This window comes from Variovorax sp. DXTD-1 (assembly GCF_003984625.1).
Taxonomy (GTDB): domain Bacteria; phylum Pseudomonadota; class Gammaproteobacteria; order Burkholderiales; family Burkholderiaceae_C; genus Variovorax.
In genome coordinates, this window is sequence record NZ_RWKH01000005.1 from 110,321 (window position 1) to 166,028 (window position 55,708).

Annotated in this window: 52 protein-coding genes and 1 riboswitch (2 of these 53 cut by a window edge); of the genes, 32 read left to right on the top strand and 20 right to left on the bottom strand. The window is 66.9% G+C overall.

Annotation, left to right across the window (positions count from 1 at the left end; translation table 11 throughout):
- Positions 1-630 carry the 5' portion of a LysR substrate-binding domain-containing protein gene (locus EJI00_RS06445; RefSeq protein ID WP_126746643.1) on the bottom strand. Its footprint begins 279 nt before the window's first position, so only the first 630 of its 909 coding nucleotides appear in the window; the start codon lies at positions 628-630; its stop codon lies off the left edge, out of view.
- A gap of 185 nt (positions 631-815) precedes the next feature.
- Here EJI00_RS06445 and EJI00_RS06450 point away from each other — a divergent pair, with 185 nt between their 5' ends.
- From EJI00_RS06450 to EJI00_RS06460, 3 genes are read left to right on the top strand one after another with little or no spacing between them, the layout of a single operon-like run.
- Complete coding sequence (locus tag EJI00_RS06450; RefSeq protein WP_126746644.1) at positions 816-2,015, top strand: acyl-CoA dehydrogenase; 1,200 nt, start codon at positions 816-818, stop codon at positions 2,013-2,015.
- A 6-nt stretch (positions 2,016-2,021) separates the two neighbouring features.
- On the top strand, positions 2,022-3,257 hold the full coding sequence (locus tag EJI00_RS06455) for a CaiB/BaiF CoA transferase family protein (protein WP_126746645.1): 1,236 nt from the start codon (positions 2,022-2,024) through the stop codon (positions 3,255-3,257).
- A 32-nt stretch (positions 3,258-3,289) separates the two neighbouring features.
- Positions 3,290-3,721: a VOC family protein gene (locus tag EJI00_RS06460; RefSeq protein ID WP_126746646.1), complete on the top strand. Its 432-nt coding sequence runs from the start codon at positions 3,290-3,292 to the stop codon at positions 3,719-3,721.
- A gap of 265 nt (positions 3,722-3,986) precedes the next feature.
- Here the strand turns inward: EJI00_RS06460 and EJI00_RS06465 are convergent, their stop codons facing one another.
- Positions 3,987-4,445, bottom strand: coding sequence for a CopD family protein (locus tag EJI00_RS06465; protein WP_126746647.1), 459 nt, complete (start codon positions 4,443-4,445; stop codon positions 3,987-3,989).
- A 99-nt stretch (positions 4,446-4,544) separates the two neighbouring features.
- Between EJI00_RS06465 and EJI00_RS06470 the strand changes: the two genes are divergently transcribed.
- Both EJI00_RS06470 and EJI00_RS06475 read left to right on the top strand, forming a co-directional pair.
- Positions 4,545-5,378 (top strand): oxaloacetate decarboxylase, encoded by an 834-nt coding sequence (locus tag EJI00_RS06470; RefSeq protein WP_126746648.1) that lies wholly within the window; start codon positions 4,545-4,547, stop codon positions 5,376-5,378.
- Positions 5,379-5,401: 23 nt separating this feature from the next.
- Complete coding sequence (locus EJI00_RS06475; protein ID WP_126746649.1) at positions 5,402-5,983, top strand: uracil-DNA glycosylase family protein; 582 nt, start codon at positions 5,402-5,404, stop codon at positions 5,981-5,983.
- Here the strand turns inward: EJI00_RS06475 and EJI00_RS06480 are convergent.
- Complete coding sequence (locus EJI00_RS06480) at positions 5,980-7,665, bottom strand: hypothetical protein (protein ID WP_126746650.1); 1,686 nt, start codon at positions 7,663-7,665, stop codon at positions 5,980-5,982. The genes EJI00_RS06475 and EJI00_RS06480 overlap by 4 nt on opposite strands.
- Before the next feature lie 58 nt (positions 7,666-7,723).
- Complete coding sequence (locus EJI00_RS06485) at positions 7,724-7,918, bottom strand: DUF1127 domain-containing protein (protein WP_126746651.1); 195 nt, start codon at positions 7,916-7,918, stop codon at positions 7,724-7,726.
- A gap of 90 nt (positions 7,919-8,008) precedes the next feature.
- On the opposite strand from EJI00_RS06485, the gene EJI00_RS06490 reads away from it, so the two are divergent.
- Positions 8,009-8,899: a LysR family transcriptional regulator gene (locus EJI00_RS06490; protein WP_126746652.1), complete on the top strand. Its 891-nt coding sequence runs from the start codon at positions 8,009-8,011 to the stop codon at positions 8,897-8,899.
- A 2-nt stretch (positions 8,900-8,901) separates the two neighbouring features.
- Here the strand turns inward: EJI00_RS06490 and EJI00_RS06495 are convergent, their stop codons facing one another.
- The 7 genes from EJI00_RS06495 to EJI00_RS06525 form a co-directional block, all read right to left on the bottom strand.
- Positions 8,902-9,939, bottom strand: a complete 1,038-nt coding sequence (locus tag EJI00_RS06495; RefSeq protein WP_126746653.1) for an aliphatic amidase — start codon at positions 9,937-9,939, stop codon at positions 8,902-8,904.
- Between the two features lie 162 nt (positions 9,940-10,101).
- On the bottom strand, positions 10,102-10,605 hold the full coding sequence (locus tag EJI00_RS06500; RefSeq protein ID WP_126746654.1) for a hypothetical protein: 504 nt from the start codon (positions 10,603-10,605) through the stop codon (positions 10,102-10,104).
- 62 nt (positions 10,606-10,667) lie between these two features.
- Positions 10,668-11,606, bottom strand: a complete 939-nt coding sequence (locus EJI00_RS06505) for a glutaminase (RefSeq protein WP_126746655.1) — start codon at positions 11,604-11,606, stop codon at positions 10,668-10,670.
- Entirely contained in the window at positions 11,603-12,502 is a 900-nt protein-coding gene (locus tag EJI00_RS06510) for a DMT family transporter (protein WP_126746656.1), read from the bottom strand. Before EJI00_RS06510 ends, EJI00_RS06505 begins: the two co-directional genes overlap by 4 nt.
- An 8-nt stretch (positions 12,503-12,510) precedes the next feature.
- Positions 12,511-13,020 carry a flavin reductase family protein gene (locus EJI00_RS06515; RefSeq protein ID WP_126746657.1) on the bottom strand — a complete coding sequence of 170 codons (510 nt, stop codon included), beginning with the start codon at positions 13,018-13,020 and terminating at the stop codon, positions 12,511-12,513.
- Positions 13,021-13,125: 105 nt separating this feature from the next.
- Positions 13,126-14,355 (bottom strand): nucleoside recognition domain-containing protein, encoded by a 1,230-nt coding sequence (locus EJI00_RS06520; RefSeq protein ID WP_126746658.1) that lies wholly within the window; start codon positions 14,353-14,355, stop codon positions 13,126-13,128.
- Between the two features lie 30 nt (positions 14,356-14,385).
- Entirely contained in the window at positions 14,386-15,192 is an 807-nt protein-coding gene (locus EJI00_RS06525) for a metallophosphoesterase (RefSeq protein WP_126746659.1), read from the bottom strand.
- Between the two features lie 125 nt (positions 15,193-15,317).
- Between EJI00_RS06525 and EJI00_RS25040 the strand changes: the two genes are divergently transcribed.
- Positions 15,318-15,491, top strand: coding sequence for a hypothetical protein (locus EJI00_RS25040; protein ID WP_185868077.1), 174 nt, complete (start codon positions 15,318-15,320; stop codon positions 15,489-15,491).
- Between the two features lie 15 nt (positions 15,492-15,506).
- Here the strand turns inward: EJI00_RS25040 and EJI00_RS06530 are convergent, their stop codons facing one another.
- Positions 15,507-16,487, bottom strand: coding sequence for a LysR family transcriptional regulator (locus EJI00_RS06530; RefSeq protein ID WP_126746660.1), 981 nt, complete (start codon positions 16,485-16,487; stop codon positions 15,507-15,509).
- Between the two features lie 107 nt (positions 16,488-16,594).
- Here EJI00_RS06530 and EJI00_RS06535 point away from each other — a divergent pair, with 107 nt between their 5' ends.
- Positions 16,595-17,146 carry a hypothetical protein gene (locus tag EJI00_RS06535; RefSeq protein ID WP_126746661.1) on the top strand — a complete coding sequence of 184 codons (552 nt, stop codon included), beginning with the start codon at positions 16,595-16,597 and terminating at the stop codon, positions 17,144-17,146.
- A gap of 92 nt (positions 17,147-17,238) precedes the next feature.
- Here the strand turns inward: EJI00_RS06535 and EJI00_RS06540 are convergent, their stop codons facing one another.
- From EJI00_RS06540 to EJI00_RS06545, 3 genes are all read right to left on the bottom strand, one after another.
- Positions 17,239-19,107, bottom strand: a complete 1,869-nt coding sequence (locus EJI00_RS06540; RefSeq protein WP_126746662.1) for a phosphoenolpyruvate carboxykinase (GTP) — start codon at positions 19,105-19,107, stop codon at positions 17,239-17,241.
- Positions 19,108-19,252: 145 nt separating this feature from the next.
- Positions 19,253-19,405 (bottom strand): hypothetical protein, encoded by a 153-nt coding sequence (locus EJI00_RS25045; protein WP_185868078.1) that lies wholly within the window; start codon positions 19,403-19,405, stop codon positions 19,253-19,255.
- A 90-nt stretch (positions 19,406-19,495) separates the two neighbouring features.
- Positions 19,496-20,719 (bottom strand): threonine ammonia-lyase, encoded by a 1,224-nt coding sequence (locus EJI00_RS06545; RefSeq protein WP_185868079.1) that lies wholly within the window; start codon positions 20,717-20,719, stop codon positions 19,496-19,498.
- A gap of 116 nt (positions 20,720-20,835) precedes the next feature.
- Here EJI00_RS06545 and EJI00_RS06550 point away from each other — a divergent pair, with 116 nt between their 5' ends.
- The 3 genes from EJI00_RS06550 (at position 20,836) to EJI00_RS06560 (ending at position 26,204) form a co-directional block, all read left to right on the top strand.
- Complete coding sequence (locus tag EJI00_RS06550; RefSeq protein WP_126746664.1) at positions 20,836-23,160, top strand: ATP-binding protein; 2,325 nt, start codon at positions 20,836-20,838, stop codon at positions 23,158-23,160.
- 89 nt (positions 23,161-23,249) lie between these two features.
- On the top strand, positions 23,250-24,872 hold the full coding sequence (locus tag EJI00_RS06555; protein ID WP_126746665.1) for a S41 family peptidase: 1,623 nt from the start codon (positions 23,250-23,252) through the stop codon (positions 24,870-24,872).
- A 141-nt stretch (positions 24,873-25,013) separates the two neighbouring features.
- A complete protein-coding gene (locus EJI00_RS06560; RefSeq protein ID WP_126746666.1) occupies positions 25,014-26,204 on the top strand; it encodes a nucleoside hydrolase in 1,191 nt (396 codons plus the stop codon).
- 24 nt (positions 26,205-26,228) lie between these two features.
- Here EJI00_RS06560 and EJI00_RS06565 read toward each other — a convergent pair whose 3' ends face one another.
- The gene (locus tag EJI00_RS06565; RefSeq protein ID WP_126746667.1) at positions 26,229-28,211 is read right to left on the bottom strand and encodes a RecQ family ATP-dependent DNA helicase; all 1,983 of its coding nucleotides are present in this window, start codon (positions 28,209-28,211) and stop codon (positions 26,229-26,231) included.
- 289 nt (positions 28,212-28,500) lie between these two features.
- Here EJI00_RS06565 and EJI00_RS06570 point away from each other — a divergent pair, with 289 nt between their 5' ends.
- The 15 genes from EJI00_RS06570 to EJI00_RS06640 all read left to right on the top strand — a co-directional run bounded on the left by EJI00_RS06570 (position 28,501) and on the right by EJI00_RS06640 (position 43,974).
- Complete coding sequence (locus EJI00_RS06570) at positions 28,501-29,469, top strand: ABC transporter substrate-binding protein (RefSeq protein WP_126746668.1); 969 nt, start codon at positions 28,501-28,503, stop codon at positions 29,467-29,469.
- Between the two features lie 33 nt (positions 29,470-29,502).
- Entirely contained in the window at positions 29,503-30,351 is an 849-nt protein-coding gene (locus EJI00_RS06575) for an ABC transporter permease (RefSeq protein WP_126746669.1), read from the top strand.
- Positions 30,351-31,142 carry an ABC transporter ATP-binding protein gene (locus tag EJI00_RS06580; protein WP_409514006.1) on the top strand — a complete coding sequence of 264 codons (792 nt, stop codon included), beginning with the start codon at positions 30,351-30,353 and terminating at the stop codon, positions 31,140-31,142. Before EJI00_RS06575 ends, EJI00_RS06580 begins: the two co-directional genes overlap by 1 nt.
- Before the next feature lie 349 nt (positions 31,143-31,491).
- Positions 31,492-32,229, top strand: coding sequence for a histidine utilization repressor (hutC, locus tag EJI00_RS06585; RefSeq protein WP_126746670.1), 738 nt, complete (start codon positions 31,492-31,494; stop codon positions 32,227-32,229).
- A 58-nt stretch (positions 32,230-32,287) separates the two neighbouring features.
- On the top strand, positions 32,288-33,841 hold the full coding sequence (gene hutH, locus EJI00_RS06590; RefSeq protein ID WP_126746671.1) for a histidine ammonia-lyase: 1,554 nt from the start codon (positions 32,288-32,290) through the stop codon (positions 33,839-33,841).
- Between the two features lie 24 nt (positions 33,842-33,865).
- Positions 33,866-35,584, top strand: a complete 1,719-nt coding sequence (gene hutU / locus EJI00_RS06595) for a urocanate hydratase (RefSeq protein ID WP_126746672.1) — start codon at positions 33,866-33,868, stop codon at positions 35,582-35,584.
- A 140-nt stretch (positions 35,585-35,724) separates the two neighbouring features.
- Positions 35,725-36,456 (top strand): IclR family transcriptional regulator, encoded by a 732-nt coding sequence (locus EJI00_RS06600; RefSeq protein ID WP_126746673.1) that lies wholly within the window; start codon positions 35,725-35,727, stop codon positions 36,454-36,456.
- Positions 36,457-36,513: 57 nt separating this feature from the next.
- Positions 36,514-37,266: a transporter substrate-binding domain-containing protein gene (locus tag EJI00_RS06605; RefSeq protein ID WP_126746674.1), complete on the top strand. Its 753-nt coding sequence runs from the start codon at positions 36,514-36,516 to the stop codon at positions 37,264-37,266.
- A 12-nt stretch (positions 37,267-37,278) separates the two neighbouring features.
- Positions 37,279-37,947, top strand: coding sequence for an amino acid ABC transporter permease (locus EJI00_RS06610; protein ID WP_126746675.1), 669 nt, complete (start codon positions 37,279-37,281; stop codon positions 37,945-37,947).
- Positions 37,944-38,513 (top strand): HutD family protein, encoded by a 570-nt coding sequence (locus EJI00_RS06615; protein WP_126746676.1) that lies wholly within the window; start codon positions 37,944-37,946, stop codon positions 38,511-38,513. The genes EJI00_RS06610 and EJI00_RS06615 overlap by 4 nt, the downstream gene beginning before the upstream one ends.
- Positions 38,514-38,537: 24 nt before the next feature.
- Positions 38,538-39,788 (top strand): imidazolonepropionase, encoded by a 1,251-nt coding sequence (gene hutI / locus EJI00_RS06620; RefSeq protein ID WP_126746677.1) that lies wholly within the window; start codon positions 38,538-38,540, stop codon positions 39,786-39,788.
- Positions 39,785-41,170 (top strand): formimidoylglutamate deiminase, encoded by a 1,386-nt coding sequence (locus tag EJI00_RS06625; RefSeq protein WP_126746678.1) that lies wholly within the window; start codon positions 39,785-39,787, stop codon positions 41,168-41,170. The genes hutI and EJI00_RS06625 overlap by 4 nt, the downstream gene beginning before the upstream one ends.
- 5 nt (positions 41,171-41,175) lie before the next feature.
- Positions 41,176-41,991 (top strand): N-formylglutamate deformylase, encoded by an 816-nt coding sequence (gene hutG, locus EJI00_RS06630; RefSeq protein ID WP_126746679.1) that lies wholly within the window; start codon positions 41,176-41,178, stop codon positions 41,989-41,991.
- Positions 41,992-42,039: 48 nt separating this feature from the next.
- Complete coding sequence (locus tag EJI00_RS06635; RefSeq protein WP_126746680.1) at positions 42,040-43,089, top strand: homocysteine S-methyltransferase family protein; 1,050 nt, start codon at positions 42,040-42,042, stop codon at positions 43,087-43,089.
- A gap of 87 nt (positions 43,090-43,176) precedes the next feature.
- Positions 43,177-43,974 carry an SH3 domain-containing protein gene (locus EJI00_RS06640; protein ID WP_126746681.1) on the top strand — a complete coding sequence of 266 codons (798 nt, stop codon included), beginning with the start codon at positions 43,177-43,179 and terminating at the stop codon, positions 43,972-43,974.
- Here EJI00_RS06640 and EJI00_RS06645 read toward each other — a convergent pair whose 3' ends face one another.
- Positions 43,975-44,892: a LysR family transcriptional regulator gene (locus EJI00_RS06645; protein WP_126746682.1), complete on the bottom strand. Its 918-nt coding sequence runs from the start codon at positions 44,890-44,892 to the stop codon at positions 43,975-43,977.
- A gap of 105 nt (positions 44,893-44,997) precedes the next feature.
- Between EJI00_RS06645 and EJI00_RS06650 the strand changes: the two genes are divergently transcribed.
- The 5 genes from EJI00_RS06650 (at position 44,998) to EJI00_RS06670 (ending at position 51,625) form a co-directional block, all read left to right on the top strand.
- Positions 44,998-45,453 carry a PACE efflux transporter gene (locus EJI00_RS06650; RefSeq protein WP_126746683.1) on the top strand — a complete coding sequence of 152 codons (456 nt, stop codon included), beginning with the start codon at positions 44,998-45,000 and terminating at the stop codon, positions 45,451-45,453.
- A gap of 48 nt (positions 45,454-45,501) precedes the next feature.
- Positions 45,502-45,607, top strand: a riboswitch (S-adenosyl-L-homocysteine riboswitch).
- A 25-nt stretch (positions 45,608-45,632) separates the two neighbouring features.
- On the top strand, positions 45,633-48,398 hold the full coding sequence (gene metH / locus EJI00_RS06655) for a methionine synthase (RefSeq protein ID WP_260590476.1): 2,766 nt from the start codon (positions 45,633-45,635) through the stop codon (positions 48,396-48,398).
- Positions 48,399-48,450: 52 nt separating this feature from the next.
- Positions 48,451-50,268 carry an ArnT family glycosyltransferase gene (locus EJI00_RS06660; RefSeq protein WP_126746746.1) on the top strand — a complete coding sequence of 606 codons (1,818 nt, stop codon included), beginning with the start codon at positions 48,451-48,453 and terminating at the stop codon, positions 50,266-50,268.
- Positions 50,265-51,239 carry a glycosyltransferase family 2 protein gene (locus EJI00_RS06665; protein WP_126746684.1) on the top strand — a complete coding sequence of 325 codons (975 nt, stop codon included), beginning with the start codon at positions 50,265-50,267 and terminating at the stop codon, positions 51,237-51,239. The genes EJI00_RS06660 and EJI00_RS06665 overlap by 4 nt, the downstream gene beginning before the upstream one ends.
- Complete coding sequence (locus tag EJI00_RS06670; protein WP_126746685.1) at positions 51,236-51,625, top strand: GtrA family protein; 390 nt, start codon at positions 51,236-51,238, stop codon at positions 51,623-51,625. Before EJI00_RS06665 ends, EJI00_RS06670 begins: the two co-directional genes overlap by 4 nt.
- Positions 51,626-51,752: 127 nt before the next feature.
- Here the strand turns inward: EJI00_RS06670 and EJI00_RS06675 are convergent, their stop codons facing one another.
- The 3 genes from EJI00_RS06675 to EJI00_RS06685 are packed head-to-tail and all read right to left on the bottom strand — an operon-like array spanning position 51,753 to position 54,461.
- Complete coding sequence (locus tag EJI00_RS06675; RefSeq protein WP_126746686.1) at positions 51,753-52,952, bottom strand: amidohydrolase family protein; 1,200 nt, start codon at positions 52,950-52,952, stop codon at positions 51,753-51,755.
- Entirely contained in the window at positions 52,907-53,668 is a 762-nt protein-coding gene (locus EJI00_RS06680; protein ID WP_126746687.1) for a TetR family transcriptional regulator, read from the bottom strand. Before EJI00_RS06680 ends, EJI00_RS06675 begins: the two co-directional genes overlap by 46 nt.
- 19 nt (positions 53,669-53,687) lie before the next feature.
- Positions 53,688-54,461, bottom strand: coding sequence for a ferredoxin--NADP reductase (locus EJI00_RS06685; RefSeq protein ID WP_126746688.1), 774 nt, complete (start codon positions 54,459-54,461; stop codon positions 53,688-53,690).
- Between the two features lie 315 nt (positions 54,462-54,776).
- Between EJI00_RS06685 and EJI00_RS06690 the strand changes: the two genes are divergently transcribed.
- Positions 54,777-55,708, top strand: the 5' portion of a protein-coding gene (locus EJI00_RS06690) for a 6-hydroxynicotinate reductase (protein WP_126746689.1). The gene runs 694 nt beyond the window's last position; only the first 932 of its 1,626 coding nucleotides appear in the window; it begins with the start codon at positions 54,777-54,779; its stop codon lies beyond the right edge, outside the window.

Genomic DNA, 55,708 nt, shown 5'->3' on the forward strand with positions numbered 1-55,708 from the left:
GTCGAACCACTGGCGCCAGCCGTCCGGCCGCGTGCTCTGCTGCAGCAGCGGCATCTTCGCGATGGCCGCGGGCGCCACCGGCTTGCCACGCGGCAGAAGCGAAGGGCTGCACACCGGCACCACGTCTTCGTGCATGAGCAGCAACGCGTGCGTGCCTGCCCAGTTTTGTACCTGCGCGGGCGTGCCGGCGTACAGCGCGGCGTCGAACTCCGCATCGGCAAAGAGAAAGGGACGGGTGCGTGTCTCGATGTGCACCACCACGTCGGGCTGCAGCGCCGCAAAGCCTTTCAGGCGCGGCATCAGCCAACGGGTGGCAAAGGTGGGCACGGCCGCCAGCGACAGCGAGCCGCCTTCTCCCTGGTGGGCCATGGCGTCGAGCGTGTCGCGCTCCATGGCTTCGAGCCGCTTGGTGATCTGCCGCGCATACGCCGCACCGCTCGCGGTAAGAGCCACGCCATGGCGGGTGCGGCGGAACAGCGCCACGCCCAGGAAGGCCTCCAGCGTGCCGATCTGGCGCGACACCGCGCTTTGCGTAAGCGCGAGTTCCTGCGCGGCGCGGGTGTAGCTCTCGTGGCGCGCGGCGGCGTCGAAGCACACGAGAGTCTGCAGGGGGGGGATCTTGCGACGCATGTATGCCGCTAGTGTATGACTGGTGCGCGGTCGCTACCAATGGAAACACCTCTGCGCAGAGCCACAAGTTGTGCGTGGCACGCATATCTGGGTGAGGATTCATCGTTTGCGCCCGGCCCCTTGCATGGCTAGGATCGGCCCATTCCCCCTCGGTTTCTTTTTTCCCCTATTCCGGAGACAGCCACATGGCCGCCAAAGCGCAATTCCACTGGGACGACCCCCTTCTTCTCGACCAGCAACTGACCGACGAAGAACGCATGATCCGCGACGCGGCCAATGCCTACTGCCAGGAGCGCCTGGCGCCCCGCGTCATCGAAGGCTTTCGCACCGGCGAAACCGACCCCGCCATCTTTCGCGAAATGGGCGCGCTCGGCCTGCTCGGCCCCACGATTCCCGAGCAGTACGGCGGCCCCGGCCTGAACTACGTGGCCTACGGCCTGATCGCCCGCGAAGTCGAACGCGTCGATTCGGGCTACCGCTCGATGGCCAGCGTGCAGAGCTCGCTGGTGATGGTGCCCATCTTCGAATTCGGCACCGAAGCTCAAAAGCAGAAGTTCCTGCCCAAACTCGCCACCGGCGAGTGGATCGGCTGCTTCGGCCTGACCGAACCCGACCACGGCTCCGACCCCGGCAGCATGGTCACCCGCGCCAAGAAGGTGCCGGGCGGCTATTCGCTCAGCGGCGCCAAGATGTGGATCAGCAACTCGCCCATCGCCGACGTGTTCGTGGTGTGGGCCAAGGAAGTCAGCGAAAGCGGCATCGTGGGCCCGATCCGCGGCTTTGTGCTCGAAAAGGGCATGAAGGGCCTCTCGGCCCCCGCCATCCACGGCAAGGTCGGCCTGCGCGCCAGCATCACCGGCGAGATCGTGATGGACGGCGTGTTCTGCCCTGAAGAAAACGCCTTTCCCGAAGTGCAAGGCCTGAAGGGCCCGTTCACCTGCCTGAACAGCGCGCGCTACGGCATCTCTTGGGGCGCACTGGGTGCCGCCGAAGACTGCTGGCACCGCGCCCGCCAGTACACGCTGGACCGCAAGCAGTTCGGCCGCCCGCTCGCGGCCAACCAGCTCATCCAGAAGAAGCTGGCCGACATGCAGACCGAGATCACGCTGGGCCTGCAAGGCAGCCTGCGCCTGGGCCGCATGAAGGACGAAGGCACCGCCTCGGTCGAGATCACCTCGATCATGAAGCGCAACAACTGCGGCAAGGCCCTCGACATTGCCCGCCTGGCACGCGACATGATGGGCGGTAACGGCATCAGCGACGAGTTTGGCGTGGCGCGCCACCTGGTGAACCTCGAAGTGGTGAACACCTACGAAGGCACGCACGACATCCACGCGCTCATCCTGGGCCGCGCCATCACGGGCATTGCGGCTTTCGCGAACTAAGCACGCATGGCCAAGCCCGCAGCCCTGGACGGCATCAAGGTTCTCGATCTGTCCCGCGTGCTCGCGGGCCCGTGGTGCACGCAGATCCTCGCGGACCTGGGCGCCGACGTCATCAAGATCGAGCGCCCCGGCGTGGGCGACGACACGCGCACCTGGGGCCCGCCCTTCATCAAGGACGCGAACGGCAACGACACCGACCAGGCCAGCTACTTCACGGCCTGCAACCGCAACAAGCGCTCGGTCACGGTCGACATGGCCACGCCCGACGGGCAGGCGCTGCTCAAGCAGATGGCGGCGCAGGCCGACATCGTGGTCGAGAACTTCAAGACCGGCGGCCTCGAGCAATACGGCCTCGACCACAAGAGCCTGCGCGCGGCCAACCCGCGGCTCATCTACTGCAGCGTGACCGGCTTCGGCCACGACGGCCCTTATGCCGAGCGGGCGGGCTACGACCTGATGATCCAGGCCATGACCGGCATGATGAGCATCACCGGCCGCCCCGACGGCGAGCCCGGCGGCGGCCCGCTGCGCGTGGGCGTCGCGCTCACCGACCTGTTCACCGGCGTGTACGCGAGCACCGCCATCCTGGCCGCACTGCAGGTGCGCGACCGCACCGGCGAAGGGCAGCACATCGACATGGCGCTGCTCGACGTGGGCATGGCCATCCTCGCGAACCAGGCGAGCGCCTTTCTCAACACCGGCACGGCGCCGCAGCGACAGGGCAACACACACCCGAGCCTCGCGCCGTACCAGGACTTCCCCACGCTCGACGGCTCGATGCTGCTCGCCATCGGCAACAACGGCCAGTTCACGCGCTTCTGCGAAGCGGCCGGCCACCCGGAGTGGGCGGCCGATGCGCGTTTTGCCACCAATACCCTGCGCGTGAAGCACCGCGGCGTGCTCATTCCGATGATGGAAGAGCTCACGCGCACCCGCACCACCGCCGACTGGGTCACGCTGCTCGAAGACAAGGCCGTGCCCTGCGGCCCGATCAACGACATTGCGCAGGCTTTCGACGATGCACAGGTCAAGGCGCGCGGCTTGGCCGTCACGCTGCCGCGCGATGCGGGCGACGGCATCAAAAGCATCACGGGTGTGGCGAGCCCGCTGCGCCTGACAGCCACGCCGCCCGTGCTGCGCCATGCCCCGCCGGCGCTGGGCCAGCACACGCGCGAGGTGCTGGCCGAGTTCGGCATCGACGCCGCGCGCTTCGACACCCTGCGCGCGGCGGGCGTGGTCTAAGAAAGCAGGCAATCAAGCGAGGAGGGCAAGCCATGCCGGACCCGATCCACAGCCCACCGTTCTCGGTGCTGCGCATCGATCATGTCGTGCTGCGCGTGAAGGACGCGGAGCGTGCCATTGCCTTCTACCGCGACGTGCTCGGCTGCGCGGTCGAGAGGCGCCGCGAACACCTGGGGCTCGTGCACCTGCGCGCCGGCACCAACCTCATCGACCTCGTCACGCTCGACGGCCCGCTCGGCAAGCAGGGCGGCGCCCTGCCCGGCAAGGAAGGCCGCAACGTCGACCACATCTGCCTGCGCATCGAGCCCTTCGACGAAGCGGCGATCCGCGCGTTGATGGCACGGCACGGCGTGCCGGTAAACGGCGACGTGCAGAACAACTTCGGCGCCGAAGGCGACGGGCCTTCGATCTACATCACCGACCCTGACGGCAACGGCATCGAGCTCAAGGGTGCGGCGGGCTGATTCTGTTTGCCGCGGTTTCAGGGTCGGCGCTGCTGTTCGTTCAGGGCGGCGCACCCGCCGACGGGAGCGTGATTCAGAGCGGAGGTTGATCAGCCACGCACCAGCAGCGTGTCTAGGTGCACAGGGCATCGGGTGCTCCCCGCAGCGAAATAAAGGAGGAGGGGCGCAGCCCCGGGGGACATTCGCGGAGGGGAGTACCCGGTGGCCTGTGCACACGTCCCGAACAGACCGCACACCATGCCGCGCACTTCACTCCAACAGGCTCTTAGCCGGCACGCCCGACGATCGCCACGCCGAACACCACCACGCCGAGCACGAGGTTCAGGCTCACCAGCTTGCGCACCATGTCGAGCCGCCCGGCTGCGACGGGCCACGCGCTTTCGTCCACTGCGCGCCGCAAGGCCTTGAACACCGAGGCGCGGATGTAGACATAGATGCCCGCCATGACGATGGCAATGCCCATCATCGCCTCGACCCGCCAGTGCACGCCGCGGAAACCGCCCATCAGCAGGATCATGGCCACGCCGGTCACGAACAGCAGCGTGACCGCCGCATCCACGCCGACGAAGAAGCGCCGGAGCGCCGCGGCCATCATGCGCAGGCGCAGCGGCGGCTCCAGCGTGGCGACGGCGGCGGGGCGCACCGCAAAGTGCAGGGTGGCCATGCCGCCGACCCAGAAGGCGGCGGCCAGGAGATGGATGAAAAGAAGGATGACGTGTTGCATGGGGACCGATCAGAACACCGAAAGGCGCGAGTGCGCAATGTCGGCGCTGTTGCGTTAAAACTCCGTCTTTCGCACGCAAGAAAGAAAGACGAGGCTTCGATGACCCGCACCATCGCGCAAAAGCGCGCCGACTTCCGCGCCCTTCATGAGAAGGGCTGCTTCGTCATTCCCAACCCCTGGGACACGGGCAGCGCGCGCTACCTCGAAGGCCTGGGCTTCAAGGCGCTGACCACCACCAGTTCGGGCTTTGCATGGTCGCGCGGCAAGTCCGACGGCGCGATGCAACGCGGGTTGATCCTCGACCATCTGCGCGAGCTGGTCGTGGCCACCGACCTGCCGGTGAATGCCGATTTCGAGAACGGCTTTGCCGCCGATGCGCAAGGCGTTGCCGAGAGCGTGCGGCTTGCGGTCGAGACCGGCGTGGCCGGCCTTTCGATCGAAGATTCAACCGGCGATGCCGCAAATCCGCTTTTCCCCATCGATGTGGCCGTGCAGCGGCTGCGCGCCGCGCGCCAGGCCATCGATGCGGCAGGCGGCGACACCTTGCTGGTGGGCCGCGCCGAGAATTTCTTCGCGGGCCGGCCCGAGCTGGACGACACCATCGCGCGGCTCAAGGCCTATGCCGAGGCCGGCGCCGATTGCCTCTACGCACCCGGCATCAAGACGCGCGAGCAGATTGCCGCGGTGGTTGCGGCGGTAGCGCCGAAACCGGTCAACCTGCTGGTCGGATCGACCAGCGAGCTCACCATGCAGGACATCGCAGAACTGGGCGTGCGGCGCGTGAGCGTGGGCGGCGCGCTCGCGCGTGCGGCGTGGGGCGGGTTCATGCGCGCCGCCCGCACGCTGGCGGAAGAGGGGCGCTTCGATGGCTTTGCGGGCGCCGCCACGGGCAGCGAGCTTGACGGTTTCTTTCGTCCGTTCGGAAAGAGATAAGCGAAGAGGACCCCAGGGCCGTCATGGATACGCTGCTTGCGGAAATCCGCAGCTGCAATGCCTGCGTGGCTCACCTGCCGCTGGGGCCGCGGCCGGTGGTGCAGGCCAGTGCCAGTGCGCGGCTGCTGATCGTCGGCCAGGCCCCCAGCATGACGGTGCACACCACCGGCGTGCCGTGGAACGACAAGAGCGGCGAGCAGTTGCGCCGCTGGCTCGGCATCGACCGCGAGGTGTTCTACGACCCGGCACGGGTGGCGATCATGCCGATGGGCTATTGCTACCCGGGCCGCGGCAGCAGCGGCGATTTGCCTCCGCGCAGGGAATGCGCTTCGCTATGGCATGAACGCCTGCTTGCGCAGATGAAGCACATTGAGTTGACGCTGCTCATCGGCCAGTATGCGCAGCGCCATTTCCTCGGCAGTACCAGCAAAGGCGGCGTGACGGAAACTGTCGAGGCCTTTGCGGAGTACGCACCGCGCTTCATCCCGCTGCCGCATCCATCGCCGCGCAACACGGGCTGGTTCAAGCACCATCCGTGGTTCGAGCGCGACGTGCTGCCGGTGCTGCGCGAGCGTGTGCGCCATGTGCTGGAAAAAGCTGGCTAGCCGGGCTTTCGAACAGCCTTCTTCGGCGCCGCGGGCCGGCGCGGCGGCCTTGTCTCCAGCACCAGCTCGGCCGGCAGCGTGTCGTTCCATGACTCGGTGAAATAGGCGCGGTCGCTCGGCACGAGTTGCGGCAACGCTTCGCGCAGCAGGCCCAGCGACTGCCCGGCCGCTTGCAGGTCGCCCGCATGCGCCGCGTACCAGGCGTGCTCGAAAAGCAGGCTGCAATGCTGCAGGCCCGGGTAGCGTCGGCGTCCCGCCAGGTGGTCGGCCAGCCGCGCTTGTGCCACCTCGACCCAGCGCGCCGGCCAGTGCGCCGCATCGAAGGCATCGGCAAGCGGCCCGGCGAGCTTGGAAATATCGGCCGGCTCCAATGGCTTTTGCGCGCGGAACTGCGCGAGCGTCGGTTGCGGCTCTGGACGGCAATGGCCGCGCGCGATGCGCATCAGGTAGATCGCGTTCCAGGCGGAGCGGCCCTGGCCGTCGGTATGGCCGCAGAGCCATTCACTGAAGGCAATCCACTGCACGGCGCGGCGCGTGGTGTCGGCATTGCCGTCGTGCGCAAGCGCCGGCAGGTCGGAGAGGCCGACGCGGTCGAACAGCCATGCGGCCATGCCCATGTTGGCGGCCACGTGCTGCGCCGCGTCGAAGGAATGCGACTCGAAGGCTGCGGCCAGCGCCTCGCCGAAGCGGCGCAATGCCTCTTCGGCCAGTGCCGCGGCGGCGGGCTTGTCGTCGGCGGCAAGCCCGAGCGCGCGCGAGCGGCACACCAGCGCCCAGAGGTTGCACCACTCGAAGCGCACGTCGGGGTGGTGGCGCAGCACCACGCCGCGCGCCGCGTCGCCGGCCATGCCGCCCAGCAGCGATTCGGCGAGCGGCAGGTCGCGCGCGGTGTAGGCGCACCACGCCGAGACGATGCATTCCATCGCGCCTAGATAGTCGTTGCCCGCCACATGGTGCGCGAGGCGCTGCTTCTTGAGCGCCTGCAAGCGGCGGCGCGCCTGTTCGTTGTCGCCGAGCCGGCGCCACAGCATGGCCTCGTTGAGCGTGACCAGCGCGCGCTGAAAGTCGGTGGCAGCCAGCGTGCCAGCCAGGCGAATCGATTCGAGCGCGCTGGCCGATTGCCCCGCTGCGCTGCTGCCGCCCGCGACCGGCGCCATGAGCCGGCCTTGCCGCGCCGCCTGCTGCGAGGCGACCAGCTGCTTCCAGAATGCGGCGTCTTGCAAATGCACCGCATCGGGCGGCATTGGTGAACCGGCTGCCGTCGAACCTTTCTTGCGCGAACGCAGCCCAAGGAAAGACGCCACCTCGGCCGCCGTGGCGGCGCGGCCACCCACCAGCAGGCGAACACGCTTCGCCTCCGCCGCGGGCAACCAGAAGGGCCCCTGGCTGCGCCGCTCGTCGTTCAGGAAGCGCGGCTCACGCTGCGTGTCTTCGCCCCAGCCGACCTCGATGTTCCAAGCCTTGAAGTCGCGAAAGGCGCGGCTCACGACCATGCGCAGCGTGCTCGCGCCCGTGACTTCACCGCGAACGTCGGCCAGCCGCACGAGGCCGCCTTCGGCATCGTGCGCGTGCTTCATGCGCGCGAGCAGCCAGAGCGACTGGAAGGCCGCGCGCCGGCCATCGACCGACTGCGGCGAAGTGAGTTCGATGGAAACAGAGACGGGGGCGGTGGATTTGGGCACGCCCTGGATTGAACCTCAAATTGCACGGCAATGCCTGAAGGCCGAGGCCGTTTTTCTTTCAGTACCTGTCCCGCTCCGTCAGCGCTTGGACCTGGCTGCGCCCGATGCCCAGGTCTCGCAGCTCGTGGTCGCTCATGCCGGCCAGATGCTGCGAGTCGGCGCGGCTGCGGCGGTGCTCCGCAGCACGGCGGCGCCAGCTGCGCAGGGCATGCATCAGGCGTTGATGAAAGGGCGAGTGCGTTGGCGCTGTCACGATGGGCTCCTTGTTGGGGAGCACCGATCTTGCGACGAGGCATGCTATTGTGGAAGTTGAGATTTCTGACACTTCCAATCAGAATTCCTGATGCGACAACTCAACCTCGACCAGCTTCGCACGCTCATCGCCATTGCGGACCTTGGCACTTTCTCTGCGGCGGCCAGTGCGCTGCACCTTGCGCAGCCCACGGTAAGCCTGCACATCAGCGAACTCGAATCGCGGCTGGGCACGTCTCTGGTGGTGCGCGGCAACCGCCGCGTCACGCCCACCGCGGCTGGCGCGGCATTGGTCGAGCGCGGTCGCAAGCTGCTGCGCGATACCGACGATGCCATCGAAGCCGTCAAGCGCCAGGCCGAGGGCCGCACCGGCCGCGTGCGCTTGGGTACTTCGACGGGCGTGGTGGTCGACCTGCTGCCGCAGGTGCTCGAGGCATTGGGTGTGGGGCATTCGGGTATCGACGTGGAGGTGAGCATCCTCGGCTCGAACGACGCAATGTCTCGGCTGGCAGCGGGCACGCTCGATATTGGCCTGGTGGCGGTACCGCAGCCGCCGCTGCGCGACCTGGTCGTGACGCCGTGGCGGGACCAGCCCATGATGGCCTTCGTGCCGCAGCGCTGGAAGGCGCCCAGGCGCGTGACGCCCGCATGGCTGGCGGCGCAGCCGCTGATCTTCAACGAGGCCACCACGCACATGTACCGGCTCACCATGGAGTGGTTTGCGGCGGCGGGCTTCGCGCCGCGCGCGCGCATCGAGTTGAACTACGACGCGGCCATCCGCAGCCTGGTGGCGGCCGGCTATGGCGCCGCGCTGTTGCCGCTGCAGCAAACCACCGACGCGGCGCTGAACGAGCGCATGCAGATCCTGCCGGTCACGCCCAGGCTCACGCGGCGGCTGGGCATTGCACACCGCCAGCGCGCCACGCTCGACGGCGCCACGCTCAGCGTGTTGAAGGTGCTGACGGAGTTTCGCCAGCTCTGATTTCAGCTGCTGCGCGTGGCTTCGTTCGGAAGGCCTTCGATCGGGCACTCGGCGGTGCCGATGGTGCTGCGTGTGAACGACTCCACCTGCTTGCGCGCCGCTTCGGGGTCTTCGATCCACTGCTTGTAGAAGTCGAACGGGCATTCGGCCACGCCCTTGTCGCCGTCGCCCGAGTTGATGACGCCGGTGTAGCCGCGGTGCAGCAGCTTGAACAGGTGGTTCTGCGACTGGCCGTTCTTGCGCGCGTCGCGGATCAGCCCCATGGAAAGCTCGGCGTAGTTGATGCCCATTTCTTCCTCGCCGCATTCGCCGAGCGTGCGGCCGTCGAAGCCGACGATGGCCGAATGCCCGAAGTACGAGTACACGCCGTCGAAGCCCGCCGCGTTGGCCACCGCCACGTAGGTGTTGTTCATGAAGGCCATGGCTTTGGACACCAGGATCTGCTGCTCCTTGGCCGGGTACATGTAGCCCTGGCAGCGAATGACGAGTTCGGCGCCGCGCATGGTGCAGTCGCGCCAGATCTCGGGGTAGTTGCCGTCGTCGCAGACGATGAGGCTGATCTTCATGCCCTTGGGGCCGTCGCTCACGTAGGTGCGGTCGCCGGGGTACCAGCCCTCGATGGGCACCCACGGCATGATCTTGCGGTACTTCTGGACGATCTCTCCCTGGTTGTTCATGAGGATCAGCGTGTTGTAGGGCGCCTTGTCCGGATGCTGCTCATGGCGCTCGCCGGTCAGCGAGAACACGCCCCACACGTTGGCGCGGCGGCAGGCGTCGGCAAAGATGGCGGTCTCCTCACCGGGCACGGTGGCGGCGGTGTCGTACATCTCCTTCGCGTCGTACATGATCCCGTGCGTGGAGTATTCGGGAAAGATCACCAGGTCCATGCCCGGCAGGCCCTTCTTCATGCCGACCAGCATCTCGCCGATCTTGCGGGCGTTGTCCAGCACCTCGGCCTTGGTGTGCAGGCGGGGCATCTTGTAGTTGACGACCGCGACGCCCACGCAATCGCTGCTGCTCGAAATATCACCATGTCGCATGACGCTGCTCCTGAAGGATGGTTGAGAAACAAGAAAAAAAGCCCGGGCCGGTGTTCATCCGGCTCGGGCTTGTCTGCGGTGCGGCGGTGGGTGTCGTCGAAGCCGATTGTTCTCAACTCAGTGGGGGCTGCCCATACGTCATTTCGCTGATTGCGGCGGCCTTCAGCGGGGGCGTGCGTAGTCCGATTCGATCCAGGCCGTGGCGCTGGAGGTAGTGAGCCTGAAGGCCGGCGAGACGTTGACGCTGGCAAGCTCGGTGTCGTCCGCATCGTCATGCGCCGTGAGCGTGGCGGAGGGGCTGTCTTCGTCGGGCACGATGGCGAGCGACACGCGCACGCGCTGGTCGTTGCGCGCGGTGACGGTCACGCTCTTGTTGAGCGTGGCGTGCAGCTGCTGCTCATGGCGGCGGATGACTTCGGCGGCGGTCTTCACCAGTGTGGAGAACGCGGGGCCGTCGAGCGGCTTCGGGTTCTTCTTGTCGCGGCCCATGGTCCACGGGCCGACCAGCGCCGGCTCCGGGTCTCCGTGGCGCGTCATCTCGACGGCCCAGCCGTCGTCTTCCTCGTTCTTGGTCACGCGAGCGGTCCATTGGCCGTCGCGCCAGAGGCGGGCTTCCTGAAGGGGGAGGGTGTCGTCGGAGTCGGTGGAATCTGTGGCTTCGGTCATTCGGGTGCTTGTGTTCGTGTGCGGCTCATTTTCGCCCGCGCCAGCGAACGAGCACTCAGCGCTCAGAAGACCGACAGCCCGGTGCGCGCAACGAAGAGCTCCAGCGCCTTCATGCCGAGCAGCGAGTTGCCCGTGGCGTCCAGCGTCGGCGACCAGACGCACAGCGTGAGCCGGTCGGGCACCACGGCCACGATGCCGCCGCCCACGCCGCTCTTGCAGGGCAGGCCGATCGAAAACGCCACGTCGCCCGCCGCGTCGTAGGTTCCGCAGGTGAGCATCAGCGAGTTGATGCGCCGCGCCTGCCGCTCGCCGGTGACCTCGGCCTGGCCGTCGATCGGATGCGCACCGTCGCGGCACAAGAACGCGGCCGCACGCGCGAGCTGGCGGCAGTTCATCCGCAGCGCGCATTGGTGAAAGTAGGTGTCGAGCACATCGGCCACGTCGTTGTCGATCTTGCCGAAGCTCTTCATGAAGTTGGCGAGCGCGATGTTGCGGAAACCGGTCGCGGCTTCGGAGCGTGCCACCTCGTCGTCGAAGGCAATCGGCTCGCCGCACAGGCTGCCCATCAACGCAAGAATGTCGGCCTTGGCGCTGCCGCCGGCGGCGAGCGCCTGGCTCACGAGCCGGTCGGCCACGGCGATGGCACCCGCATTGATGAACGGATTGCGCGGCTTGCCGTGCTCGTTCTCCAACTGCACCAGCGAGTTGAAAGGGTTGCCCGAGGGCTCGCGTCCGATGCGCTCCCACAGCGCGTCGCCCATGCGCCGCATGGCGAGCGTGAGCGTGAAGAGCTTGGACACGCTCTGGATCGAGAACGGCGTTTCGGCGTCGCCCGCAAAAGCCTCGGCGCCCTGGCAGGTGCGCAGCGCAATGCCGAGCTGCCGCGCATTGACGCACGCCAGCGCGGGGATGTAGCTGGCCACCGTGCCGGCGGTGCCCAGCAATGGGCGCAGCGTGGCGACGATGTCGTCGAGCACCGGCTGGAAGTCTGTGTCCTTCATGCCCGTGCCTTTCGCCGGTTGACCATCACGATGCCCAGGGCGACACCCACCAGCGCCAGCATGAGATGCAGCGTGAGCGGCTCGCTGAGCAGCACCACGCCGAACACCAGTGCGAACAGCGGCGTCAGAAAGCTGAACGACGACATCTGCGTGGCGGGATAGTGCCGCAGCAGCCACATCCACGTGAGATAGCTCGCGAACGCGCCGATCACGGTCTGCAGGCCGATCGAGGTCCACGCCCAGGCCGAATACGAGAAGCCCCACTTTTCGCCCAGCACCAGCGAGATCACCGGGCACACCGCCGCGGTCACGCCGACTTGATAGAACAAGGCCTTCTCGGCGCTTGCGGTGGCGAGCCGAGTGGTGCGCAGCGCCAGCGTGGTCAGGCCCCAGAGCATGCCGCCCACGAGCCCCATCGCATCGCCCAGCAACTGGTTGGAGCTCGAATGCCCGAAGCCCTCGCTGAACGCGAACACCACGGCCGCGAACGCAATGACGAGGCCCAGCCATTGCAAGCCCCGCAGGCGTTCGGCCGGTACCCAGCGCGGCAGCAGCAGCGACACCCAGAAAGGCGCGGTGTACAGGAACACCGTGAGCCGCGAGGCCGAGGTGTGCTGCAGGCCCAGGTAGATGCAGGCGAATTCGCCCGCGAACAGCAGCCCCACGAGCAGGCCGCCCGGCAGCGTGCCGTCGCGCTCGAAAAGCGGCACCCGGCGCGACACGCACCAGAGCCACAGCAGCGCCACCGCACCTGCCATGCGGATGGAGGCCTGCCAGAGCGGCGGCACTTCGGTGACGGTGGTCTTGATGAGAATCTGCTGCAGCCCCCAGAACGCGCAGCATGCGATGAGAAGGCCGATGGCGAGGGAGTCGAGGTGGGTCTTGCGCTGGATCATTCGTCGGGTCAGAGCGGATGCTCGGTGTAGAAGCGCCCGCCATGGAACAGCAGCGGCGAGGCGCCCGCGTTGTGCGTGCAGCGCTCCACTTCGCCGACGAAGATCACATGGTCGCCTTCGTCGTAGCGGCTGCGGTTGAAGCACTCGAAGCTCGCCGCGGCACCCGCCAGCACCGGCGCACCGCCGAGCCCTTCGGTAAAGGCCACGTCCGCCCAGCGGTCGATGTTCTTGGTGGCGAAGCGCTCGGCCAATTCCTTCTGGTTGGCCGCCAGGATGTTGATGGCGTAGTGCGAGCCGGTGCTGAGCGCCGGCATCGAGCCCGCGGCGCGCGCCAGGCTCCACAGCACCAGTGGCGGCGCAAGCGACACCGAGTTGAACGAATTCGCCGTGAGGCCGACCAGCACGCCGTCGGCCGAACGCGCGGTGACGATGGTCACGCCCGTGGCAAACATGCCGAGCGCCTCGCGAAATTCTGCGGGCGAGAAGGTAGGGGGCTTGGCCCGGCGGGTGGTGGTCACGAAAGAGGCTGTGCGTTGGAAGGCGAGGGACTATTCTGGCTTAGCGTACGCGCGGCTGCTCGACGCGCCGCGTAGCCCCGGCCGCAATCGCTGGTTCCGCGGCGTTCATCCGAAGAACCAGTAGCAGACCGCGATGGCCGCCACCACGCCCGCCAGCTCGGCCAAAAGCGCGCAGGCCACGGCATGGCGCGCCCGCTGGATGCCCACGGCGCCGAAGTACACGGCCAATACGTAGAAGGTGGTCTCGGTGCTGCCCTGGATGGTGGCGGCCGCGAGCGCGGGGAAGCTGTCCACGCCCTGGGTCTTCATGGTTTCGATCAGCATCGCGCGCGCCGCGCTGCCCGAGAAGGGCTTGACCAGCGCGGTGGGCATGGCGTCGACAAAACGCGAATCCCACCCGCCCATGTCGACCAGCCAGCGCAGGCCGCCAAGCACGAAATCGAGCGCGCCCGAGGCACGCAGCACGCCCACGGCGCACAGCATGGCCACAAGATAGGGCAGCAGGTTCTTCGCGATGTCGAAGCCTTCCTTCGCGCCCTCGATAAAACATTCGTAGACCTTGATGCGGCGGATTGCGCCGGCCAGCAGGAACACGATGATCACGCCGAACAGCGCGAGGTTGCCCATCAGCGACGAGAGCGAGGCAATGGCCGCGGCCGACAGGGTGCCCAGCAGCGCCATGAAGCCGCCGAGCAGCAGCGCGCCCGGCACCAGGTAGGCCAGCACCACCGGGTCCCACAGCCGCAGGCGCTGCACCACGGCCACCGAGAGCAGGCCCACCAGCGTCGATGCGCTGGTGGCCAGGAGGATCGGCAGGAACACCATCGTCGGATCGGCTGCACCCTGCTGCGCGCGGTACATGAAGATGGTCACCGGCAGCAGCGTGAGCGACGATGCGTTGAGCACCAGGAACAGGATCTGCGCGTTGGTGGCCGTGACCGGGTCGGGGTTCAGCCGCTGCAGCTCGCGCATGGCCTTGAGGCCGATGGGCGTGGCCGCGTTGTCCAGCCCGAGCGCGTTGGCCGCGAAGTTCATGGTGATGAGCCCCAGCGCCGGATGGCCCGCGGGCACGCCCGGCATGAGCCGCCGGAACAGCGGCCCCAGCATGCGCGCGAGCCAGCCGACCAGCCCCGCCGCCTCGGCAATGCGCAGGAAGCCGAGCCACAGCGTGAGCGTGCCGAACAGCAGCACCATCACCTCGACCGCGAGCCGCGCCATGGCGAACAGGCTCTCGACGATGGCCGCAAAAACGGCCGGGTCGCCGCCCACCAGCCAGCGCCCGAGCGCCGCCAGCATCGCCATCCCGAAGAAACCCAGCCACAGGCCGTTGAGCACGCGTTCTTTTCCTTTTTATGGCGTCGATCTTCAGGCCACTTCGATCAGCAGGTTCGGGCGAAAGCCCTCCTGCTCACCCTTGCCCTTGTAGCCGAGCGGGTTGGCAACCACGCGGCAGCCGTCCTTCACATAGTCGAACGGGCAGTGCAGGTGGCCGTGCAGCCACAGTTGGGCGCGAGGAAGCAGGGCGTCGAGTGAATTGCAGAAGCCGGCGGTGCCCGGTGTGAGGCCGTAGCGCGGGTCGGCGCTGGCAAGGCTCGGCGCGAAATGCGTGATGGCCACCGTGGTGCCGTCGAAAGGCTCGGCCAGCGCCTGTTCGAGCCAGGTTTGGCACAGCAGCGCCTGCTCGCGCATCGCACCGGCCATGAACGGCTGGCCGCTGCGCACCGTGGCGGCCTTTTCCAGGTAGAAATCGGCCGCACGCATGGCCTTGCCGCGCTTCTTGAGCGCATCGGCCAGGCCGTCGGTGGGCGTCACCAGCGCATCGAAATCCGCCCAGAGCGTGGTTCCGATGAAACGGATGCCGCCGATGACGGCCGTCTCGCGCTCCAGCCACAGGATGTCGAGCTCGCTGCAAAGCGCGCGCAGGCGCTCGTGGGTTGCGTCGAAATCGGTGTTGTCGTACTCGTGGTTGCCCGGCACGTAGATCACGGGCACCGGCCAGCCGTTGCGAGGCGAAAAGCGGCCAAGACCGAAGTCTGAGTCCGTCAGGCGGGAGCCTTCCTGGTAGGAGCCGATGTCGCCCGCCAGCACCAGCATGTCGGCGCCGGGCACCGGCTCGGCCTGGAAGCGGGGGTGAGACTCCAGGTGAAGGTCGGAGAGCAGTTGCAGCTTCATCGTACGGCCAGTCTAGGGGAATGAGCCCATGCATAAAGCGCATGAAGGGGGGCTTCCAATATTAGGGATAACCCCTATTCTTGGTACATCAACCACTCCAGCGCAGCCGAGAGCAGCGCACTGTCATGTTCAGCCTCATTGCCCAAGTGGCCCGTTTCTTCCGTTCTTCCAATGCCAACGCTTCGGTGAGCCATGCCGCAGCGCTGATGGAAAGCGCCGACGCCCGTGCCGGCCTCGACGCCCATCAGGCGCAGGAACTGCGCGTTGCGGCCAGCGCCTGGCTCTCCGTCATTCGCTAAAAAACTAGCGGTGGATCATCCGGGCACCTTCTGCCCGAGGATCGAATCCGCAAAGGCCGCCGCGGCGGAGCGCAACAGCGCGGTGCGTAGCCATTCGTGCGAATGCAGGTGCTGTGCGCGCCGGTGCCAGATGGCGTCAACGTGCACCATCGGCTGGTCGAAGGGCAGGTCGCGCAGCACCAGCTGGTCGTCGATGCCGGTCACGGTCACAAAGTGCCGCGGCAGCACTGTGAGCAGATCGGAGTTTGCGACCACGCGGCCGGCCGTGAAAAACTGATTCACGGTCACCACGATGCGCCGCTCCCGTCCCAGGGCGCCCAGCGTCTGATCGATAAAGCCGTAGGGCCGACCCGAAAAGCTCACCAAGAGGTGCCGCGCGGCGCAGTAATCATCGAGCGTAAGGGGTGCATCCGCCAGCGGATGGCCGCGGCGCATCACGCATACATACTGGCCCAGGTAGAGCCGCTGGGTCTCGAACGCCACTCCCACGCCCGATTGCCCGCGTGCCGCCAGGCTGGCGATCACGGCCGGAAAGTAGCCGATCGCCATGTCGACTTCTTCCTGCTCGAGCATCCGCCGCGGATCGCGGGTTGTAAGCGGCAGAACGCGTAGCGAGATAGCGGGCGCTTCCTTCTCCACGATTTGCACCAGCCCAGGGATGAGTTCGGCGGCAGTGGCGTCGGCCATTGCCAGGAGGAAGGTGGTATCCGCGGTGGCGGCGTCGAACTCGCCCGGCGCCAGCGTGTGCTGCAGCTGCCGCAGGGCGTCGCGCACGGTGGGCCAGAGCGCCAGCGCACGCGGCGTCGGCTCCACGCCCGCGCCCGATCGGCTCACCAGTTCGTCGCCGAGCACATCGCGCAAGCGGCGCAGCGCGTTGCTCACCGCCGGCTGGGTGATCGACAGGTTGCGCGCCGCCCGCGTGAGGTTGCGCTCCGCCATCACCTCGTCGAAGACGCGGAGCAGGTTGAGGTCGAGTGTGCGAAAGTTGACGTCCATCAGCGTTGTGAATGATAAACATCAGAAAGATAAAGTGGCGGAACACTAGGGTAACCCCTAATATTCCCCCATCGGCATCAAGCCACTCATCCCACGGAGGGATCACCATGACCAGCTTTGTCCACGTTGACCAACCTACTTCCCATCCCGGCGTCCAGCGCGCCGAGATCCTGTTCGGCCAGATCAAGGCCGCCCGTGCCGGCGCCAGCGGTTCGCGTCCGCTGATCGCGCTGCTCGTCGTCGCCGTGATCGCGGCGGTTCTGGTGGTGGGCGACAAGCTCGTTTCCACCTGGGACGAAGGCGCGCTGCTCGCCGCCTGGGCCGTGCTCTGCGGCGCCGTTTTTGCCGGCATCGCGCTGTTTGCCAGCTCGCTGCGCGCCCCGGCCGCCAAGATTGCAGGCCTGTGGAACGCAGCAGCCAAGCGCCGTGCCGCTGATCGCGCCGACGCCCGGTTTCTTGCCACCGCGCACAGCGACCCGCGCGTGATGCAGGAACTGCAAGCCGCCGTCTGGCGCGAGCAGTCGGAAGGCAAGGCTTCCACCGCAACCGTTGCGAAGGTGGACGCCGTGGCCCGCAAGGCCGCACGTGCCAGCAACGATGCACGGATGCCGACGCTCTACGAAGCCATGCGCCGCATGAACAGCTCGCGCTACTACTGATCCATCGATCGCTTCGTTGGCCGAGTCATGAAAAAGCCGCCCTAGGGCGGCTTTTTTTCATTGGTGAGGCTTGCGCCGCACTGTGGGGAGCGTCAGGCCGCCAGGCGCTGCTCGATGGCTGCCTTGGTTTCCGGCAGTTCCTTCGGCAGGTGATGCGCCAGCTGCTCGAACAGCTCGGCGTGCAGCTTCAGCTCGGCCTGCCACGCGGCCTTGTCGATGTTGGTGACGGTGGCGTACTGCTCGGCGCTGAAATCCAGGCCGGTCCAGTTGAGGTCTTCGTAGCGCGGGCTCACGCCGAAGACATGGTCCACGCCCTCGGCCTTGCCCTCGATGCGATCGATGATCCACTTGAGCACGCGCATGTTCTCGCCGTAGCCGGGCCATACGAACTTGCCGTCCGGGCCCTTGCGGAACCAGTTGGTCGTGTAGATGCGCGGCTGCTTGGCGCCCGAAGCCTCGACCTTCTTGCCCAGGTCGAGCCAGTGCTGGAAGTAGTCGCTCATGTTGTAGCCCATGAAGGCCAGCATGGCGAAGGGGTCGCGGCGCACCACGCCCACCTGGCCGACGATGGCGGCGGTGGTTTCCGAGCCCATGGTGGCGGCCATGTAGACGCCTTCGGTCCAGTTGCGGCCTTCGGTCACCAGCGGCACCGTGGTCGAGCGGCGGCCACCGAAGATGAAAGCGTCGATCGGCACGCCGGCCGGATCGTCCCAGGCCGGGTCGAGCGCGGGGTTGTTGGTGGCGGCCACGGTAAAGCGCGAATTCGGGTGCGCGGCCTTGGCGCCGGTTTCCTTGGCGATCTGCGGCGTCCAGTCCTTGCCCTGCCAGTCGATCAGGTGCTCGGGCAGCTTCTTGCCGGGCACGTCGTCCTCGAGGCCTTCCCACCACACGTCGCCGTCATCGGTGAGCGCCACGTTGGTGAAGATCACGTCGCGGTCCAGGCTCTTCAGGCAGTTGGGGTTGGTCTTGAGGTTGGTGCCGGGGGCCACGCCGAAGTAGCCCGCCTCGGGGTTGATGGCGTACATGCGGCCATCCTTGCCGGGCTTGATCCAGGCGATGTCGTCGCCAATGGTCGTCACTTGCCAGCCGTCGAAGCCGGCCGGAGGCACCAGCATCGAGAAGTTGGTCTTGCCGCAGGCCGAGGGGAAAGCGGCGGCCACGTGGTACTTCTTGCCCTGTGGCGAGGTCACGCCCAGGATGAGCATGTGCTCGGCCAGCCAGCCTTCGTCGCGGCCCATGGTGGAGGCGATGCGAAGCGCAAAGCACTTCTTGCCCAAGAGCGCGTTGCCGCCGTAGCCCGAGCCGTAGCTCCAGATCTCGCGCGTTTCGGGGTAGTGAACGATGTACTTCGTCTTGTTGCAGGGCCAGGTCACGTCCTCCTGGCCGGGCTCGAGGGGCGCGCCCACCGTGTGCACGCAGGGCACGAACTCGCCGTCGGCGCCGAGCACTTCGTACACGGCCTTGCCCATGCGGGTCATGATCTTCATGTTGACCGCCACGTAGGGGCTGTCGGAAAGCTCGATGCCGATGTGCGCAATCGGCGAGCCGAGCGGGCCCATGCTGAAAGGCACCACGTACATCGTGCGGCCCTTCATGCAGCCGTCGAACAGCGGCTGCAGCGTGGCGCGCATCTCGGCCGGGGCCATCCAGTTGTTGGTGGGGCCGGCGTCTTCCTTCTTTTCGGAGCAGATGAAGGTGCGGTCTTCAACGCGCGCCACGTCGCTCGGGTCGGAAGCCGCGAGGAAGGAGTTGGGACGCTTGGCCGGGTTGAGCTTCTTGAAGGTACCCGCGTCGACCAGTTTCTGGCAAAGGCGGTCGTACTCTTCCTTGCTGCCGTCGCACCAGTAGATGGCCTCGGGTTTGCAAAGCGCGGCCATATCGGCCACCCAGGCAATCAGTTTTGCGTTCTTGACGTATGAGGGTGCCTGAATGGCAAGGCCCTGCATCGTGGGTGCGTTCATCGGAAATCTCCTAAGTTGAAAAATCGTCTTTCCGAACGGGACGCCGCACCATCGAGGCGCGGAGGTCCGTTTGAGAAAACGTTTCGCGTTGGGAGACTGCGTCAACGCGGGCCGCAAAGCCCGCGGACGAAGACGCTAATGCCTGTCAGGCCAAATAGACAGCGATGGATGCAAGCAAAAGCATCAGCACGCCGCCGGCCAATGGCAGGACGATCGGCATCAGGTGCACGACCGATTCGACGGCGTCTTTTTCAACGGCGGCCGCGTGGTGCGGCTCGACGGGCGTAGGGTTGGACATTGAAAGTACCTCGAATACACAAATACAAAAACTGCGGGCATTTTACCGATGGGCCCCGGCCCGGCGGTCTAGGGGCTTGCCAGGGCCCCTTCAGTGCTGCTCTTCGGCCTCGAAGCCCGCGTCGTGCAGCGCGCCCAGCACGCTGGCCAGATGCGCACGTCCGCGGGTCTGCAGCACCAGCTCGATATCGACATTCTGCGCCGCCAGCATGGTAAAGGCCCGTTGATGATGAACCTCATCGACGTTAGCGCCCGCTTCCGCTACGGTGGCCGTGATCTGGGCCAATGAACCCGGCACATCGCGTGCGCTCACCCGCACGCGCGCCAGCCGCCCGGCCCGCACCATGCCGCGCTCGATGATGGCGGCAAGCAGCAGCGGATCGATGTTTCCGCCCGAAAGCACCAGCCCCACGCGCTTGCCCCTGAAGCGCTCCGGATGCCGGATGAGCGCCGCAAGGCCCGCCGCCCCGGCCCCTTCGACCAGCGTTTTTTCGATTTCGAGCAGCATCAGCACGCCTTGCTCGATGTCTCCTTCGTCGACCAGCAGCAGGTCGTCCACATGCTTGGCGATGATTTCGCGCGTGAGCACGCCGGGCGTGCCGACCGCAATGCCTTCGGCGATGGTGCTCTTGCCCTGCAGGTGCTGCGTGCCCTTGACGGCATTCACCATGCCCGGAAAACGCGTGGTCTGCACGCCGACGATCTCGATGCCGGGCCGGCGGTCGCGCGCCGCAACGGCCATGCCGGCAATCAGCCCGCCGCCGCCGACCGACACCACCAGCGCGTCGAGATCGGGCACCACGTCGAGCATTTCGAGCGCCACGGTGCCCTGGCCCGCGATGATGGCCTCGTCGTCATAGGGATGAACAAAGGTCAGCCCTTCGCGTTCGGCCAGTTCGAGTGCATGCGCGCGCGCCGCGTCCAGCGTGTCGCCGTGCAGCACCACTTCGGCGCCAAAGCCGCGCGTGCGCTCTATCTTGACGCCGGGCGTGAAGCGCGGCATCACGATGAGCGCGCGAAGGCCCAGCCGCTGCGCGTGATAGGCCACACCCTGTGCATGGTTGCCGGCGGACATGGCGATGACGCCGCGCGCGGTTTCCTTGCCGTCGCCCGCGGGTCCGTTCTCCGAAAGATCGACCAGCTTGTTGCACGCCCCGCGTTCCTTGAACGAGGATGTGAACTGCAGGTTCTCGAACTTGAGGTAGACCTGCGCGCCCACGATCTCCGAGAGCGTGCGCGACTCGACGCAGGGCGTATTGAGCACCTGACCCTGCAGACGCGCCGCGGCGCGCCGGATTTCTTCGATTCCGACCATGGCGGGCATTGTGGCTGGAATCGCACCATCAGGGTTTTTACCGTTCCGGCGTCTTCCCCAAGCTAAAAGTCTGCGTTATGGTCGCTCCAAGAAGTTCCTCGTCTGGAGGTTGTCCGATGGTCAAGCGTGCGGGTGTCGATGTCGTGGCTGCTGCGGTACGCGGGCAGGCATTGCCGTCGCCCGGGCTCAAGGGCGCGCCGGTGCTCGAGCTCATGTGCTCGCACTTCGTGCTCACGCTCGCCGCCAAGCAGGGGCCGCGCTTCAACGTGCGCCGCGACATCAACGGCCTGCTGTCGCTCACCGGCCGGCATCTGGTGTGGCCCGTTGCGGTGCTGCAGCGGCTGCGCGAATTCCTCGGCCGGCGCTGCGCCGGCAACGAAGCCTGGAAAGGCGTGGAAGATTTCGACGGCCGCACGCTGCTCGAGCGGCATGGCGTGTGGCGCGGCCCCTATGAAGAAGGCACGCTGTTCTTCTACCTCGACGAGTACGCCAAGGACCATCCCAAGGACCTGCTCTCGGTGCTGGCCGTCACGCGCGACTGGCTCACGCACGCGCTGCGCAAGCAATCGACGCTGGTCGAAAAGAACATCGATGCGCTCGCGGGCCTGCTGCAGCTCAACAAGGCCGAGCGCGCGCTGCTGCTCTACGGCACGCTCGCGCGCTACCAGCGCGACCTGCGTTCGCTGCTGGTGGAGTTCAAGGTCAACAACGCGCCCGAAGCCTATGCGGCCATTGCCGACATTGCGGGCGTCAATGCGAGCGAGGTGGGCGAGGCATTGCGCGCAGGCTCGCGGCTCGAGCGCATCGGCCTGGTCGAAAACCTGATTTCCGAACACAACATCACCGACCTGGCCGACCTCATGAAGGTCAGCGAAAAGCTGCCGCCGGTGCTGATGCGCGAGTACCGCGACCACAATGAGCTCATGGCCGTGTTCACGCGGCCTTCCGCCAAGAGCGCGCTCACCACGCACGACTTTTCCTTTGTCGAGGAAGACGCGCAAATGCTCGTCACGCTGCTGCGGGCCGCAGTGGCGCGCAAGGAGCCCGGCGTCAACGTGCTGCTCTACGGGCCGCCCGGCACCGGCAAGACCGAGCTCGCCAAGGTGGTGGCGCAAGCGGCGGGGCTCGAACTGTTCGAGGTCGAATACGCCGACCGCGACGGCAACTCGCTGAGTGGCCGCGACCGCTACCGTTCACTGCAGATTGCGCAAGTGTTCCTCAAGGGCAGCGCGCAGGCCGCGCTGCTGTTCGACGAAGTCGAAGACGTGTTTCCACCCATCAGCACCGAAGCCGCGCAGTTCATGGCTCGCGCCGAGCAGGTTCCGGCGCCCACCAGCGGCAGCGTGAGCGGCAAGGCATGGGTCAACCAGATACTCGAAGCCAACCCGGTGCCCACGCTGTGGGTGACCAACCGCATCGAGCAGATCGACCCGGCATTCCGGCGCCGCTTCGCGTATCACCTCGAACTCAAGTCGCCGCCGCCCGGCGCGCGTGAGCAGCTGATCAAGAAAACGCTCGAAGGCATCGTGGTGTCGGAGGCCTTTACCGCCAAGCTGGCCGAGCGCAAGGGCCTCACGCCCGCGCAGATCCGTACCGCGGTGCGCTTTGCAGGGCTGGCTCAGACCGACGGCACGTCGATGGAGGCGCTGATCGAGCGGCAGCTCAAGAATGCCGACCTCGCGCTCGGCACGCTCGACACCGGGCTGGGAGAGCGGCGCAGCGTGACCACCTACGACCTCGACATGCTCAATGTCGAGACCCGTTTCGAAATTCCGCGCATCGTGGCCGCCATCAAGGCGCGCGGGCACGGCACGCTGTGCTTCTACGGCGCACCCGGCACAGGCAAGACCGCACTGGCCGAGCACATTGCCAAGGCCGTCGGCCGGCCGCTCATCATCAAACAGGCCAGCGACCTCATGAGCAAGTATGTCGGCGAAACCGAGCAGAACATGGCCGCCATGTTCAAGGAAGCGGAGGCCGAAAAAGCCGTGCTGCTGCTCGACGAGGCCGACAGCTTTCTGCAGGACCGGCGCGGCGCACAGCGCACCTATGAAGTGACCGAAGTCAACGAGATGCTGCAGGGCATGGAGCGCTTCAACGGCGTCTTCATCTGCACCACCAACCTGCTCGACCGGCTCGACCAGGCGGCGCTCAGGCGCTTCACGTTCAAGATCAAGTTCATGCCGCTCACCGCCGCGCAGCGCGAGCGCATGTTCATTGCCGAGGCACTGGCCGGCGATGCGGCATTGCTCACCGGAGAAATCAAGGCGCGCCTGGCGCAAATGAGGCAGCTGTGCCCAGGCGATTTCGCGGCCGTGAAACGGCAGACGGATATTCTGGCGGTCGATTTCTCGGCCGCCGAATTCCTGGACCAGCTCGAGGCCGAGCACCGCATCAAGCCCGAGGTGCGCGAATCGCGCGGCATCGGTTTTGTGCAGTAGACCGTTGCAGAACACGCCGCAGAACACAACCATCAAAAAGCGGCAAACAAGAAATACCGTCCGCGGCAGCGGACACGAGGAGGGGCTCGATGAATTCACTCGAAGCGAACGCGCGGGAGCCGCGCGCCACCGCCCGCGCGCACGCCGCATTCGCGCTGGCCTTCGCCGCCTTCGTTCTGGCCGGTTGTGGAGGCGGCGGTGGAGGAGGAGGGGGCGGCGGCGGGCTGCCGATCTTCCTGCCGCCCACCACCACGCCGCCCACCACCACGCCGCCCACCACCACGCCCCCAGCCAGTGGCGGCAATGACGACACCATCGTTGCCTCGTCCACCGTGGCCGGCCTGTGCGCCGCGCCGCGCACGGGCACCAACCCCGAGACCGGCACCGCCTACCCCGACAAGGCCGGCACGCTCACCGATGAAAAGCGCTGGGTGCGCGGCTGGATCGACGAAACCTATCTTTGGTACGGCGAGGTGCCGACCAACCTCAAGGCCGCCGACTACGCCACGCCGGTTGCCTACTTCAGCGTGCTCAAGAGCCCGGCCCTCACAGCCTCGGGCCGCGCGAAGGACCGCTTTCACTACGTGTACGACACCGAACGCTACCGGCAGCTCTCGGAGGCCGGCGTGGCACCGGGCTACGGCATGGAGTTCGCGTTCGTGCGCAATTCGCGGCCGCGCGACCTGCGCATTGCGTTCACCGAGCCCGGCTCGCCCGCGGCCGGTGCAGGCATTGCGCGCGGTGCGAAGGTGCTCGAGGTCGACGGCGTCGACGTCATCGAAGGCACCAGCACCACCGTCATCAACCGCGGCATCTCGCCCACCACCGTCGGCGAATCGCATACCTTCAAGCTGCAGGAAGGCACCGCGACCCGCACCGTGACACTGACTGCCGCGAGCATCACGCGCACGCCGGTGCAGAACGTGAAAACCATCGACACCGGCAGCGGCCGCGTGGGCTACCTGCTCTTCAACGACCACATCACGACCTCGGAGGCGCAGCTCATCGACGCCGTGAACCAGCTCAAGCAGGACGGCGTGCAAGACCTGGTGCTCGACATGCGCTACAACGGCGGCGGCCAGCTCAACATCGCGAGCCGGCTCGCCACCATGGTGTCTTCGCCCACCGCCACCTCGGGCAAGACCTTCGAGCGCCTTGTCTTCAACGACAAGAACCCGTTCCGCCTGACCCCGGCACAAACGGTCATTCCTTTCCACGCCAGGAGCCGCTCGGGCGCCGAGCTCCCCAGGCTCGGCCTTTCGCAGGTGACGGTGCTCGTCGGCCCCGACACCTGCTCGGCGAGCGAGTCGGTCATCAACAGCCTGCGCGGGGTGGAGGTCCAGGTCAACCTCGTCGGCGGCGCCACCTGCGGCAAGCCCTACGGCTTTTCTCCGCAGGACAACTGCGGCACGAGCTACTTCGCCATCCAATTCCAGGGCGTCAACGCCAAGAACTTCGGCGACTACGGCGATGGCTTCGCGCCCAGTTGCACCGTGGCCGACGATTTCGACCACGCACTCGGCGACCCGACGGAGGCTCGGCTGGCCGCCGCGCTGGCGATGCGCAATGGCGGCGCATGCCCCGCATCGGCTTCGACCAAGACCCTGCCGGGGCTCGAGAAGTCCGAAGCCGCCGCCGAGCAACCCTACCTGCTTCAGCGCACGCCGCTGCGCGAAATCCGCCTGCTCGGTGCCGCGCCGGCCCCGAGCTGAGCGGCCTCTCGCCCTCGCGGTTACTGCTTGAAACCATCCCCTTTACCGCTCTTTCGGCTCGCCTATTAGAGTTCAAGCAAACGTTTGCGCAATCGTTTGGCATTTAGTTCTACATGGCAATACCAACTCAAAGGAGCCGGGATGAAGATTCGGATTCAGCGACGTAAATGGATGGCCGCGGCCCTGCTTGCCACGGTGCTGTCGGCCTGCGGCGGCGGCGGTGACAACAACGGCGGCATCGGGCTCGCCCCGGGGTACGGCGCGGCCCCGCCTCCCGCGCAGAAGATCATCATCGACAGCGACTACAACACCATGAGCGACGACGGCCAGCTCGGCGTCATGGCCGCCCAGCTCCAGGCCTCGGGCAAGGTGCAGGTCATGGGCATCAGCGTGGTCTCGGGCAACCAGTGGCTCAAGCAGGGCGTGGCCGATGCGCTGATGTCGGTCGAGCGCCTGGGCGTGGGCGACCGCATCGGCGTTTATGCCGGCGCGAACTACGCGTTCAACCACGACTACGCGACCATCGAAGCCGAAATGGCTGCTGGCGCCGGGGGCGACGGCTACCTGGGCGCATGGAGCGGCCCCGAGCCCAAGACCGATGCCGACCTGAAGCCCTCGCCCGACGGATTTGCGACCCGCACCGTGCTGCAGCGCAAGAGCGCGGTCGACTTCATCGTCGATACCGTGAAGGCCAATCCCAACGAGATCACCATCCTTGCCATTGGCCCGCTCACCAACATTGCACTCGCGGTCAAGCAGAACCCCGAAATCGTGCCGCTCATCAAGAAGATCATCTACATGGGCGGCGCCATCGACGTGGCGGGCAACACCACCAAGTTTGCCGAGTTCAACTGGTGGTTCGACCCCGAGGCCGCGCAGTTCGTGGTGCGCCTGCCGATTCCACAGGTGGTGGTGCCGCTCGATGTGACCGACACCGTATTTCTCACCAAGCCCATCTACGACCGCATTGCCCACACCGCCAGGCCCACGCCCGTGACCGAGGTGTTCAGGCAGCTCAACGGCTACGGTTTCAGCGGCACCAACGGCTTCGAGAACAACCCCAGCTACACGCAGAACATCTGGGACACGCTCACGCTCGCCTACCTCATCGACCCGAGCTACGCCACGCAAACGGTGGAGCGCTATGTCGACGTGGTCGCCCAGCCCGGCGCCGCCGAAAACGGCCGCTCCATCGGCTACAGCGCGCAGCCCGCAGGGCCCACGCTGCAGAAGATGACCGTGGTGAAGAAGTTCGACAACGCGCGCTTTTTCGAGCTCTACGTCGACCTGCTCACGCGGCCCGTGCCGATCACGCTGCCGCCGGCCAGCTGACCGATACGCGCGCGGCGGACGAGCCTAGAAAGCCGAGGCGACGCGCAGCACCTCGCTGCCGTAGGCCTCGAGCTTCTTGGTGCCGATGCCGCTGATGCCCTGCAGGTCTTCGAGCGTGGCGGGTGCGCGTTCGGCAATGGCCGCGAGCGTGGCGTCATGAAAGATCACGTAGGCCGGCAGGTTGTGCTCGCGCGCCACTTCCGCGCGCCAGGCCTTGAGCGCCTCGAAGCGCTTCTTGCCGGTGTCGTCGAGCTTGGCGGCCGCCGGTGACGGCGCGCCCTTGGCCACCTTCTCGCGGCGCGGCTTGCGCTCCGCGGGCGACGAGATCGATTCGCGCAGCGTCACGTTCGCTTCGCCCTTGAGCACCGGGCGCGATCCTTCGGTGAGCTTCAGCGTGTTGAACGCTTCTGCATCGACGGCCAGCGCGCCCGTGGCAATCAGCTGCCGCAGCACGCCGCGCAACTGCACTTCGCTGAACTCCGCGCCCAGCCCGAAGGTGCTGATGCGCTCATGCCCGAACTGCTTGACCTTCTCGGTCTCCTTGCCGCGCAGGATGTCCATGATGTGGCCCGCACCAAAGCTGATGCCGCTCAGTTTCTGCACGCGGTAGATGGTGGAGAGCAGCTTGCGCGCCGCATCGGTGCCGTCCCACACCTGTGGCGGGTTCAGGCAGTTGTCGCAGTTGCCACATGTGGCCCCCACGCTCGGCACTTCGTGTCCTCGCTGCCCCCCGAGGGGGCCGCGGCCGCCTTGGGGCGGCCCGGCGTCGGCCGAGGCGCGCACATAGGTCTCGCCGAAGTAGCCCAGGAGCCGCACGCGACGGCAGTCGCTTGCCTCGGCCAGCGACAGCAGCGCATCGAGCTTGCCGCGCATCACCTGCTTGAACTCTTCGCCGGCCGGGCTTTCATCGATCATGCGGCGCTGGTTCACCACGTCTTGCAGGCCATAGGCCATCCACGCATCGGCCGGCGCGCCGTCGCGGCCCGCGCGGCCGGTTTCCTGGTAGTAGCCCTCGATGTTCTTGGGCATGTCGAGGTGGCCGACAAAGCGCACGTCGGGCTTGTCGATGCCCATCCCGAAGGCGATGGTCGCCACCATCACGATGCCTTCCTCGCGCAAGAACCGGTCCTGGTGCTTCTGGCGCACCGCGGCGTCCAGCCCCGCGTGATAGGGCAGCGCGTTGATGCCCGCGCCCTGCAGCGTCACGGCCACGTCTTCCACGCGCTTGCGCGACTGGCAATAGACCACGCCCGCATCGCCTTCGTGCTCGCGCTCGATGAAGCGCAGCAGCTGCGTGGTCGCGTCCTTCTTCTCGACGATGGTGTAGCGGATGTTCGGCCGGTCGAAGCTGGAGACGAACTGCCGCGCCTCCTCCAGCTGCAGCCGCTCGACGATGTCGGCGCGCGTGAGTGCGTCGGCCGTGGCCGTGAGCGCAATGCGCGGCACGCCCGGGTAGCGTTCGTGCAGCACCGTGAGCGCCCGGTATTCGGGCCGGAAGTCGTGGCCCCACTGGCTCACGCAATGCGCCTCGTCGATCGCGAACAGCGAGAGCTTGCCGCGCTCCTTCAGCGAGTCGAGCTGCGAGAGAAAGCGCGGCGTGTTCACGCGCTCGGGCGCCGCATACAGCAGCGTGATCTCGCCGCGCAGCATGCGGCGCTCCACATCCTGCGTCTGTTCCCAGTCGAGCGTGGAATTGAGAAACGCCGCGTTCACGCCGGCCTCGTGCAGCGCGCCGACCTGGTCGTGCATCAGCGCGATCAGCGGCGACACCACCACCGAAACGCCGCGCCCCGCGCGCTGCCGCGCAATGGCCGGGATCTGGTAGCAGAGCGATTTGCCGCCGCCCGTGGGCATCAGCACCAGCGCATCGCCGCCGCCCACCACGTGCTCGACGATGTCCTGCTGCGGCCCGCGGAACTGCGAGTAGCCGAAGACTTCGTGAAGGATGTCGGCGGGTGCGCTGCTGCTGCCGGGAGCGTCGAGGGGGAGGGGAGCGAGCGAGGACACGAGGCAGGGGGCGAAGGGCGGGAACCGGGAAAAAGGGAGCGACCCCGGATTGTCCCCCAGCGGCATCGACCTGACCGTGGCACGAGGTTTGCAATCGCAAAACCCGTCCCGCCGCCCTCCTGTATAGACAGCAATCTGGTGCATTTTCCTGAAGAAATGTACCGAAACGGCTCTCCCGGGTTATCCTGTATATACAAGTTGGGGCGCTTGGCAACAATGCGAGGCGCGCGTATCCCGCTATCAGGGGCGTATCGCCGAGCCTTTTCAGAGAACAGAACCAGGAGTACCCATGGTCAAGACGGTAATTGTGAAAGTCGCTTCCCTGCTGGCAGCAGGCGCATGTGCAGCGGGCATGGCCGGAACGGCCGCCGCGCAGGAAACCAAGATCGTGCTCGGCATGTCGGGCTGGACCGGCTTTGCACCGCTCACGCTGGCCGACAAGGCCGGCATCTTCAAGAAGAACGGGCTGGACGTCGAGCTCAAGATGATCCCGCAGAAAGACCGCCACCTGGCGCTGGCCTCGGGCTCCATCCAGTGCGCGGCCACCACGGTCGAAACCCACGTGGCGTGGAACGCCAACGGCGTGCCCATCGTGCAGATCTTCCAGATGGACAAGTCCTACGGCGCCGACGGCCTGGCCGTGCGCAACGACGTCAAGGGCTTTGCCGACCTCAAGGGCAAGGCCATCGGCGTGAGCGCCCCGGGCACCGCGCCGTACTTCGGCCTGGCCTGGATGCTCAACAAGAACGGCATGACCATGAAGGACGTGAAGCTCGTCTCGCTCGAGCCGCAGCCCGCGGCGCAGGCCTTCGTGGCCGGCCAGAACGATGCCGCCATGACCTACGAGCCCTACCTCTCGACCGTACGCGCCAACCCCGCCGCCGGCAAGATCCTGGCCACCACGCTCGACTACCCGATGGTGATGGACACCGTCGGCTGCGCGCCCACGTGGCTCAAGGCCAACGCCAAGGCCGCGCAGGCGCTCACCAACTCATACTTCGAAGCGATCGAGATGATCAAGGCCGATCCGGCCAAGTCGAACGAGATCATGGGCGCGGCCGTCAAGCAGACCGGCGAGCAGTTCGCCAAGTCGTCGGCCTACCTGCGCTGGTCGGACAAGGCGGCCAACCAGAAGTTCTTTGCGAGCGAGATCACGCCCTTCATGAAGGACGCACAGGCCATCCTGCTGGAGGCAGGCGTCATCCGCAAGGCGCCCGACGACCTGGCCGCCACCTTCGACACCAGCTTCATCAAGTAAGAGCGAGCGAGCAGCATGGAAGCGACGCCTGTCATGAATTCATCCGAGCCGGTGGCGGTTCCCGCCCGGCTGGCGGCGGCGCCGGCGGCACCCCGCCGCAGGCGCTCGCTGGCGCCGCTCGAACCCGTGGGCGCGCGCGCACGCTGGCTGCTGGGGCTCGGCTTCTTCGTGCTGTTCGTGGCGGTGTGGGCCTTCTTCACGCTCGGCGGCTTCGTGTCGCCGACCTTCCTGGCGAGCCCCGTCACCATGGTGAAAGAGGGCGTGCTGCTCTTCACCGAATACAACTTCATCCACGACATCGGCATGACGGTGTGGCGCGTGTTCGGCGGCTTTGTGCTGGCGACCATCGTCGCGGTGCCGCTGGGCATTGCCATGGGCACGTGGAAAGGCGTGGAGGCCTTCTTCGAGCCTTTTGTCTCGTTCTGCCGCTACCTGCCGGCCTCGGCCTTCATTCCGCTCTTGATCCTTTGGGCGGGCATCGGCGAGGCGCAGAAGCTGCTGGTCATCTTCATCGGCTCGGTGTTCCAGATCACGCTGATGGTTGCGGTCACCGTCGGCGGTGCACGGCGCGACCTGGTTGAGGCCGCCTACACGCTGGGCGCCAAGAGCCGCGGCATCGTCGCGCGGGTGCTCATTCCCGGTGCCGCACCCGGCATTGCCGAAACCCTGCGCCTGGTGCTGGGCTGGGCCTGGACCTACGTGATCGTGGCCGAACTCATCGGCTCTTCGTCAGGCATCGGCCACATGATCACCGACAGCCAGGCCTTGCTGAACACGGGGCAGATCATCTTCGGGATCATCGTGATCGGCGTCATCGGGCTGGTGTCCGACTTCGCATTCAAGGCGCTCAACCGCCGCATGTTCGCCTGGGCAGCACTGTGATGATGACGAACAACAACCAACTCTCCATCCAGGGCGTGTCGCGCGTCTTCACGGGCACCAAGGGCCAGAGCACGCAGGCGCTGCTGCCGATCGACTTCGAGGTGAAGGAGAACGACTTCGTCACCATCCTCGGCCCCTCGGGCTGCGGCAAGTCGACCCTGCTGCGCATCGTGGCGGGGCTCGACTTTCCGACCACTGGCCAGGTGCTGCTCGATGGCGAGCGCATCGAAGGCCCCGGCGCCGACCGCGGCGTGGTGTTCCAGAGCTACACGCTCTTTCCGTGGCTCACGGTGGCGCAGAACATCCGCTTCGGCCTGCGCGAGCGCGGCATGAGCGAGGCCGACCAGAAGGAACGCAGCGAGTTCTTCATCGCCAAGGTGGGGCTGCGCGGCTTCGAGAACCACTTTCCCAAGCAGCTCTCGGGCGGCATGCAGCAGCGCACCGCCATTGCGCGCGCGCTCGCCAACGATCCTAAGATGCTGCTGCTGGACGAGCCCTTCGGTGCGCTCGACAACCAGACGCGCGTGCTGATGCAGGAGCTGTTGCTGGGCATCTGGGAGTCGGCGCAGAAGACGGTGCTGTTCGTCACGCACGACATCGACGAAGCCATCTTCATGGCCAACCGCGTGGCGGTGTTCAGCGCGCGGCCGGGCCGAATCAAGACGGAGATCGCGGTCGACTTTCCGCATCCGCGCCACTACACGATCAAGACCTCGCCCGAGTTCATGGAAATCAAGGCGCGGTTGACCGAAGAGATTCGCGCGGAGTCGATGGCGGCTGCGGAGCACTAGGAATGAAGCGGTGCGCTCTTGTTCGTCGTGCTGAGGATCGTTCGGGGCGCGCACCCGCCGACGGGGTACCTTTCTCCGCGAATGTCCCCCGGCCTACGGCCTCCTCCTTTATTTCGCTGCGCAAGGCACCCCATCGACGGGCGCGTTATGAGCAGTGGTCGTTGATCGGCCGCACACCAGCAGCGTGCCCCAGTGCACAGGGCATCGGGTGCTCCGCGCAGCGAAATAAAGGAGGAGGGCGAAGCCCGGGGGACATTCGCGGAGGGGAGTACCCGGTGGCCTGTGCACACGCCCTGAACAACAGCGCCAAAAACAGCGCCCTGAACAACAGCGTGGTTGGAGTGCCGACATGAAGCGCGACCTCCCCTCCCTCGCGCTCTATGCGCAAGTCAAGGATCACATCTCCCGCAAGATCCAGGACGGCACCTGGCCCGCCGGTCACCGCCTGCCCTCCGAAAGCGAATTGGTCGCACAGTTCGGCATCTCGCGCATGACCGTGAACCGCGCATTGCGCGAGTTGATGGAACAGGGCCGCATCGTGCGCATGGCCGGTGTCGGCAGCTTCGTGGCCGAGAACAAGCCCCAGTCCACGTTGCTGCAGATCGCCAACATCGCAAGCGAAATCCGCCAGCGAGGCCATGACTACCGCTGCGAGATGCTGGCCGTCGAACGCATTGCCGCCTCTCCCGACGTGGCGGCCTGGCTCGACATGCGCGCGGGCACCTCGGTGTTCCACAGCGTCTGCCTGCACATGGAGAACGACACGCCGGTGCAGCTCGAAGAACGGTACGTCAATCCGCTGGTCGTGCCCGACTACCTCGAGCAAGACTTTGCCGCCGTTGCGCCCAGCGAATACCTGGTTCGCAATGTGCCTTTCGACCAGATCGAGCACGTCGTCGATGCCGTGCTGCCCACCGCCGAACAGGCAAGCCGGCTCGCGATGGAACCCACCGACCCCTGCCTGCTGCTCACGCGCCGCACCTGGACGCGCAACACGCCCGTCACCTGGGTGCGCTGCCTGCATCCCGCGTCGCGCTACAGCCTGGGCAGCCGCTTCAAAGCCGACGGCAACCCAAGCTTCGGCTGATTTTTCGTCGCGAAAACCGCAGGTCTTCTCTCGCAACCACTTGTATAGACAGGTTCATATGCCAACAAACAATCACACCCCCGCCACCCTGACCCTCACGCCCGGCAAGGTGGACCTCGCCATGCTGCGACGCATCCAGGCCGGCGGCGTGCGGCTGGCGCTTGATCCGTCGGTGCAGGACGGCATGGCGCGCGCCCAAGCGGCGGTGCGGCACATCGTCGAGAACGACCAGGTGGTCTACGGCATCAACACCGGTTTCGGCAAGCTCGCGAGCACGCGCATCGGCAACGACCACCTGGCCGACCTGCAGCGCAACCTCGTGCTCTCGCACAGCGTGGGTACCGGCGAGCCGCTGGCCGCGCCTGTCGTGCGCATGGTGCTGGCCACCAAGGCGGTGAGCCTGGCGCGTGGCCATTCGGGCGTGCGGCCCGCGCTGGTCGATGCGTTGCTGGCGCTGTTCAATGCAGGCGTCATGCCGCGCATTCCGTGCAAAGGCTCGGTTGGCGCATCGGGCGACCTTGCGCCGCTCGCGCACATGGCCTGCGTGCTGATCGGCGAGGGCGAGGCGACGACGGACGACGGTTCCGTGGTCAGCGGTGCCGAGGCCATGCGCCTCGTCGGACTCGAGCCCTTCGTGCTCGGCCCCAAGGAAGGCCTGGCGCTGCTCAACGGCACGCAGGTGTCGACCGCGCTCGCGCTGGCCGGACTGTTCGGCGCTGAAGACGTGTTCGCCTCGGCGTTGATGTCGGGTGCGCTCTCGCTCGAGGCCATCCAGGGTTCGATCAAGCCCTTCGATGCGCGCATTCACGCCGCGCGCGGCCAGCCGGGGCAGATTGCGGTGGCGGGCGCGGTGCGCGCGCTGCTCGAGGGCAGCGAGATCGTGCCGTCGCACGCCGACTGCGGCCGCGTGCAAGACCCATACTCGGTGCGATGCATTCCGCAGGTCATGGGCGCCTGCCTCGACAACCTCGCGCATGCCGCGCGCGTGCTGGTGATCGAGGCCAATGCCGCATCGGACAACCCGCTGGTCTTTACCGATACCGGCGAAGTGATCTCGGGCGGCAACTTCCACGCCGAGCCGGTCGCCTTTGCGGCCGACATCATTGCGCTCGCCATCAGTGAGGTCGGTGCCATTTCCGAGCGGCGCATCGCTCTCTTGCTCGACACCGGTCTTTCGGGCCTGCCGCCGTTCCTGGTGCGCGACGGCGGGCTCAACTCCGGCTTCATGATTGCGCAGGTCACGGCGGCCGCGCTGGCTTCCGAGAACAAGTCGCTCGCGCATCCCGCCAGCGTCGACAGCCTGCCCACTTCGGCCAACCAGGAAGACCATGTGTCCATGGCCACCTTCGCGGCGCGGCGCCTCGGCGACATGGTCAACAACACTGCGGTGGTCGTCGGCATCGAAGCGATGGCCGCAGCGCAAGGCATCGAACTCAAACGGGGGCTCAAGAGCTCGCTCCTGGTCGAAGCCGAATTCGCCAACATCCGCCAGAAGGTCGCGTTTCTTGAAACCGACCGCTACCTCGCACCCGACATCGAAGCCATGCGCCAGTGGGCACTGAAGGCTGAGTTGCCCGCCGCGCTTTTGAACATCCTGCCCAGCCACGCCTGAACACCGATCAAGGAGAACCTCGCCATGAACGCACCCGAAAAGCTCCCGCTGCAAAACACCGACCCGCGCCATGACCCCACGCGGGTGATCCGCGCACCGCGGGGCAGTGAGCTGAACTGCAAGAGCTGGCTCACCGAAGCCCCGTTTCGCATGCTGCAGAACAACCTCGACGCCGAGGTGGCCGAACGTCCGCAAGATCTCGTGGTGTACGGCGGCATCGGCCGCGCAGTGCGCAACTGGGCCTGCTACGACCAGATCCTCGCCTCGCTGAAGGAACTGAACGACGACGAGACGCTGCTCATTCAATCGGGCAAGCCGGTGGGCGTGTTCAAGACGCACGAGAACGCACCGCGCGTGCTGCTCGCCAATTCGAACCTGGTGCCCAAATGGGCGAACTGGGAGCACTTCAACGAACTCGACCGCCAGGGCCTCTTCATGTACGGCCAGATGACGGCGGGAAGCTGGATCTACATCGGCAGCCAGGGCATCGTGCAAGGCACCTTCGAGACCTTTGTCGAAGCCGGCCGCCAGCACTACAACAACAGCCTTGCGGGCAAGTGGATTCTCACGGCCGGCCTTGGCGGCATGGGCGGCGCACAGCCGCTCGCGGCCACGCTGGCGGGCGCTGTGTCGCTCAACATCGAGTGCCAGCAGACCAGCATCGACTTTCGCCTGCGCACGCGTTACGTCGACAAGCAGGCGCGCGACATCGACCATGCGCTCGAGCTCATCAAGCAGCACTGCGATGCGAAGGAAGCCGTGTCGATCGCGCTGCTCGGCAACGCGGCGGACGTGTTGCCCGAGCTCGTGAAGCGCGCCAAGGCCGGCGGCATCAGGCCCGACCTCGTGACCGATCAGACCTCGGCGCACGACCTCATCAACGGCTACCTGCCCTCGGGCTGGACCGTGCCGCAATGGCAGGCCGCGATGAAGGACGCCTCGCAGCACGACGCGCTCAAGAAAGCCGCCGCGAAGTCGTGCGCCGTGCATGTGCAGGCCATGCTCGACTTCCAGGCCATGGGCATTCCCACGGTCGACTACGGCAACAACATCCGCCAGGTCGCCTTCGACGAAGGCGTGAAGAACGCGTTCGACTTTCCGGGCTTCGTGCCGGCCTACATCCGTCCGCTGTTCTGCGAAGGCAAGGGCCCGTTCCGCTGGGTGGCGCTGTCGGGCGACCCCGAAGACATCTACAAGACCGACGCCAAGATCAAGGAGCTGTTCCCCGAGAACACCCACACGCACCGCTGGCTCGACATGGCGCGCGAGCGCATCGCGTTCCAGGGCCTGCCGGCGCGCATCTGCTGGCTGGGCCTGGGCGAGCGCCACATCGCGGGCCTGGCCTTCAACGAGATGGTGAAGAACGGCGAACTCAAGGCGCCCATCGTCATCGGCCGCGACCACCTGGACACCGGCTCCGTGGCCAGCCCCAACCGCGAGACCGAAGCGATGAAGGACGGCACCGACGCGGTGAGCGACTGGCCGCTGCTCAACGCGCTGCTCAATACCGCGGGCGGTGCCACCTGGGTCAGCCTGCACCACGGCGGCGGCGTGGGCATGGGCTACTCGCAGCACTCGGGCGTGGTCATCGTGTGCGACGGCACCGATGCCGCCGCCAAGCGCATCGAGCGCGTGCTGTGGAACGACCCGGCCACCGGCGTCATGCGCCATGCCGATGCGGGCTACGACATTGCGGTGGCCACCGCGAAGAAGCAAGGCCTCAAGTTGCCGATGGTGCGCTGACTCGGAGTGAAGCAGTAAGACGAAGGTAGAAAGAAAAAACGCGCCGATTCCCACTCAGTGGGAATCAAGGCTTGGACGTGGGAACGGCGGACAAGATACTGACGCCGCACCCACTTTTCGACCTCTCGCGACCGCTCCCGATGATGCCGCCCGAAGCTTCTGCCCACAACGACCGAGCCCTGCTGGTGCTGTCGGTGCTGGCGCAGAGCAAGGCGGCCATGTCGGCCGCGGAGCTGATGCAGGCCACCGGCCTGTCGCAGAGCACGCTGTACCGGCAGATCGCCACGCTGCGGCGCTGGGGCTTCGTCATGGAGGCCGAAGGTCGCTACTCGCCCGGCCCCGTGAGCGTGCAGCTTGCAACCGGCTTCGACGGCAACTCCGACCTCGTGATGGCGGCGCGCGCCGACATGCGGGCGCTCGCGCAGCAGAGCCGCGAAAGCGTGGCGCTGATCACGGCGGTGAACGACCGCGTGGTATGCCTCGAGATGATCGACAGCGAACAGTCGCTGCGCTGTTCGTTCGACCGCGGCCGCAGCGTGCCGGCGCGCGACGGCGCCAGCGCCAAGTGCCTGCTGGCCCACATGCCGACCGACCGGCGCGATGCATTGCTCGACGCATTCGGCGAAAGCCCGGAGCGCCGCGCACAGCGCGCCGCAGAGCTCGTCGCCATTCGCGAAGCCGGCCATGCCGTGACGCATGGCGAGGTCGACGCAGGCGTGTGGGGCGCGAGCGCACCGGTGCTTGCATCGGGCCGGCGCCTGCGCGGCGCGATCACGCTCATGGCCCCGCTCACGCGCGTCGAGGGCATGGAAGCTGCATTGCTCCACATGACCGTCGTCACGGCGGCGCGCATTTCTCGCGCGCTGCAGTAGCCGGTCACGCTGCACGAATTTTTTTGTTTCTTTCTTTCAACTCACGGAAGCCTTCACATGAACACCCGCCGCACCCTCATTGCCGCCGCACTCTCCAGCCTTGCCTTCTTCGGCTTTGCCGCCACCGCGCAAGCCCAGGGCGAGCCGCTGCGCGTGGCCACCGATGCCACCTTTCCGCCGATGGAGTTCGTCGAGAACGGCAAGCGCACGGGCTTCGACGTGGAGCTGGTCGAAGCGATCGGCAAGACGCTGGGCCGCAAGATCGAGTGGATCGACATCGACTTCAAGGGCTTGGTGCCGGGCCTCATCTCCAAGCGCTTCGACATGGCCGTGTCGGCCATCTACATCACCGACGAGCGCAAGAAGGTGGTCGACTTCACGGTGCCCTACTACGCGGGCGGCCTGGTGGTGATGGTGAAGGACGGCAACACCGCCATCAAGACGCCGGCCGACATCAACGGCAAGAAGGTCAGCGTGCAGGTGGGCACCAAGTCGGTCTCCTACACCAAGGAAAAGTATCCGCAGGTGCAGCTGATGGAAGTCGAGAAGAACCAGGAGATGTTCAACCTGGTGGACATCGGCCGCGCCGATGCGGCCGTGACCGGCAAGCCCGCCGCTTACCAGTACGTGCGCACGCGCGGCGGCCTGAAGGTGCTGCCCGAGCAGATCACCACCGAGGAATACGGCATGGCCATCCGCAAGGACACGCCGGAGCTCACCAAGGCTGTGAACGGCGCCATCGAGAAGCTCAAGGCCGATGGCACCTATGCGCAGATCGTCGCCAAGTGGTTCAGCGCCAGCGCCAAGTAATCCGGTCGGCTCATGGATTTCGATTTCTCGCCGGTCTGGCAAGGCTGGCCCGACCTGCTGCGCGGTGCGCTGGTCACGGTGGAGATCACCGCCTGCGCGCTCGCCCTCGGCTGCGTGCTGGGCCTCGTGGTCGGCATCGGGCGGCTCAACCCGAAGCGGCGCTGGCTCTACGGCCTATGCACGGCCTACGTGGCGGCGATTCGCGGCACGCCGCTCCTGGTGCAGCTGTTCATTTTGTTCTTCGGCCTGCCGCACTTCGGCATCCTGCTGCCGGCCTTCCTGTGCGGCGTGCTGGGGCTGGGCGTGTATTCGGGTGCGTATGTGTCGGAGATCGTGCGCGGTGCCATCCAGTCGATCGACAAGGGCCAGACCCTCGCGGCCCAGTCGCTGGGCATGACGCCTGCCACAGCCATGCGGGAGATCGTGCTGCCGCAGGCCGTGGTGCGCATGATCCCGCCGCTGGGCAACGAGTTCATCGCGCTCATCAAGAACTCGGCGCTGGTGTCGCTGCTCACCATTCACGATGTGATGCATGAAGGGCAGAAGATCATCAGCGTGTCTTACCGTTCGCTGGAGGTGTACCTGGCCATCGCGCTCGTGTATTTCGTGCTCACGGGCACGATGACGCTGGTGCTCCGGCACTTCGAGCAGAAGCTGCGGCAAGGCGGGCTGATGCGATGAACGTGGTCCGCTTCTCCCGCACCGAGCTGCCGGCCAGGCCCTGGAAAAACGGCGGCGGCACCACGCAGGAAATCGTCAGCTGGCCCGAGGGCGCGGGGCTCGACGACTTCAGCTGGCGCGCGAGCATCGCCACCATTGCGGCGCCGGGGCCTTTCTCGGTGTTCGAAGGCGTCGACCGCAGCATCATGCTGCTCGAAGGCGACGGCGTGCGGCTGTTCACGCCGGACGGGCGAACGGACCACCGGCTCGACGCACCGCACCGGCCGTTCACTTTCAGCGGCGACGAGCCGATCGATTGCGCGCTGCTCGGCGGTGCGTCGAACGACTTCAACATCATGGCGCGCCGGGGCCGGTGGCGCGCCGAAGTGCAGGTGCTTGCCGAGCCCTCGGTGGTGGAGCCCGCGCCGCACGGCGTGCTGCTTGCGCTGCGCGGCACGTGGCGCCTGAACGGCGAAGCGCGCGCCGAGGGCGAGGGCGTGTACTGGGCCGAAGACGCGCAGGCGTGGCATGCCGTGCCGGAAGACGAAGGCGCGCGGTTGGCAGCGGTTCGCATCGTGCCGGCGTAAGCTCTGGAATACCGAAAGAGACCCATGACATCCGCAACTTCGTTCCCATTGGCCGATGGCCTCTGGACCGGCCTTCGCCTGGCGCCCGGTGCTGCTCCGGGCACCGCACCCGAAGCCGCGGCCGATGCCGCCATCGCGGTGGCAGGGGGCACGATTCGTTGGGTAGGTGCGCGCGAGGCGCTGCCCGCCGAATTTGCCGGCCTTGCACCGCACGACGGCGGCGGCGCACTTGTCACGCCGGGCCTGGTCGATTGCCACACTCACCTGGTCTACGGCGGCCAGCGCGCCAACGAGTTCGCGATGCGGCTTGCAGGCGCGAGCTACGAAGAAGTGGCCAAGGCGGGCGGCGGCATCGTCTCGTCGGTGCGCGCCACGCGCGAAGCCGATGAGGACACGCTCTTCGCGCAGGCCGCGCAACGGCTCGAGCAACTGCTGGCCGATGGCGTCTGCGCCATCGAAATCAAGTCGGGATACGGCCTCTCGCTCGCGCATGAGCGCAAGCAGCTGCGCGTGGCGCGGCGCCTTGGCGAGGCCTACGGCGTGACCGTGCGCACCACCTTTCTCGGCGCCCATGCGCTGCCGCCGGAATACGCGGGCCGCAGCGGCGACTACATCGATCTTGTCTGCAGCCAGATGCTGCCCGCGCTCGCGGCCGAGGGGCTGGTCGATGCGGTGGACGTGTTCTGCGAGCGCATCGCCTTTTCGCTGGCCGAAACCGAGCAGGTCTTCAAGGCCGCGAAAGCACTGGGCCTGCCCGTCAAGCTGCATGCCGAGCAGCTCTCGGACATGAGCGGTGCCGCGCTCGCTGCACGCTACGGTGCGCTGTCGTGCGACCACATCGAGCATCTGTCGGCCGAGGGCATCGAGGCCATGCGCCGGTCGGGCACCGTGGCCGTGCTGCTGCCCGGCGCCTACTACACGCTGCGCGACACGCACCTGCCGCCCATCGAGGCGCTGCGCGCCGCCGGCGTGCCGATGGCCGTGTCGACCGACCACAACCCCGGCACTTCCCCCGCATTGAGCCTGCTGTTGATGATGAACATGGCGTGCACGCTGTTCCGCCTGACCGTGCCTGAGGCGCTGGCCGGCGTTACGGTGCACGCGGCGCGCGCGCTGGGCCTGCAGCACACGCACGGCGCCATCGCCGCAGGCATGCCCGCCAACTTCGTGCTGTGGAACGTGCGCGAAGCGGCCGAGCTGGCCTACTGGTTCGGCCAGCGCCCGGTGCGCACCGTGGTTCGGCAGGGCCGCATTGCCGTGGGAGCCGCCGCATGACGCGCACGCTGTTTGCAGCCGACGCATTGCTGCCCGATGGCTGGGCCAGCAACGTTCTCTTGTCGTGGAACGATGCCGGCCAGCTCACGCAGGTGCAGGCCGCAGCTCAGCCGGCCGCCGGCGCGCAGGTGGCAAACGGCCCCGTGATTCCCGGCATGCCCAACCTGCACTCGCACGCCTTCCAGCGCGCCTTCGCGGGCCTCACCGAACACCGCGCCGAGCAGCACGACAGCTTTTGGAGCTGGCGCACGCTGATGTACCGCTTTGTCGCGCGCCTCGGGCCGCAGCACATGGAAGCCATTGCCACCTGGCTCTATGCCGAAATGCTCGAAGCCGGCTACACCAGCGTGTGCGAGTTTCAATACGTGCACCACGATGCCGCCGGCCGCCCTTATGCGGACGACGCAACGCTCAGCCTCGCGCTGCTGCGCGCCGCGCAAAAGGTGGGCATCGGCTTCACGCTGCTGCCGGTGCTCTACCAGACCAGCGGCTTCGGCGGCCTGCCGCCCAACGACGGGCAGCGCCGTTTCATCCGCTCGACCGATTCGATGCTGCGCCTGCTCGATGCGCTCAAGCCCGTGTGCGATGTACAGGGCGCCCAGCTGGGCCTTGCGCCGCACTCGCTGCGCGCCGTGCCCCCCGATGCCCTGCGCGAAGCCGTGGCGGGTCTCGAAGCCATCGACTCCGCCGCGCCGATCCACATCCACATTGCCGAGCAGACCAAGGAAGTCGACGATTGCATGGCCTGGAGCGGCCAACGCCCGGTGGCCTGGCTGCTCGATCACGCGCCGGTCGATGCGCGCTGGTGCCTGGTGCATGCCACGCACATGGACATGGCCGAATACGAGCGCGGCGCAAAGAGCGGTGCGGTGGCCGGCCTGTGTCCCACCACTGAAGCCAACCTCGGCGATGGCATCTTCGACTTTTCGGCTTGGCGCCACCATGGCGGCGCCTGGGGCGTGGGCTCCGACAGCCATGCCACCGTGAACGCGGCCGAAGAGCTGCTGATGCTCGAGTACAGCCAGCGCCTGGGCAAGCGGCAGCGCAACGTCGGCGCGAGCACGGCGCAGCCGCACGTGGCCACCGCGCTCACGCTCGAAGCGGTGCGCGGCGGCGCACAGGCCTCGGGCCGGCCCATCGGCGGGCTGGCGGTGGGGCAGCAAGCCGACTTCGTCGTGCTCGATGCCGCGCAGCTCGCGCTGCAGGGCTTGCCAGCGCCCGACATGCTGTCGTCGCACGTCTTTGCCAGCCACCGCACTTCCGCCGTCGATACCGTGTGGGTGGCGGGCCGCACGCGCGTGGAGGCGGGCCGCCACGCATTGCACAACGAGGCCGCCGCCGCATTCGTCGCCGCGCGCGGCCAGCTTCTTCTGGAAAATTGAGCCCCATGAGTTTCACCACCACCGAACCCGCATTCCGCTTTCGCCAGGGCACGCGTCCCTTGCTGATCTCCATGCCGCACGTCGGCACCCATGTGCCGCCCGCGCTTGCCGCCCGCTTCACCGACGAGGCCCGCCACGTGCCCGACACCGACTGGCACCTCGAACGCCTCTACGACTTTGCCGATGAACTCGGCGCCTCGGTGCTCGTTGCCACGCATTCGCGCTACGTGATCGACCTGAACCGTCCGCCGGACGGCGCCAGCCTCTACCCGGGCCAGAGCGTCACCGGCCTGTGCCCGGTCGACACCTTCGACGACACGCCGGTCTATGCATCGAGCGACAACCTGCCGGACGACGAAGAAGTCGCCGCGCGGCGCGAAGCGATCTGGCGGCCCTATCACCAGCAGCTGCAGGCCGAGCTCGACCGCCTGAAGGCCGCGCACAGCACCATCGCGCTGTGGGACGCGCATTCGATCCGCTCCGTGCTGCCGCGCTTCTTCGAAGGCAAGCTGCCCGACCTGAACCTGGGCACCAGCAAGGGCGCGAGCTGCGACCCGGCGCTGGCCGCCACGCTGCTGGGCATTGCCGAATCGGCCGCGGGCTACACCGGCGTGCTCAACGGCCGCTTCACCGGCGGCTACATCACACGCCAGTACGGCAACCCCACCGCCGGCGTGCACGCGGTGCAGCTGGAAATGACGCAGTCGAGCTACATGCAGGAGAAGCTGCCCTTCGACTACCTGCCCGAGGTGGCGGCCGGCGTGCAGCCGCATGTGCGGCGCATGATCGAGGCGGTGCTGGCATTCGTCGAAAGCCGCTAAAGCACTGACGGCCGCCAGGGGCAGCCCCGCTTCCTACAATCGGGGGCTATGAAGCCCCTTGTCTACACCCGCGGCCAGGCACTTGCCGGCATCCTCGAAAAGCGCATCGCCATCCTCGACGGCGCCATGGGCACGATGATCCAGCGCTTCAAGCTCACCGAGGCGCAGTACCGCGGCGAGCGCTTCAAGGATTTCGAGCGCGACGTGAAGGGCAACAACGAGCTGCTCTCGCTGACGCGGCCCGACGTGATCTCCGACATCCACGAGGGCTACCTCGCGGCGGGCGCCGACCTCATCGAGACCAACACCTTCGGCGCGACCACCATCGCGCAGGAGGACTACAAGATGGCGCACCTGGCGCGCGAGATGAACCTCGAATCGGCCAAGCTCGCGCGCGCGGCCTGCGACAAGTTCAGCACGCCCGACAAGCCCCGCTTCGTGGCCGGCGCCCTGGGCCCGACGCCCAAGACAGCGAGCATCAGCCCCGACGTGAACGACCCGGGCGCGCGCAACGTCGACTTCGAGCAGCTGCGCGCGGCCTACTACGAGCAGACCGAAGCGCTGGTCGAGGGCGGTGCCGACGTGATCCTGGTCGAGACGATTTTCGACACGCTCAACGCCAAGGCCGCGCTGTTCGCGGTGGACGAGTATTTCGACAACAGCGGCCAGCGCCTGCCGCTGATCATCAGCGGCACCGTGACCGACGCCTCGGGCCGCATCCTCAGCGGCCAGACCGTGACCGCGTTCTGGCACAGCGTGCGCCATGCGCAGCCGCTGGCCGTCGGGCTCAACTGCGCGCTGGGCGCGGCGCTGATGCGCCCCTACATCCAGGAACTCGCCAAGGTGGCGGGCGACACCTTCATCAGCTGCTACCCGAACGCCGGCTTGCCCAACCCGATGAGCGAAACCGGCTTCGACGAGACGCCCGACGTCACCTCGCGGCTGCTGCACGAGTTTGCGGCCGAAGGGCTGGTGAACATCGTCGGCGGCTGCTGCGGCACCACGCCGGACCACATCGCGGCCATCGGCAAGGCCGTGACGCCGCTGCCCGGACGGCTGTTGAACAACAACGTCGGCTTCTACCGCGAAGCAGCGTAGCCGCGGCTCGCCCGGGGCTTCGCGTCCTCGGCTGATTGACGGCCCCCGTGCCGCCGCCTACGCTGGCTGCGCAAAGGAAGCCTCATCATGAACAACAAACTTTCCATACGCTGGATCGGCGTCGGCGCGATGGCCTTGGTCTTGCCGCTCGCTGCCGCAGCGCAGCAGGCCTTCACGCGCGGCACCGTCAACATGCGCGCCGGCCCCTCGGGCGACTACCCGCTGGTGGCGCGGCTCGGGCCGGGCCAGCCGCTCGACGTGATCGGCTGCACCGGCGGCTACAGCTGGTGCGACGTGGTGCTGCCCGACGGCGGACGCGGCTGGGTCTGGGCGAGGAGCCTCGACTACGCCTACCAGGAGCGGCGCGTGCCGCTGGCAACCTACGCCGCGGTAATCGGCGTTCCCGTCGTGACATTCGTGATCGGGAGCTACTGGGCCGACTACTACCGCGACCGCCCCTGGTACGGCGAACGGCGCTGGTGGGGCAGCCGGCCACCGCCGCCGCCGATGCCCGGCTGGCGTCCGCCGCCGCCCGTGCGGCCGGCCTGGCAGCCCAAGCCTTGGCCGGGCCCGGGGTTCAAGCCCGCGCCGGGGCCCGGCGTCCGCCCGCAACCCGCACCGGGCTACCGCCCACCGCAGCCGGGGCCGGGCTATCGTCCGCCGGCCGACCCGGGCTTCAAGCCGCCCCGGCCCCAGCCGGCCTTCCGGCCCGGGCCACCGCCCGGCCAGCCGCAAATGCATCAGGGAGGCGGACGGCCCGGCGGTGGTGGAGGCGGCGGTGGAGGTGGGCGCGGACGCCCGGACGGCGGCGATGAACGCGGCGGCAAGGGTGGCGGAGGTCACGGCGGCGGCGGCAAGGGCGGCGGACACGGCCACCGCGACTAGCTAGCCCGCGGACGCAATCCCCGCCGCGGCCTGCCGGTCACGCGCAATCAGCGCCACGAAGCGCTGAGCCCCAAGCCCCAACGGCCGCTCGCGCGACCACACCACGTCGACCCACAGGTCGAGCCCGTTGCTCAAGTTTTCGAACGGAATCTCGACCAGCGCACCCGCGGCCACGTGGGGCTTGGCAAAGTTGCGCGGCAGCCAGCCCCAGCCGAGCCCGGCGGTGATCAGGCTGAGAGCGGCCAGCGCGTTGTCGGTGCGCCAGACGTGGCGCGCGAACACGAAGCGTGGGTCGCTCGTCGCCAGGTCGCGCCCGGCCACCACGATCTGCCGGGTGTTGGTGAGGTGTTCTTCGCGCAGGCGCTCGCCGGCCGCCGCAAGCAGCACGGGATGGTGCGGCGCCATCACGGCCACCATGGTGTCGCTGCCCACTTCCTGAAAACCTTCGCGGCCATCGAGGCTCGGGCGCTCGAACACCAGCGCCAGCTGCGCGCGCCCGCTGTGCAGCAGCGCCAGCGCGTCGGCCTGCGGAGCAGCCAGCACCTCGACCTGCAGCAGCGGATATTCCTCGGCCAGCGCAGCCAGCGGCGCACTCCACGGCGCCGCCAGCAGCTCGGGCGCGATGGCCAGCGTGAGGCGGTTCTCGAGCCCCTGCGTGAGCGCCAGCGCCTGCACCTGCAGCTGCTTCAACTGGGCCGCCAATAGCCGCGCCTGCGGCTCCAGCGAGCGGGCCGCCGCGGTCGGCTGAGGCTCGCGGCCGCTGCGGTCGAAAAGCGGCAGCGCCAGTTCGGCCTCCAGGTTGGCAATGGCCATGCTGACGGCCGAAGGCACCTTGTGCAGCGCGCGTGCTGCCGCCGAAAAGGAGCCGTGGTCGATCACGGACAGGAAGACTTCGACGGTGTCGCTGGAAAAGGCCATTCAGCCGCTCCGATCTATCAATTAAATTGAAATAACTTAACTTTTTATATCAGAACAAAGCAAATAAAGTCCAGCCCTCACCTTCATTTGCCAGAGGAAATGTTCATGCAGGGGTTTCAGCGTCGCATCGTCTACATCACCCTTTACGAAGGGATCGCCATCGTGGCCGCCAGTGCCGGCCTGGCACTGATGACGGACGCCGGGCTGGGCCACTCCGGTGTGCTGGCGGTGGCCGCCTCGGTCATCGCGGTGATCTGGAACCTGGTCTTCAACGCCCTGTTCGAGCGCTGGGAGTCGCGCCAGGCAGTGCGCGGGCGCAGCGTGCGCCGGCGCGTTGCGCATGCCATCGGCTTCGAGGGCGGGCTGATCGCGTTTCTGGTGCCGCTGTTCGCCTGGGGCCTGGGCGTGACGCTCTGGCAGGCGCTGGTGATGGACCTGGGGCTGGTGGTGTTCTTCCTGGTCTACACCTTCGTCTTCAACTGGGCCTTCGACCGGGTGTTCGGCCTGCCGGCTTCGGCCGCGCCCATCGGGCAGGCCAGGGCGGCCGGGCAGGGGGCCTGAACATCCCCAAGGGCCGCGGCTCTTGCCGCAGCCGGTAAAATTGCGCTCCCTTCCAAGGAGCGTTGCAGCGGCGGCCCACATCAAGAGGCCCGCCGTCAGGCTTGGAAGGCGCTCTGTTCGCCAGGGCGCAAGCCGCAAACGACGCTCACCTGACGTTTTTTCCTGCACAGGTGAGCTCCATGTCCACGCCCTCCGTTCCCCCGATGAAGTTGTCCGGCCTCGAGCCGGTGGCCATCGATGCCGGGTCGCTGTTCGTCAACATCGGCGAGCGCACCAACGTCACCGGCTCCAAGGCCTTCGCGCGGATGATCCTGAACGGCCAGTTCGAAGAGGCCCTGGCCGTCGCGCGCCAGCAGGTCGAGAACGGCGCGCAGGTCATCGACATCAACATGGACGAGGCCATGCTCGACAGCAAGGCCGCGATGGTCCGCTTCCTGAACCTGATTGCCAGCGAGCCCGACATCGCGCGCGTGCCGGTGATGGTCGACAGCTCCAAGTGGGAAGTGATCGAGGCCGGCCTGCGCTGCATCCAGGGCAAGGGCATCGTCAACTCCATCTCCATGAAGGAGGGCGTCGACAAGTTCAAGCACGAGGCGAAGCTCGTGCGGCGCTACGGCGCCGCCGCGGTGGTGATGGCCTTCGACGAGAAGGGCCAGGCCGACACCTACGAGCGCAAGATCGAAATCTGCGAGCGCGCCTACCGCATCCTGGTGGACGAGGTGGGCTTTCCGCCCGAGGACATCATCTTCGATCCGAACATCTTCGCGATTGCCACCGGCATCGAGGAGCACGACAACTACGCGGTCGACTTCATCAACGCCGTGCGCTGGATCAAGGAGAACCTGCCGGGCGCCAAGGTGTCGGGCGGCGTGAGCAACGTGAGCTTCAGCTTCCGCGGCAACGACCCGGTGCGCGAAGCCATCCACACCGTGTTTCTGTACCACGCCATCAAGGCGGGCATGGACATGGGCATCGTCAACGCCGGCATGGTGGGCGTGTACGACGACCTGGAGCCGACCCTGCGCGAGCGCGTGGAAGACGTGGTGCTCAACCGGCGGCCACGGATCGCCGAAGGCGAGCCCGTCATGACTGCGGGAGAGCGCCTCGTCGAAGTGGCCGAAACCGCCAAGAGCGGCGCCAAGGACGACAGCAAGAAGCTCGAATGGCGCGGCACGCCCGAGCACCCGGTTCACGTCAACCAGCGCCTGTCGCACGCCATGGTGCACGGCATCACCGACTTCATCGTCGAGGACACCGAAGAGGCCTACCAGCAGATCCTTGCCAAGGGCGGGCGCCCGCTGCACGTGATCGAAGGGCCGCTGATGGACGGCATGAACATCGTGGGCGACCTGTTCGGCCAGGGCAAGATGTTCCTGCCGCAGGTGGTCAAGTCGGCGCGCGTGATGAAGTCGGCCGTGGCCCACCTCATTCCCTACATCGAGGAAGAAAAGCGCCAGGACGAGGCCGCGGGCCGCGACGTGCGCACCAAGGGCAAGATCATCATTGCCACGGTGAAGGGCGACGTGCACGACATCGGCAAGAACATCGTGACCGTGGTGCTCCAGTGCAACAACTTCGAAGTGGTGAACATGGGCGTGATGGTCCCGTGCCACGAAATTTTGGCCAAGGCCAAGGTCGAGGGCGCGGACATCGTCGGCCTCTCCGGCCTCATCACGCCCAGCCTGGAAGAAATGCAATACGTGGCCGGCGAAATGCAGAAGGACGACCACTTCCGCATCAAGAAGATTCCGCTGCTCATTGGCGGCGCCACCACCAGCCGCGTGCACACGGCCGTCAAGATCGCGCCGCACTACGAAGGCCCGGTGGTCTACGTGCCCGATGCCTCGCGCAGCGTGAGCGTGGCGCAGAGCCTCTTGAGCGACCAGGCCACCGCGTACATCGACGAGATCAACGCCGACTACGAGAAGGTGCGCACGCAGCACGCCAACAAGAAGCAGGTGCCGATGTGGCCGCTGGCCAAGGCGCGCGCCAACAAGACGCCCATCGACTGGACCCACTACACGCCGCCCGTGCCCAAGTTCATCGGCCGGCGCGTGTTCAAGAACTTCGACCTGTCCGAGCTCGCGAAGTACATCGACTGGGGCCCCTTCTTCCAGACCTGGGACCTGGCCGGCCCGTTCCCCGCCATCCTGAAAGACGAGATCGTGGGCACCGAGGCCGTGCGCGTGTACGCCGACGGCCAGCGCATGCTCAAGCGCCTGATCGAGGGCCGCTGGCTCAGCGCAAGCGGCGTGGTCGGCTTCTGGCCCGCCAACACGGTGAACGACGACGACATCGAGCTCTACACCGACGAGACGCGCAGCGAAGTTGCCATGACCTGGTACGGCATGCGCCAGCAGACCGAGAAGCAGGTGATCGACGGCGTCACGCGGCCGAGCCGCTGCCTGGCCGATTTCGTCGCGCCCAAGGAAAGCGGCCTGAAAGACTACGTGGGCGTGTTCGCGGTGACCGCGGGCCTCGGTGTCGAAAAGAAAGAAAAGTATTTCATCGACGACCTCGACGACTACTCCGCCATCATGCTGAAGGCGCTGGCCGACCGCCTGGCCGAAGCCTTTGCGGAGGCGCTGCACCACCGCGTGCGTACCGACCTCTGGGGCTACGCACCCGACGAGGGCCTGAGCAACGAAGACATGATCGCGGAGAAATACCGCGGCATCCGCCCCGCGCCGGGCTACCCGGCCTGCCCGGACCACAGCGTGAAGCGCCCGATGTTCGACCTTCTGAACTGCGCGGACATTGGCATGACCCTGACGGAAAGCCTCGCTATGATGCCCGCCGCCAGCGTCAGTGGTTTCTACCTGAGCCACCCCGACTCGACGTACTTCAACGTCGGCAAGATCGGGCACGACCAGCTGCAGGACCAGGCCGCACGGCGCAAGGAAAGCGAATCCGATCTCGAGCGCCTGCTGGCGCCGAACCTTTGAACCTGCCGGCCGGCATGGCCGACCGGCGCCGGGAGTTGTTATTCAGAAGTTGATATTTGCTGCCGCGCACTACGCGGCGCTGGCCGTCTTTGTCGTCGGCTGCTGGGGCTTCGGGCGCGCAGTGCTGGCGCGCCTTGCACCGCCGCCGCGCCGCGACGCCTGGCTTGAAGCCTCGATGGCGGCGGCCCTGGGCGTGGGCATCTTCATCTGCGGCTTCCAGGCACTGGCCATCTTCGGTGCCTTCAAGGTGGGCGCCACCGTTGCGCTGATTGCCGCCGGCGTGCTGGCAGCTGCGTTGCAGCTGCGGCCCTGGCTGCGCGAAGCGCGCACGCTTCGGGCCGGCACCGCGCCCGCCGCGCCGTGGACCCGCGCCGACAAGATCGCCGCGATGGCATTGGCGCTGGTGGCGCTGCCCGCACTGGTCGCGCCGCTCGGACCGCCCGCTGCCTTCGACGAGCTGATGTACCACCTGCCCTATGCGCGGCAGGTGGCGGAGCAGGGCGTATTGGGCATCCACGAGTGGCTGCGCTACCCCTGGTTTCCGTACAACTACAACCTGCTCTATGCCGCCGCGCTGCAGGTAGGCGACGACGTGCTGCCGCACTTCCTCAATGCGCTGGCGGGCGCGCTGTCGGTGGTGATGGTCTTCCGCCTTGGCATGCAGCATGCCAACCGTCTCACCGCCTGTATTGGCGCGGCCATCTGGCTCGGCATTGGCGACTATTCGAACGCGCTCATCGACATGGGTGTGGCGCTCTTCGTGCTGAGCGCGTGCGTGGCGCTGTGGTGGTGGCGCGAATCGCAGCCGGTGCAAAGCGGCATGCGGTGGCTTGCCGTGGCGGCGTTCTGCCTCGGCGTGGCCGCGGGCTCCAAGTACCAGGCGCTCACCTTCCTGCCGCTGGTGGCGCTGTTCGTCGTGTGGCATGAGCGCCGGCCCAAGGCCTGGGCGCTGGCGCTGCTTTGCTTTCTGATTCCATGCGTGTACTGGTATGCGCGCAACGCCATCATGACGGGCGATCCGTTCAACCCCATCGGCGCGCGCGTGTTCGGCTTTACCGACTGGATTCCGGCCGACTATGTGCAGCAGCTGGCCGACGTGCGCGACCATGCGGCAAGGCCCAACGTGCTGATCTGGTCAGTGGTGCTGCTGCCCTTCAGCGCCATGTGGAAGCGCTCCGCCGCGGTGCGTGCCGCGGGCTGGTTCTGCTTTTATTCAGTAGCAGTGTGGCTGGTGACCTCGCGTTATCCGCGCTACCTCACGGCGTCGTTCCCTCTGCTCGCGTTTACCGCGGCAATCGGCTGGCAGGTGCTGTTCGGCTGGATCGCCACCGGCTTGCGCCGCTTGTTCGGCCCCAAATTCGGGCAAATCGCGAACCCGGTCGCCAACCCCGTCGAGGGGGCTCCTTCGGGCCGCGCGGGCCTTGTCGGCGACTGGGTGGCCGTGCTGCTGCTGGCCGTGCTGGCCGCGGTGTCCGTGCGCCAGACCGCGGGCAAGGTCGCGATGATTTCGCCCACCCAGGAGCAGCGCGAGGCGTTCCTGCGCCAACACGTGCCGGGCTATGCGGTGATGGACTACCTGCGCCGCACCGCCACCGGCCGCGTCTACCAGATCAACCTGAACGAGGCGATCTACTACGGCCCCAATCCGATCTGGGGCGATACCCTCGGGCCGTGGCGCTACACCGACTTCGGCCGCCTGTCCGGCAAGGACCTGGCGGGCAAGCTCGACGGCCTGGGCTTCGTGGCCGTCGTTCTTCCGAATTCGGTGGTGCCGGTGTTCAGCGGCAGAACCGATTTCGACAAATATTTCACCCTGCAGTACGAGAAAGACGGCAGCCGGGTCTACCGTATTCTTCCTCCCGCACCATGACCGATCTCGACCAATCCGCAGCAGCCCGCGCGCCGATGCGCATCGCGGCGGTGATCCCCTGCTACAACGAGGCGCTGTCCATCGCGCAGGTGGTCGCGCAGTTCAAGGCGGCACTGCCCGAGGCCGAGATCCACGTCTTCGACAACAATTCGACCGACGACACCGCCGCCATCGCGCGTGCAAGCGGCGCATTCGTGACGCACGTGGCCGCGCCCGGCAAGGGCAACGTGGTGCGGCGCATGTTTGCCGATGTCGAGGCCGACGTGTACGTGACTGTCGACGGAGACGCCACCTACGACGTGGCCAGCGCGCGCCGGCTCGTGGATGCGCTGGTGGCGGGCAACCTCGACATGGTGGTGGGTTGCCGCGTGGACGACGGGCAGAACGCGCTCACCTACCGCGCCGGCCACCGCTTCGGCAACCGGCTGCTCACCGGCGCCGTGGCGCAGCTGTTCGGCGGCGGGCTGACCGACATGCTCTCGGGCTACCGCGTGTTCTCGCGCCGCTATGCCAAGTCGTTTCCGGCGCTCTCGCACGGCTTCGAGATCGAGACCGAGCTCACGGTGCATGCGCTGGAGCTGCGCATGCCCTATGCCGAGCTCGACACGGCCTACAGCACGCGGCCCGAAGGCTCGCACAGCAAGCTCTCGACCTACCGCGACGGCTGGCGCATCCTGAAGACGATCTGCAAGCTGTTCATCAGCGAACGGCCGCTGCAGTTCTTCTCGATCATCGCGGCGCTGCTCGCGGCGGGCGCCATCGCGCTGGCCTTTCCGCTACTGCTCACCTACATGCACACCGGCCTGGTGCCGCGGCTCCCCACGGCGGTGCTGGCCACCGGCGCCATGCTGGCCGCCATGCTGTCGATGGTCTGCGGCGTGGTGATGCACGCCATCCGGCTCGGCCGCCGCGAGGCCAAGCGCATGCGCTACCTTGCCACACCGGGCGTGCGCCACTGCGCCCCCAGATGAAGCTCGGCCGGGAGTTCCTGTCGTTCGCCGTGGTGGGCGCGATCGGATTCGTGGTCGACGTGAGCGTGCTGTACCTTGCGGCGCCGCTGCTGGGTTGGTACGGGGCGCGGGTGCTGTCGTTTCTTGCGGCAGCCACCGCTACCTGGGCGCTGAACCGCCGCTATACCTTCAGCGGGCGGAACGCCGGCGCCTCCGTGCTGCGCGAATACCTTGGCTACCTGGTGACGATGCTGGGCGGCGCGGTCGTCAACTATGGGGCGTATGTGCTGGTGCTGCACTGGTTCAGCGGCCCTTGGGCACCGGCTGCCGGTGTGGCGCTGGGCAGCTGCGCGGGGCTGGTGGTGAACTTCCTGTCCGCGCGCTATCTGGTGTTTCGCGCGAAGTAGAGGTGTTGCTCCCTCCCCCTTTGGGGGAGGGCAGGGGTGGGGGCTCGCGGCGCATCCATCGGGCGCTCTGCCTGCCCCCATCCCGACCTTCCCCCAGAGGGGGAAGGAGAAAGAGAAGCGCTGGCTCTCAGTGCGCGCCTGAGACGACGACCGGAATCTCGGTCGCCGGCGGCGTGTTGCGGCTGCGGCCGCAGCGCACGATGCCGTCGATCATCACCATGCCCACGCCCGGGATGTCGCCGAGCTGCACGCTCTCCAGCAGGCCCGGCGCGGGCGAATGCTGCGCGCGGTCCATGAAGACGAAGTCGGCATCGCGGCCCACTTCGATCAGCCCGCAGTTGAGCTTGCGGATCTTTGCCGTATTGCCGGTGGCAAAGCAGAACACCAGCTCGGCCGGGATGTTGGCAATGGACGAGAGCATCGCCACCATGCGCAAGATGCCCAGCGGCTGCACGCCCGAGCCGGCCGGCCCGTCGGTGCCAAGGATCACGCGGTGCGGGCACTTGAGCTCGAGCGCGGCCTTGGCCGCCGCAATGGCCACCTTCTCGTTGCCGTTGTGCACGATCTCGATGGCGCGCGAGCTCTTCTCGCACAGTTCGCACACATGCGCCTCGGGCAATGAAGTGTGGCCGCCGTTGATGTGGCCGATGATGTCGGCGTCGGCCTCCAGCACCACGTCCTTGTCGATCAGGCCTGAGCCTGGAATGGAAGGCCCGCCCGTGTGAATCGTGCTCTGGATGCCGTACTTGCGCGCCCAGGCCACCATCTCCTTGGCCTCGTAGCCCGCCTTTACCGAGCCCAGCCCCACTTCGCCGAGCAGGCCCACGCCGGCTTCGGCAAGCTCCTTGAAGTCGCTCTCGACCATGCCTTTCTCGATGACCGGCGCGCCCGCCAGCACCTTCACGCCGCCGGGGCGGAAGTTGTCGAACGCGCGCTGCGCCGTGATGGCCAGCGCCTTCAGGCCCACGATGTCTTTCGGGCGGCCGGGCAGGTGCACCTCGCCGGCCGAAATCATGGTGGTCACGCCGCCGTTCATGGTCGAGTCGATCCAGCCGATCTGGCCCTGGCGCGGCGTCCAGTCGCCGAACACCGGGTGCACGTGGCTGTCGATCAGGCCGGGCGCCACGCAGGTCTTCTTCGCGTCGATGACGGTCTTCGCACCTTCGAGATCGCAGTCCTTTTCCTTGCCCACCGCAACGATCAGGCCGTCGTTCACCACGATGGTGTCCGCGTCGAGGATGGGCTTGTCGATGTCGCCCGAGAGCAGCAGCCCGATGTTCTTTATGACGACTTTGCCCGACTTGCCGCCGGTTGCGATTTCTGCCATTTCGTGTGGTCCTGGTCGTGGGGTGGGGTGTTGTCTTGTTCCTGGATGTCATCCGCGCGCACAGTGCGCAGCACGGTCTCGATCACGAAGTCTTCCCAGTGCGTGATCGCCTCGGCTGACTCCAGCGGCTCGCCCAGAAACGCGGTGAGCGTGTGCCGGTTGGAGGTGTAGAAGTAACCCGTGGACGCAATCAGCAGGTAGATGTCGCGCGCAATCAGGTCTTTGCGGAACAGCCCCTGCGCGGCGCCGCTGGCCAGTATCTCGGCAATGATCGCGACCGCCCGCGACGAGTATTCGCGCGCCCTGAGCGACTTGGAAATGTGCCGGCCCTTGTGCAGGTTCTCGGTGTTCAGCAGCGTGACGAACTCGGGGTTCTTGCGGTAGTAGCCCAGCACGAATCGAATCACTTCGGTGAGCGCCTCCACCGGCCGCGAGGCGTCGAGCGCGATCGCGGCCTCGGCGTCGTCCATGCGCTGGTAGATGCCTTCGAGCACCGCAATGAAGAGGCCTTCCTTGCTGCCGAAGTAGTAGTAGATCATCCGGTCGTACGACTTGGCGGCCTTCGAGATCTTCTCGACGCTGCCGCCGTCGTAGCCGTACTTGGCGAACACCTTGGTCGCCGCCTTCAGGATGCTGTCGCGCGTGGCCTGCGCCGCCGCCTCGCGCACGCCGGTGCGGCGCTGGGGCTTGGTGCTGGCGGAGCGGCTGTCGGCCATCGTGCGCGTGGGGCTTGGCTTATTTTTCCGCGAACGCGCGTTCGACCACGAAGTCGCCTGGCGTGCTCGTGTTGCCTTCCTTGAAGCCGCGTGCCTCGAGGATGTGCTTCAGGTCGACCAGCAGGCCCGGGCTGCCGCACAGCATCACGCGGTCTTCCGCGGCATTGATCGGGGGCAGGCCGAGATCGTCGGTGAGCTTGTTGCTCGAGATCAGGTCGGTGATGCGGCCCTGGTTGCGGAACTCCTCGCGCGTGACTGTCGGGTAGTAGAGCAACTGCTTCTCGACCATTTCGCCGAGGAACTCATGCTTGGGCAGGTGGTCGGTCACGAGGTCGTGATAGGCCAGCTCGTCGACCTGGCGCACGCCGTGCACCAGGATGACCTGCTCGAACTTCTCGTAGGTGTCCGGGTCGCGGATGATGCTCATGAACGGTGCGAGGCCCGTGCCCGTGCCGAACAGGTACAGGCGCTTGCCCGGCAGCGTGTAGTCGATGAGCAGCGTGCCGGTGGGCTTGCGGCCCACGATGATGGTGTCGCCCACCTGGATGTGCTGCAGCTTCGAGGTGAGCGGGCCTTCTTCCACCTTGATGCTCAGGAACTCGAGATGCTCCTCGTAGTTCGGGCTCACGATGCTGTACGCGCGCAGCAGGGGCTTGTTGTTCACCTTCAGGCCGATCATCGTGAAATGGCCGTTCGAGAAACGCAGCGCCGGGTCGCGCGTGGTGGTGAAGGTGAACAGGCGGTCGGTCCAGTGGTGGACGCTCAGGACGCGTTCTTCGCTGAATGCACTCATACGGAACTCAAGAGTTGGTTGGTAACTGGGGAAGGTGGCTGAGCCGAAATGCACGCCTTTGGGGCGCTGGCCGTCGGCCGGCTGCGAACCCTCCATTGTCGTTGGTCGGAAAAACCCCGATGAACACCGCGAGAAAACACCATTGCAAGCATCGGGCCTGTTTGCTACATTGACCGCGAATGTAGTGAACGCAACATGAAAGTGTAGGGAATGCTACACAAACGGCAGACGGGGCACAAGCGGGCAGACGGCACGTTTGTTGCAAACCCCGCCACACCGGATGGCCCCATACACACTGCCCACGAGATCGCCCCGATGACCGAACACACCAAGACAGACGGAATGCCCGGCATGGACATGCCGGTGGTCGCAGAAGCCGGCGGCAGCGCCTTCGGCAAGGCGCCGCCGCGCAACGAGCGCATGAGCACCGCCAAGGTCGAGTGCAATGCCTGCCCCGTGCTGTGCCAGATTTCCGACGGCCGCACGGGTGCCTGCGACCGCTACGCCAACCGCGAAGGCGTGCTGGTGCGCGTCGACCCCGTGGTGCTGCTGCGCCGCGAGATTGCGGGCGAGGCGCCCAAGCTGGTGCCCTTCGACCGGCCGGCCGCCGAAAAGGCCGACGCGGCCGAGACAGCCGCTCCCGACTGGAACGGCGACCTGCTGCATGCCGACGAAGTCTTCGTCACCGGCGTGGGTTCTTCCACCACCTACCCCGACTACAAGCCCGCCCCCTTCATCGTGGCCTCGAAAGCCCAGGGCGTCGACATGGTCACGGTCGTCACCGAAGGCATCTTCAGCTACTGCAGCTTCAAGGTGAAGATCGACACCGACCGCTTCCTGGGATCCGAGCAGGCCAACGTGCGCTACCGTGGCGAGGTGGTCGGCCACGTCACCACGGCCGAATACGGCTCGCAGATGCTGTCCCTCGGCGGCGTGCACCACCTCACCGGCGGCAGCAAGAAGGAAGGCCGCATGACGGCCGAGCTGATGCAGCTGCTGGGCAACAAGAAGGCGGTGGAGTGCACCATCGACGGCGGCTCCACCCTCGTCATCCAGGCCGGCAAGGCGCCCATCGTCAATGGTGTGGAAGAGCAGCGCATGCGCGTGGGCTGCGGCTCGGCGGCGGTCGGCATCTTTGCGCGCCAGTTCGCGGGCGTGGCCGACGAGGTGGTGGTGGTCGACGATCACATCACCGGCGTGCTGACCGAGCACCAGGCGGGGCGCTGCCTCGACATGGCGCCTTCGGG

What these genes read in the sequence shown, in the direction of transcription:
- EJI00_RS06465 (WP_126746647.1), bottom strand. Translation starts at nt 4,445, where the DNA reads ATGCAACACGTCATCCTTCTTTTCATCCATCTCCTGGCCGCCGCCTTC.
- EJI00_RS06550 (WP_126746664.1), top strand. Translation starts at nt 20,836, where the DNA reads ATGGTCAAGCGTGCGGGTGTCGATGTCGTGGCTGCTGCGGTACGCGGG.
- EJI00_RS06680 (WP_126746687.1), bottom strand. Translation starts at nt 53,668, where the DNA reads ATGGCCGACAGCCGCTCCGCCAGCACCAAGCCCCAGCGCCGCACCGGC.
- EJI00_RS06605 (WP_126746674.1), top strand. Translation starts at nt 36,514, where the DNA reads ATGAACACCCGCCGCACCCTCATTGCCGCCGCACTCTCCAGCCTTGCC.
- EJI00_RS06525 (WP_126746659.1), bottom strand. Translation starts at nt 15,192, where the DNA reads ATGAAGCTGCAACTGCTCTCCGACCTTCACCTGGAGTCTCACCCCCGC.
- EJI00_RS06500 (WP_126746654.1), bottom strand. Translation starts at nt 10,605, where the DNA reads ATGACCGAAGCCACAGATTCCACCGACTCCGACGACACCCTCCCCCTT.
- EJI00_RS06600 (WP_126746673.1), top strand. Translation starts at nt 35,725, where the DNA reads ATGATGCCGCCCGAAGCTTCTGCCCACAACGACCGAGCCCTGCTGGTG.
- EJI00_RS06645 (WP_126746682.1), bottom strand. Translation starts at nt 44,892, where the DNA reads ATGGCCTTTTCCAGCGACACCGTCGAAGTCTTCCTGTCCGTGATCGAC.
- EJI00_RS06470 (WP_126746648.1), top strand. Translation starts at nt 4,545, where the DNA reads ATGACCCGCACCATCGCGCAAAAGCGCGCCGACTTCCGCGCCCTTCAT.
- hutG (WP_126746679.1), top strand. Translation starts at nt 41,176, where the DNA reads ATGAGTTTCACCACCACCGAACCCGCATTCCGCTTTCGCCAGGGCACG.
- EJI00_RS06650 (WP_126746683.1), top strand. Translation starts at nt 44,998, where the DNA reads ATGCAGGGGTTTCAGCGTCGCATCGTCTACATCACCCTTTACGAAGGG.
- EJI00_RS25045 (WP_185868078.1), bottom strand. Translation starts at nt 19,405, where the DNA reads ATGTCCAACCCTACGCCCGTCGAGCCGCACCACGCGGCCGCCGTTGAA.
- EJI00_RS06625 (WP_126746678.1), top strand. Translation starts at nt 39,785, where the DNA reads ATGACGCGCACGCTGTTTGCAGCCGACGCATTGCTGCCCGATGGCTGG.
- EJI00_RS06615 (WP_126746676.1), top strand. Translation starts at nt 37,944, where the DNA reads ATGAACGTGGTCCGCTTCTCCCGCACCGAGCTGCCGGCCAGGCCCTGG.
- EJI00_RS06495 (WP_126746653.1), bottom strand. Translation starts at nt 9,939, where the DNA reads ATGCGACATGGTGATATTTCGAGCAGCAGCGATTGCGTGGGCGTCGCG.
- EJI00_RS06570 (WP_126746668.1), top strand. Translation starts at nt 28,501, where the DNA reads ATGGTCAAGACGGTAATTGTGAAAGTCGCTTCCCTGCTGGCAGCAGGC.
- EJI00_RS25040 (WP_185868077.1), top strand. Translation starts at nt 15,318, where the DNA reads ATGTTCAGCCTCATTGCCCAAGTGGCCCGTTTCTTCCGTTCTTCCAAT.
- EJI00_RS06460 (WP_126746646.1), top strand. Translation starts at nt 3,290, where the DNA reads ATGCCGGACCCGATCCACAGCCCACCGTTCTCGGTGCTGCGCATCGAT.
- EJI00_RS06665 (WP_126746684.1), top strand. Translation starts at nt 50,265, where the DNA reads ATGACCGATCTCGACCAATCCGCAGCAGCCCGCGCGCCGATGCGCATC.
- EJI00_RS06510 (WP_126746656.1), bottom strand. Translation starts at nt 12,502, where the DNA reads ATGATCCAGCGCAAGACCCACCTCGACTCCCTCGCCATCGGCCTTCTC.
- hutH (WP_126746671.1), top strand. Translation starts at nt 32,288, where the DNA reads ATGCCAACAAACAATCACACCCCCGCCACCCTGACCCTCACGCCCGGC.
- metH (WP_260590476.1), top strand. Translation starts at nt 45,633, where the DNA reads ATGTCCACGCCCTCCGTTCCCCCGATGAAGTTGTCCGGCCTCGAGCCG.
- EJI00_RS06560 (WP_126746666.1), top strand. Translation starts at nt 25,014, where the DNA reads ATGAAGATTCGGATTCAGCGACGTAAATGGATGGCCGCGGCCCTGCTT.
- EJI00_RS06535 (WP_126746661.1), top strand. Translation starts at nt 16,595, where the DNA reads ATGACCAGCTTTGTCCACGTTGACCAACCTACTTCCCATCCCGGCGTC.
- EJI00_RS06455 (WP_126746645.1), top strand. Translation starts at nt 2,022, where the DNA reads ATGGCCAAGCCCGCAGCCCTGGACGGCATCAAGGTTCTCGATCTGTCC.
- EJI00_RS06540 (WP_126746662.1), bottom strand. Translation starts at nt 19,107, where the DNA reads ATGAACGCACCCACGATGCAGGGCCTTGCCATTCAGGCACCCTCATAC.
- hutU (WP_126746672.1), top strand. Translation starts at nt 33,866, where the DNA reads ATGAACGCACCCGAAAAGCTCCCGCTGCAAAACACCGACCCGCGCCAT.
- EJI00_RS06635 (WP_126746680.1), top strand. Translation starts at nt 42,040, where the DNA reads ATGAAGCCCCTTGTCTACACCCGCGGCCAGGCACTTGCCGGCATCCTC.
- EJI00_RS06530 (WP_126746660.1), bottom strand. Translation starts at nt 16,487, where the DNA reads ATGGACGTCAACTTTCGCACACTCGACCTCAACCTGCTCCGCGTCTTC.
- EJI00_RS06450 (WP_126746644.1), top strand. Translation starts at nt 816, where the DNA reads ATGGCCGCCAAAGCGCAATTCCACTGGGACGACCCCCTTCTTCTCGAC.
- EJI00_RS06490 (WP_126746652.1), top strand. Translation starts at nt 8,009, where the DNA reads ATGCGACAACTCAACCTCGACCAGCTTCGCACGCTCATCGCCATTGCG.
- EJI00_RS06505 (WP_126746655.1), bottom strand. Translation starts at nt 11,606, where the DNA reads ATGAAGGACACAGACTTCCAGCCGGTGCTCGACGACATCGTCGCCACG.
- EJI00_RS06640 (WP_126746681.1), top strand. Translation starts at nt 43,177, where the DNA reads ATGAACAACAAACTTTCCATACGCTGGATCGGCGTCGGCGCGATGGCC.
- hutC (WP_126746670.1), top strand. Translation starts at nt 31,492, where the DNA reads ATGAAGCGCGACCTCCCCTCCCTCGCGCTCTATGCGCAAGTCAAGGAT.
- EJI00_RS06545 (WP_185868079.1), bottom strand. Translation starts at nt 20,719, where the DNA reads ATGGTCGGAATCGAAGAAATCCGGCGCGCCGCGGCGCGTCTGCAGGGT.
- EJI00_RS06610 (WP_126746675.1), top strand. Translation starts at nt 37,279, where the DNA reads ATGGATTTCGATTTCTCGCCGGTCTGGCAAGGCTGGCCCGACCTGCTG.
- EJI00_RS06675 (WP_126746686.1), bottom strand. Translation starts at nt 52,952, where the DNA reads ATGGCAGAAATCGCAACCGGCGGCAAGTCGGGCAAAGTCGTCATAAAG.
- EJI00_RS06555 (WP_126746665.1), top strand. Translation starts at nt 23,250, where the DNA reads ATGAATTCACTCGAAGCGAACGCGCGGGAGCCGCGCGCCACCGCCCGC.
- EJI00_RS06685 (WP_126746688.1), bottom strand. Translation starts at nt 54,461, where the DNA reads ATGAGTGCATTCAGCGAAGAACGCGTCCTGAGCGTCCACCACTGGACC.
- EJI00_RS06575 (WP_126746669.1), top strand. Translation starts at nt 29,503, where the DNA reads ATGAATTCATCCGAGCCGGTGGCGGTTCCCGCCCGGCTGGCGGCGGCG.
- EJI00_RS06475 (WP_126746649.1), top strand. Translation starts at nt 5,402, where the DNA reads ATGGATACGCTGCTTGCGGAAATCCGCAGCTGCAATGCCTGCGTGGCT.
- hutI (WP_126746677.1), top strand. Translation starts at nt 38,538, where the DNA reads ATGACATCCGCAACTTCGTTCCCATTGGCCGATGGCCTCTGGACCGGC.
- EJI00_RS06580 (WP_409514006.1), top strand. Translation starts at nt 30,351, where the DNA reads ATGATGACGAACAACAACCAACTCTCCATCCAGGGCGTGTCGCGCGTC.
- EJI00_RS06670 (WP_126746685.1), top strand. Translation starts at nt 51,236, where the DNA reads ATGAAGCTCGGCCGGGAGTTCCTGTCGTTCGCCGTGGTGGGCGCGATC.